At 41.5% G+C, this 57,671-nt stretch carries 48 protein-coding genes and 1 riboswitch (2 of these 49 running past the window's edge); of the genes, 42 read left to right on the forward strand and 6 right to left on the reverse strand.

What is annotated here, in order from left to right:
* A protein-coding gene (gene acnA, locus F9802_RS05830; protein WP_152150203.1) for an aconitate hydratase AcnA crosses the window boundary here: on the forward strand, positions 1 to 1,364 show its 3' portion. The gene continues 1,360 nt to the left of window position 1, outside the view; the window shows 1,364 of its 2,724 coding nt (coding positions 1,361-2,724); the start codon falls outside the window, past its left edge; the stop codon is at positions 1,362 to 1,364.
* Positions 1,365 to 1,566: 202 nt separating this feature from the next.
* Entirely contained in the window at positions 1,567 to 1,710 is a 144-nt protein-coding gene (locus F9802_RS05835; protein WP_152150204.1) for an FbpB family small basic protein, read from the forward strand.
* A gap of 118 nt (positions 1,711 to 1,828) precedes the next feature.
* Here the strand turns inward: F9802_RS05835 and ggt are convergent, their stop codons facing one another.
* Positions 1,829 to 3,517, reverse strand: a complete 1,689-nt coding sequence (ggt, locus tag F9802_RS05840) for a gamma-glutamyltransferase (protein WP_152150205.1) — start codon at positions 3,515 to 3,517, stop codon at positions 1,829 to 1,831.
* A gap of 24 nt (positions 3,518 to 3,541) precedes the next feature.
* Positions 3,542 to 4,678, reverse strand: a complete 1,137-nt coding sequence (locus tag F9802_RS05845) for a M20 family metallopeptidase (RefSeq protein WP_152150206.1) — start codon at positions 4,676 to 4,678, stop codon at positions 3,542 to 3,544.
* 149 nt (positions 4,679 to 4,827) lie between these two features.
* Between F9802_RS05845 and F9802_RS05850 the strand changes: the two genes are divergently transcribed.
* The gene (locus tag F9802_RS05850; protein WP_152150207.1) at positions 4,828 to 5,250 is read left to right on the forward strand and encodes an acyl-CoA thioesterase; all 423 of its coding nucleotides are present in this window, start codon (positions 4,828 to 4,830) and stop codon (positions 5,248 to 5,250) included.
* Positions 5,251 to 5,268: 18 nt separating this feature from the next.
* Entirely contained in the window at positions 5,269 to 5,571 is a 303-nt protein-coding gene (locus tag F9802_RS05855) for a hypothetical protein (RefSeq protein WP_152150208.1), read from the forward strand.
* A gap of 29 nt (positions 5,572 to 5,600) precedes the next feature.
* Here F9802_RS05855 and F9802_RS05860 read toward each other — a convergent pair whose 3' ends face one another.
* Together F9802_RS05860 and plsY are read right to left on the reverse strand one after the other, a co-directional pair.
* The gene (locus F9802_RS05860; RefSeq protein WP_152150209.1) at positions 5,601 to 5,900 is read right to left on the reverse strand and encodes a HesB/YadR/YfhF family protein; all 300 of its coding nucleotides are present in this window, start codon (positions 5,898 to 5,900) and stop codon (positions 5,601 to 5,603) included.
* Between the two features lie 94 nt (positions 5,901 to 5,994).
* Entirely contained in the window at positions 5,995 to 6,582 is a 588-nt protein-coding gene (gene plsY / locus F9802_RS05865; protein WP_152150210.1) for a glycerol-3-phosphate 1-O-acyltransferase PlsY, read from the reverse strand.
* A gap of 177 nt (positions 6,583 to 6,759) precedes the next feature.
* Between plsY and F9802_RS05870 the strand changes: the two genes are divergently transcribed.
* From F9802_RS05870 to F9802_RS05995, 26 genes are all read left to right on the forward strand, one after another.
* On the forward strand, positions 6,760 to 8,058 hold the full coding sequence (locus tag F9802_RS05870; RefSeq protein WP_152150211.1) for a purine/pyrimidine permease: 1,299 nt from the start codon (positions 6,760 to 6,762) through the stop codon (positions 8,056 to 8,058).
* 58 nt (positions 8,059 to 8,116) lie between these two features.
* The gene (locus tag F9802_RS05875) at positions 8,117 to 8,527 is read left to right on the forward strand and encodes a CoA-binding protein (protein ID WP_152150212.1); all 411 of its coding nucleotides are present in this window, start codon (positions 8,117 to 8,119) and stop codon (positions 8,525 to 8,527) included.
* Between the two features lie 248 nt (positions 8,528 to 8,775).
* Complete coding sequence (parE, locus tag F9802_RS05880) at positions 8,776 to 10,728, forward strand: DNA topoisomerase IV subunit B (protein ID WP_404799145.1); 1,953 nt, start codon at positions 8,776 to 8,778, stop codon at positions 10,726 to 10,728.
* Positions 10,729 to 10,732: 4 nt separating this feature from the next.
* On the forward strand, positions 10,733 to 13,159 hold the full coding sequence (gene parC, locus F9802_RS05885; RefSeq protein ID WP_152150214.1) for a DNA topoisomerase IV subunit A: 2,427 nt from the start codon (positions 10,733 to 10,735) through the stop codon (positions 13,157 to 13,159).
* A gap of 172 nt (positions 13,160 to 13,331) precedes the next feature.
* Entirely contained in the window at positions 13,332 to 14,750 is a 1,419-nt protein-coding gene (locus F9802_RS05890; RefSeq protein WP_152150302.1) for an alanine/glycine:cation symporter family protein, read from the forward strand.
* A 367-nt stretch (positions 14,751 to 15,117) separates the two neighbouring features.
* Positions 15,118 to 15,492, forward strand: coding sequence for a large conductance mechanosensitive channel protein MscL (gene mscL / locus F9802_RS05895; protein ID WP_152150303.1), 375 nt, complete (start codon positions 15,118 to 15,120; stop codon positions 15,490 to 15,492).
* A 51-nt stretch (positions 15,493 to 15,543) separates the two neighbouring features.
* Positions 15,544 to 15,645: riboswitch (TPP riboswitch) on the forward strand.
* Between the two features lie 66 nt (positions 15,646 to 15,711).
* Entirely contained in the window at positions 15,712 to 16,476 is a 765-nt protein-coding gene (locus F9802_RS05900; RefSeq protein WP_152150215.1) for a thiazole synthase, read from the forward strand.
* Positions 16,477 to 16,495: 19 nt separating this feature from the next.
* Positions 16,496 to 17,674 (forward strand): 2-iminoacetate synthase ThiH, encoded by a 1,179-nt coding sequence (gene thiH / locus F9802_RS05905; RefSeq protein ID WP_152150216.1) that lies wholly within the window; start codon positions 16,496 to 16,498, stop codon positions 17,672 to 17,674.
* A complete protein-coding gene (locus F9802_RS05910; protein ID WP_152150217.1) occupies positions 17,616 to 18,248 on the forward strand; it encodes a thiamine phosphate synthase in 633 nt (210 codons plus the stop codon). Before thiH ends, F9802_RS05910 begins: the two co-directional genes overlap by 59 nt.
* Positions 18,232 to 18,435, forward strand: coding sequence for a sulfur carrier protein ThiS (thiS, locus tag F9802_RS05915; protein WP_152150218.1), 204 nt, complete (start codon positions 18,232 to 18,234; stop codon positions 18,433 to 18,435). The genes F9802_RS05910 and thiS overlap by 17 nt, the downstream gene beginning before the upstream one ends.
* Before the next feature lie 15 nt (positions 18,436 to 18,450).
* Complete coding sequence (locus F9802_RS05920) at positions 18,451 to 19,464, forward strand: ThiF family adenylyltransferase (RefSeq protein WP_152150219.1); 1,014 nt, start codon at positions 18,451 to 18,453, stop codon at positions 19,462 to 19,464.
* Positions 19,465 to 19,680: 216 nt separating this feature from the next.
* Entirely contained in the window at positions 19,681 to 21,591 is a 1,911-nt protein-coding gene (locus tag F9802_RS05925) for a zinc ribbon domain-containing protein (protein WP_152150220.1), read from the forward strand.
* A 78-nt stretch (positions 21,592 to 21,669) separates the two neighbouring features.
* Positions 21,670 to 22,848 carry an ABC transporter permease gene (locus tag F9802_RS05930; RefSeq protein ID WP_191991769.1) on the forward strand — a complete coding sequence of 393 codons (1,179 nt, stop codon included), beginning with the start codon at positions 21,670 to 21,672 and terminating at the stop codon, positions 22,846 to 22,848.
* Positions 22,832 to 24,010 (forward strand): ABC transporter permease, encoded by a 1,179-nt coding sequence (locus tag F9802_RS05935; RefSeq protein WP_191991770.1) that lies wholly within the window; start codon positions 22,832 to 22,834, stop codon positions 24,008 to 24,010. Before F9802_RS05930 ends, F9802_RS05935 begins: the two co-directional genes overlap by 17 nt.
* Entirely contained in the window at positions 24,003 to 24,755 is a 753-nt protein-coding gene (locus F9802_RS05940; protein WP_152150223.1) for an ABC transporter ATP-binding protein, read from the forward strand. The genes F9802_RS05935 and F9802_RS05940 overlap by 8 nt, the downstream gene beginning before the upstream one ends.
* A 135-nt stretch (positions 24,756 to 24,890) precedes the next feature.
* Positions 24,891 to 26,774, forward strand: a complete 1,884-nt coding sequence (locus F9802_RS05945) for a sigma-54-dependent Fis family transcriptional regulator (protein WP_152150224.1) — start codon at positions 24,891 to 24,893, stop codon at positions 26,772 to 26,774.
* 340 nt (positions 26,775 to 27,114) lie between these two features.
* Positions 27,115 to 27,435 carry a quinohemoprotein amine dehydrogenase subunit gamma gene (gene qhpC / locus F9802_RS05950; RefSeq protein WP_152150225.1) on the forward strand — a complete coding sequence of 107 codons (321 nt, stop codon included), beginning with the start codon at positions 27,115 to 27,117 and terminating at the stop codon, positions 27,433 to 27,435.
* A 14-nt stretch (positions 27,436 to 27,449) separates the two neighbouring features.
* Positions 27,450 to 29,069, forward strand: a complete 1,620-nt coding sequence (gene peaA / locus F9802_RS05955) for a quinohemoprotein amine dehydrogenase subunit alpha (RefSeq protein ID WP_152150226.1) — start codon at positions 27,450 to 27,452, stop codon at positions 29,067 to 29,069.
* A 7-nt stretch (positions 29,070 to 29,076) separates the two neighbouring features.
* Complete coding sequence (locus F9802_RS05960) at positions 29,077 to 30,534, forward strand: radical SAM/SPASM domain-containing protein (protein ID WP_152150227.1); 1,458 nt, start codon at positions 29,077 to 29,079, stop codon at positions 30,532 to 30,534.
* Entirely contained in the window at positions 30,534 to 31,604 is a 1,071-nt protein-coding gene (locus F9802_RS05965) for a YncE family protein (RefSeq protein ID WP_152150228.1), read from the forward strand. The genes F9802_RS05960 and F9802_RS05965 overlap by 1 nt, the downstream gene beginning before the upstream one ends.
* A 33-nt stretch (positions 31,605 to 31,637) precedes the next feature.
* Positions 31,638 to 32,570 carry a hypothetical protein gene (locus tag F9802_RS05970; protein WP_152150229.1) on the forward strand — a complete coding sequence of 311 codons (933 nt, stop codon included), beginning with the start codon at positions 31,638 to 31,640 and terminating at the stop codon, positions 32,568 to 32,570.
* 18 nt (positions 32,571 to 32,588) lie between these two features.
* Positions 32,589 to 33,581: a peptidase U32 family protein gene (locus tag F9802_RS05975; RefSeq protein ID WP_152150230.1), complete on the forward strand. Its 993-nt coding sequence runs from the start codon at positions 32,589 to 32,591 to the stop codon at positions 33,579 to 33,581.
* A 10-nt stretch (positions 33,582 to 33,591) separates the two neighbouring features.
* Positions 33,592 to 35,271 carry an ABC transporter ATP-binding protein gene (locus F9802_RS05980; RefSeq protein WP_152150231.1) on the forward strand — a complete coding sequence of 560 codons (1,680 nt, stop codon included), beginning with the start codon at positions 33,592 to 33,594 and terminating at the stop codon, positions 35,269 to 35,271.
* Positions 35,243 to 35,977 (forward strand): S8 family serine peptidase, encoded by a 735-nt coding sequence (locus tag F9802_RS05985; RefSeq protein WP_152150232.1) that lies wholly within the window; start codon positions 35,243 to 35,245, stop codon positions 35,975 to 35,977. The genes F9802_RS05980 and F9802_RS05985 overlap by 29 nt, the downstream gene beginning before the upstream one ends.
* 305 nt (positions 35,978 to 36,282) lie before the next feature.
* On the forward strand, positions 36,283 to 37,335 hold the full coding sequence (locus F9802_RS05990) for a zinc-dependent alcohol dehydrogenase family protein (protein ID WP_152150233.1): 1,053 nt from the start codon (positions 36,283 to 36,285) through the stop codon (positions 37,333 to 37,335).
* Positions 37,336 to 37,357: 22 nt separating this feature from the next.
* Positions 37,358 to 38,842 (forward strand): aldehyde dehydrogenase family protein, encoded by a 1,485-nt coding sequence (locus F9802_RS05995; protein WP_152150234.1) that lies wholly within the window; start codon positions 37,358 to 37,360, stop codon positions 38,840 to 38,842.
* 78 nt (positions 38,843 to 38,920) lie between these two features.
* Here F9802_RS05995 and F9802_RS06000 read toward each other — a convergent pair whose 3' ends face one another.
* A complete protein-coding gene (locus F9802_RS06000; RefSeq protein WP_152150235.1) occupies positions 38,921 to 39,661 on the reverse strand; it encodes a YwaF family protein in 741 nt (246 codons plus the stop codon).
* A 177-nt stretch (positions 39,662 to 39,838) separates the two neighbouring features.
* On the opposite strand from F9802_RS06000, the gene F9802_RS06005 reads away from it, so the two are divergent.
* The 12 genes from F9802_RS06005 to map all read left to right on the forward strand — a co-directional run bounded on the left by F9802_RS06005 (position 39,839) and on the right by map (position 57,378).
* Positions 39,839 to 40,471 carry an HAD-IA family hydrolase gene (locus tag F9802_RS06005; RefSeq protein WP_152150236.1) on the forward strand — a complete coding sequence of 211 codons (633 nt, stop codon included), beginning with the start codon at positions 39,839 to 39,841 and terminating at the stop codon, positions 40,469 to 40,471.
* 259 nt (positions 40,472 to 40,730) lie between these two features.
* On the forward strand, positions 40,731 to 41,024 hold the full coding sequence (locus F9802_RS06010; protein WP_152150237.1) for a WXG100 family type VII secretion target: 294 nt from the start codon (positions 40,731 to 40,733) through the stop codon (positions 41,022 to 41,024).
* Positions 41,025 to 41,108: 84 nt separating this feature from the next.
* Positions 41,109 to 41,348 carry an EsaB/YukD family protein gene (locus tag F9802_RS06015; protein WP_152150238.1) on the forward strand — a complete coding sequence of 80 codons (240 nt, stop codon included), beginning with the start codon at positions 41,109 to 41,111 and terminating at the stop codon, positions 41,346 to 41,348.
* Between the two features lie 13 nt (positions 41,349 to 41,361).
* Positions 41,362 to 42,675, forward strand: a complete 1,314-nt coding sequence (gene essB / locus F9802_RS06020; RefSeq protein ID WP_152150239.1) for a type VII secretion protein EssB — start codon at positions 41,362 to 41,364, stop codon at positions 42,673 to 42,675.
* Entirely contained in the window at positions 42,672 to 47,120 is a 4,449-nt protein-coding gene (essC, locus tag F9802_RS06025) for a type VII secretion protein EssC (RefSeq protein ID WP_152150240.1), read from the forward strand. The genes essB and essC overlap by 4 nt, the downstream gene beginning before the upstream one ends.
* A 19-nt stretch (positions 47,121 to 47,139) precedes the next feature.
* Entirely contained in the window at positions 47,140 to 50,004 is a 2,865-nt protein-coding gene (gene esaA, locus F9802_RS06030) for a type VII secretion protein EsaA (RefSeq protein ID WP_152150241.1), read from the forward strand.
* Positions 49,994 to 50,488 (forward strand): type VII secretion protein EssA, encoded by a 495-nt coding sequence (essA, locus tag F9802_RS06035; protein ID WP_152150242.1) that lies wholly within the window; start codon positions 49,994 to 49,996, stop codon positions 50,486 to 50,488. Before esaA ends, essA begins: the two co-directional genes overlap by 11 nt.
* Before the next feature lie 259 nt (positions 50,489 to 50,747).
* Positions 50,748 to 51,965 carry a YeeE/YedE family protein gene (locus F9802_RS06040; RefSeq protein ID WP_152150243.1) on the forward strand — a complete coding sequence of 406 codons (1,218 nt, stop codon included), beginning with the start codon at positions 50,748 to 50,750 and terminating at the stop codon, positions 51,963 to 51,965.
* 249 nt (positions 51,966 to 52,214) lie between these two features.
* Positions 52,215 to 52,934: a YebC/PmpR family DNA-binding transcriptional regulator gene (locus F9802_RS06045; protein ID WP_152150244.1), complete on the forward strand. Its 720-nt coding sequence runs from the start codon at positions 52,215 to 52,217 to the stop codon at positions 52,932 to 52,934.
* Between the two features lie 627 nt (positions 52,935 to 53,561).
* Positions 53,562 to 54,716 (forward strand): S-layer homology domain-containing protein, encoded by a 1,155-nt coding sequence (locus F9802_RS06050; protein ID WP_152150245.1) that lies wholly within the window; start codon positions 53,562 to 53,564, stop codon positions 54,714 to 54,716.
* 666 nt (positions 54,717 to 55,382) lie between these two features.
* The gene (locus tag F9802_RS06055) at positions 55,383 to 56,564 is read left to right on the forward strand and encodes an amidohydrolase (RefSeq protein WP_152150246.1); all 1,182 of its coding nucleotides are present in this window, start codon (positions 55,383 to 55,385) and stop codon (positions 56,562 to 56,564) included.
* Between the two features lie 70 nt (positions 56,565 to 56,634).
* Positions 56,635 to 57,378, forward strand: coding sequence for a type I methionyl aminopeptidase (gene map, locus F9802_RS06060; protein WP_152150247.1), 744 nt, complete (start codon positions 56,635 to 56,637; stop codon positions 57,376 to 57,378).
* Between the two features lie 156 nt (positions 57,379 to 57,534).
* Here map and F9802_RS06065 read toward each other — a convergent pair whose 3' ends face one another.
* Positions 57,535 to 57,671: the 3' portion of a DUF2798 domain-containing protein gene (locus F9802_RS06065; RefSeq protein WP_225435208.1), read on the reverse strand. Its footprint extends 85 nt past the window's final position; only the last 137 of its 222 coding nucleotides appear in the window; the start codon falls outside the window, past its right edge; its stop codon occupies positions 57,535 to 57,537.

Here is a 57,671-nt window from a genome sequence, read left to right on the forward strand (position 1 = left end):
TGCTTGCTGCAGGCTTAGTAGCGAAAAAAGCAGTTGAACTTGGATTAGAAGTGCCGAAGTATGTGAAAACATCATTAGCACCTGGATCCAAAGTTGTTACTGGTTACCTTCGTGATGCCGGCTTAATGGGCTACATGGAGAAGCTGGGCTTCAATCTTGTAGGTTACGGTTGTACAACATGTATTGGTAACTCCGGTCCGTTAAAAGATGAAATTGAAAAAGCGATTGTTGACGCTGATCTTTTAGTTACGTCCGTTCTTTCAGGTAACCGTAACTTCGAAGGTCGTATCCATCCGCTCGTAAAAGCAAACTATCTCGCTTCACCGCCATTAGTAGTTGCTTACGCTTTGGCTGGAACTGTCAATATTGATTTTGCAAAAGATCCAATCGGTAAAGATAAAGATGGCAAAGATGTCTTCTTTAAAGATATTTGGCCGGAAACAGACGAAGTAAAAGAAGTAGTACAGCGCGCTGTTACGCCGGAATTGTTCCGCAAAGAGTACGAACGGGTATTTGACAGCAACTCTCGCTGGAACCAAATTCAAACGAGCAACGAAGCTCTTTACAGCTGGAATGATGATTCCACTTATATTCAAAACCCGCCATTCTTTGAAGGACTGTCAGCAGTACCTGAAAAAATTGAAGCTCTTAAAGGCTTGCGCATAATGGGTAAATTCGGTGACTCAGTGACAACTGACCATATTTCTCCGGCAGGGGCGATTGGAAAAGACACACCTGCAGGCAAATACTTGCGTTCAAAAGGTGTTGAACCGCGCGACTTTAACTCTTACGGATCACGCCGAGGCAACCATGAAGTCATGATGCGCGGCACATTCGCTAACATCCGTATTCGTAACCAGGTTGCTCCTGGAACAGAAGGTGGATTCACGACTTATTGGCCAACAGGCGAAATCATGCCGATTTATGATGCATGCATGAAGTACCAAGAAGATGGCACAGGCCTTGTTGTACTTGCTGGTAAAGATTACGGAATGGGTTCATCTCGTGACTGGGCAGCCAAAGGAACAAATCTTCTAGGAGTGAAAACAGTTATCGCAGAAAGCTATGAGCGTATTCACCGTTCAAACCTTGTGATGATGGGTGTGCTTCCACTTCAATTTAAACTTGGTGAAAATGCAACAACATTAGGTTTAACTGGTAAAGAAGTAATTGAAGTTGATTTAAACGATAACGTAAAACCGCGTGATGTTGTAACGGTTACAGCTACAGATGAAGAAGGCAACAAGAAAGAATTCCAAGCTCTTGTCCGCTTTGATTCAGATGTAGAAGTAGATTACTATCGCAACGGAGGCATCCTGCAAATGGTGCTTCGTGGTAAACTGCAGGATATTAAAGCAAAATAAGTTATTTTTCAAAAGAGACGGGCTCATGCTTGTCTCTTTTTTACTTTTGGAAAATAGGCCCACTTGTTGTTTTAAACAAACAATAGACGGAATTTTCGAATTAATCTAACTAATTGTTAAAATTATTTGAAAATTTCGTATAAAGTCTTGTGTTTTAGGGTAAATTGTTCATAATTGGCTATGAGAAGGGAGGGAATACACCATGAGAAAAATGCAAAGGAAATCATTCGCCGAACTTGTGAAAGAAAATAAGCGTGAATTGTTAGATAACCCAGATGCGATGAAAGCGATCGAAGAAAGATTGGAAGAACGTCTGGAAATGAAACGCTTTGGTCAGGCAAAGTAAATAATTCCGAAGACCAATGAATCATTGGTCATACATAAAAAGAGCTGTTCCAATCCTTTTGGTCTGTTTTAAACTAAAACAGACAATCAGACAGATGGAAACAGCTTTTTTATTTTAATTAATTTTCCACTTTGTTGACGCCCACCGGAATACCGGGTCTGGAGGAGTCACTTGCTCCATACAGCTGATTGGCTTGATAATCAAATAGTACGGCCTGAACGTTGCCCATAGGAAGAGCGATTTCATCAAATTGAAAGTTCATCTTTTCCAATACACGTTTTGCTTCATCAGGCAATCCTTCTTCCCACCAGATTAACGGTCCAGTTCCATTAAAAATGCGAGGTTCCTCTATTGCATCTTTTAAGTCCATTTCATAATCAATCACATGAATGATCGTTTGCAGCACAGACGCTACGATCGTCGGACCACCCGGTGAACCTAGAGTCAATAATGGCTGTCCGTCTTTAAAAATCATCGTCGGTGTTTTCATACTAACAGGATATTTGTTCGGCTCTACACTGTTAACGCCGCCAGGGGACGGATCAAAATCAGTCATATCATTATTTAATAAAAAGCCATAGCCTGGAACCATAATACCTGAACCAAAAGTATGTTCCAAAGAAGATGTGCAAGCTGCGATATTTCCGTCTTTATCAACGGCAATAAAGTGAGTTGTTTCTGAACCAATTTCAAATGACTGCGCTTTTAAGCCGCTTGGCTGCTTGCCTTCATCAAATTGCCATGGATTACCGGCAGTAATTTCATCATTGCGAAATTTGAAGTTGTACAATTTAACCCGCTCATCCAGATATTCGGGGCTAAGCAAACCTTCAATTGGAATATCGTAAAAATCAGGATCACTCATAAAAGCTAACTTGTCGGCTGTCATGATCCGCAGCGTTTCAGCGATTAAATAATATTTTTCCCAAGAATGAATATCGTACTGGCCGATATTCAACCGTTCAAGCAGCTTCAACATATAAAGAAGAGAGAAACCGCCGCCATTTGGCGGGGCGGGTACAACAATATCTAACCCCTTGTAAGTCGCTTGAAGCGGTGGCTTTACTTCTGCTTCATAGGCAGCGAGATCCTCCAAATCTAAACAGCCTTCAAATTTCTGTACCTCTTTAATAATCGCTTTACCGATAGCACCGCCGTAAAAAGAGTCTGCTCCGTTTTTTTGCAGCTCTTTTAAAGCGTTCGTTAAATCATCATTAACTACTATTTCGCCCTCAGTTAAAGGCACATCGTCGGGAAAGAAAAAAGCTTTGCCTTCCTCTCCAAGCCGATTCCCAAACCGTTCAAGCCCTGATTTCCATGTTTTATTTACTTTTACGCCTTTTTCAGACAAGCTGATAGCGGGTTCAATTGCATCTGCCCACGTCTTGCTTCCATAAGTCTTTATCGCCTTATCGAAAGCTTTTAAGGTTCCAGGTATTGCTACTGCAGTACCGGGGGTAGACCGTTCAAAAAACGGAATGATATCTTGATTTTCATCGACAAACACATTTTTCCGGGCGTTTTTTGGCGCTTTCGAGTGACCTTGAATCACTTTTGTTTCTTGTTTTTTTGCATCGTAATAAATAATAAATCCACTTGAGCCAAGGCCCGTATTAAAAGGTTCAGAGACAGCAAGGGCAAACTGCATGGCCGCCAATGCATCCATGGCATTGCCGCCCGATTTTAGGACGTCTGCGCCAATTGTTGAAGCTTCCTCCGTGGCGCTGGCTGCCATGCCGTAATCCCCCCAGGCGCGCTGCTGTCCGTCTTCTTTTTTCTGGTTTTTCAACATGTTTCTTATATCCATATCCTGCACCTCGAGTTATTAGAATTAATCAGATAATCGTTCAATTGTTTTTGCAAGCAAAACTGTACGGTCAACGAGAGAATTTAAATCTGTGTACTCATCTGTTTCACTATGTGAAAATTCCCCAATAGGACCTATTCCGTCAATTGTTGGTATGCCTTTAATGGCGGTATAAGCTGCATCTGAACCTCCGCCTGTACTGACTTCTTTAATATCGAAACCAAGTTCTTTTCCTGTTGCCTGGACAATTTTAAATAATTCTTCCGATTCAGCTGTCCTTTCCATTGGCGGCCGGCCCATGTTACCAGATAATTCTGTCTGTGTACCGGCAACTGTTTCATCAGCCGCTATTTCATTAATCGATTTAGTAATGTTCATCGCCTGATCTTTATTTTTTACGCGGACATCAATTTGCGCTTCTGCTTTGGGGGCAACTGTGTTAACGGAAGTACCTCCATTTATCAATCCGACATTCACAGTCAACCCTTGATCATAATCATTCAGTTGCTGCAGACGAATGACTTTATGAGCCAGCTCTTCAATCGCACTGATTCCAATCTCCGGCTCCACGCCTGAATGGGCGCTTTTCCCTTTGACATTCATTTTAAAACGGCCGACACCTTTTCTTTCGGTGACGACACCGTCATTAGGCCGGCCACATTCGACAACTAGACTGTAATCCTTATTGGCAGATGCTTCTTCAATTAATGCTTTTGATGAAACAGACCCGATCTCTTCATCGCTGTTAAAAATAATATGAACGTTGTTAATAGCGGGTGATCCGCTTTCTTTTAATGCTTTCATGGCGTAGAGTACTTGTACATGGCTCGCTTTTTCATCATTTACACCTGGTCCGTATGCTTTATCCCCGATAATGGAAAAAGGCCGCTTTTCTGCTTCTCCCTTTGGAAATACGGTATCCATATGGGCAATAATCAAAATTTTGGGGGCACAATCCCGGTCTGCTTTAATTTCAAGATGGTTGCCTTCTTTAGTTTGCCGATGCACTTTCACAAACATGCCAATTTCTTCGAATTTATCTTTTAATAAGGCGCCTACTTGATCGACGCCTTTTTTATCATAAGAATTGCTGTCTGTATTGACGAGTGTTTCCAAAAAATCAATCATTTCTTGCTTGTTATCTTGGATATATTCAATCAAAGAGAACCCTCCTGTATTAATATCTATTTATTAGTGTTACCCAATTGTTTGGAGTGGGTAAACACGCTTTATTTTGTTGGTGGCCTAGGCTATACTGAATAAATCAGGGTGGAGGGCTTCCCCAAAAAGAAATAAGGGAGATCGGATAGATGTTCATATCAGAAAAAGAAGTGCAAGTACGTTATGCAGAAACGGATGCGATGCAGGTTGTGTATCATGGAAATTATGTTGTTTGGCTCGAGCTTGGCCGCACGCAGTTAATTGAAGATCTTGGATTTAATTATGCTGCAATGGAGAACGAAGGATATGTAGCTCCTGTGTTAGACATTCAGCTTTCTTATAAAAAGCCGTTTCGCTACGGGGATATAGCATGGGTGTATACGTGGATTGAGGAATATAACGGGGTGCGCACTGTATATGGCTATAAAATTAAAAATAAAGAAGGGGAAGTTTGTTTGACAGGGACGACTTCTCATACGATTGTGAAAAAAGAAACGTTTCGGCCGGTTTCGATGAAACGGATTTTCCCCGAATGGCATAAAGTATATGAAGAAAATAAGAAACAAGCTTAATGCAGGCAGGAGAAAGCAATGGCATTTGGCATAAAGAAAGAAGAACTGGCAGAGTGGAAGCGGCAAATCGACGCTGGAAACATCGCCTTTTTAACTCATTACTGGCTTGATGAAAGATTTCCGCATTGTCATACAGTCACAAAAGTGGGCTGCCGGGATTTAAAAAAGCTCGCGGGATGGGGAGCGGAATATGGTCTTCGAAAAGAGTGGATCGACTGCAGAACAGGTGGTTACTCACACTTTGATTTACTTGGTGATCGCCAAAAAGAAATTTTAACAAAAGAAGGGCTGTACAGCCATATTGAGCGATTTCAATTATAAAAAGCGAAAAGGCGCAGCCTTTTCGCTTTTTATGAGGGATGTTTTACATACTCATATTCTGGCTCGTCCAATTTTTCGTTGTATTTCACGAGCAAATCATGGCCATCAAAGAACCAAAGGTCATTTTGTTCAACAAAATAAACAGCTCCGTCGCTTTCGTTTTTCGCTCCGATGTCAATAGGTTCCTCTTTATTCACTCCGAGAGAAAACCCTTGATGCAAAGGGCTGGAACCGCCGTAACGCACGTAAAACCGCACGAAATGGCCAGGACTCACATCCATTTCGTCTTTAAACCATGAGAGAGCTTTCGGTTCTAATTGAATGTTCATGCCTAATTCACCTCGACTTTTTCCCAGTGTATCATGTAAAGGGAAAATGACAAAAGCAGACGCTCGACGTGCAGTTCAACCGCTCAACAGCTGCTTACATCCACTTAATTTTAGGTTCTGTCTTGTTTTTAATTCGGGAAATATTAGCGCGATGCCGATAGATGACAAAAAAAGCTAAAATGCAAACGACGATAATAAGCGGTACGTCGCCAAGAATAATGGAATAGGTTACAGCCGTTACAGCAACAATAATGGATGATAAAGACACGTATTTGGAGAGATAGAGCGCTATAAAAAAAGTCAGCAAGAGAACAATGAACATAACCGGCTGAAAAGCGAGCAATACGCCGCCTGAAGTTGCCACCGCTTTTCCTCCTTTGAATCCAGCAAATATCGGAAACATGTGGCCGACAACGGCTGTCATCCCGGCAATAAGCAGGTGAAGCTCCAGCTCCGAACCGAGCCATATAGGCAGCAGTGTTGCAGCTGTTCCTTTCAAAATATCTGCGAGCGTAACGACGATTCCTGCTTTTACTCCGAGTGTGCGAAAAGAGTTAGTAGCACCAAGGTTTCCGCTGCCATGTTCACGAATATCAATCCCAAAAAATACTTTGCCAACAATTAAGCCGGAAGGGATCGACCCGATTAAATAAGCTAATAAAATAATAAATGCAATAATCATACCTTTGCCCCTTTAACTCATCTTTATTAATATGTATGACAGCATCCGAATGCTGATTCTTATTTTACCATGCACGCAGGGAGAAGAGGAGACTTTTCCGTTGCTTGAATGAAAAAATTGGCGTACGCTGTATAAATGGAAAAAAGGATTGACCTCTTAAAAGAAGGAGGGGAACTGATGAAATTGTTTTTTAGTTCCGTTCAATGGATGGCTTTTATATTGGCTAGTTCACTTGTCGCCCCAATTGCGATTGCCGGTCTGTTTGGTTTTTCGGCAGCTGATACGGCGCTGTTCGTGCAGCGGACGATGTTCGTGCTTGGACTCTCCGGTGTTATCCAGGCTTTAATTGGTCACCGATTGCCTATTAACGAAGGGCCGGCGGGAATCTGGTGGGGAGTGTTTGCTATTTATGCGGGCTTTGCCGGCACAATTTACTCATCAACCGAACAAGCACTGCAAAGTCTTGAAGGTGGAATGATCGTCTCAGGTATTTTCTTTATCTTATTAGTCGTATTTGGCTTTTTGAACCGTCTTGCCAAGCTTTTTACGCCGACTGTGACATTTATTTATTTGCTTCTGTTAATCTTGCAGCTGAGCGGATCATTTATGAATGGAATGCTCGGATTGACTGAAAAAAGCGAAGTGATCCAGCCGGTTGTTTTGGGTGGCAGTCTCGCTGTGCTGATAGCAGCTTTTTACTTTTCTGCGCATCGACAAGAATGGGTCCGGCAATATTCCGTGATCATTTCATTAGCGTTTGGTTGGCTCTTCTTTAAAATAATCGGCGAAGCGCCGGCTTTGCCGGTGTCAGGAGACAGCTTTTTTAGTTTCCCAGGCTTGTTTGAGTTTGGGCCTCCCATATTCGATATGGCAACGATTGTAACGGCCGGTTTTATCACCCTGTTGTTAACAGCTAATATGATCGCATCTATTCGAGTGATGGAAGAAGTGATCAGCCAAGTAACCGGGACAACAAAAGAAGGGCGTCACCAGGCAGCTGGAGTTGCTGCAGGTCTCAATCAAATGATTGGAGGGATCTTTGCGGCGATTGGTTCTGTACCGATTTCAGGGGCGGCGGGCCTTGTCGCGCAAACAGGTAATGCGTCCATCAAACCGTTTTTAGGAGGGTCGCTATTCATTATATTGCTAAGCATTTGCCCGCCCGCCATGAATCTTCTTGCTTCGTTGCCGGCTCCAGTAGGGTATGCAGTCATTTTTGTTATTTTTTCAAAAATGGCCGGATTCGCTTTTGCAGAACTGGATAAAGTAAAAGACAAAGATACTTCACGGCTCGTCGTAGGTGTAGCTTTGCTCACAGGGGTCGGTGCTATGTTTGTGCCTTCTGCTGCTTTTGCTCATTTCCCAGTGGCAGTTACTGCTGTTTTAAATAACGGCTTAATTTTCGGCACAGTAACAGCCATCGCCGTTGAACAATTTGTTTTACTGACTCAACGAAAGGAAAAGAAGATGATATAGAAGGATATACAGATGTAAAAGTCGAAGTAATATTACAAAGCACAGAGGAGGATGTTGCATGATTAACAACCCTACAAGAGAAGAGATGGGGCAGCTTTTAAAAAATTCCAAAACGATTGCCGTAATAGGACTTAGTGATAATCCGAACCGGACGAGCTATATGGTTTCGGAAGCGATGCAGCAGGCAGGTTATAAAATTATCCCGGTAAATCCTGTTGTTGATGAAGTGCTCGGAGAAAAAGCGGTCGCATCACTCAAAGACATTCAGGAGCCGGTCGATATTGTCAATGTTTTTCGCCGCTCCGAGTATTTGCCGGAAATCGCCAGGGAATTTGCTGAAATAAATTGTGATATTTTTTGGGCGCAGCTCGGTGTAGCCAATGAAGAAGCGTACCGCTTTTTAAAAGAAAAAGGCAAAACGGTCATTATGGACCGCTGCATCAAAGTGGAGCACGCTTTAACAAAATAACATAGATTGACAAAACAAGCGGCATCTTTCCCCGCTTGTTTTTTTGCCTTATTGTATTTGCATAAATTGTTTTCTGCCCATACAATAAGGCAGAGGAAAAACGGTTGCAATCAATAGCTTAAATAACGGCGATCTTCTAGCGAAATGGTGAAGACTTGTTATTTTTATGATATAATGAATTATGCGAACGTCTGTTTGTTTTTTGAGGAAGGCTGAAAGGGGAATTTTTAGTGGCAAAAAAAGAAGCAATTTTTGAATATAACGATGATGCCATTCAAGTCCTTGAAGGATTGGAAGCGGTCAGAAAACGGCCGGGAATGTATATTGGCTCCACTGACACGAGGGGGCTGCATCATTTAGTTTATGAAATAGTGGATAACTCAGTCGATGAAGCGCTTGCAGGCCATGGTGAGGAAATAAAAATTATCATCCATAAAGATCAGTCGGTCAGCGTACAGGATTTCGGCCGTGGGATGCCAACGGGCATGCATAAAATGGGCAAACCGACGACCGAAGTCATTTTAACTGTGCTTCACGCCGGCGGGAAGTTCGGCCAGGGCGGGTATAAAACGAGCGGCGGTCTGCATGGCGTCGGTGCTTCTGTCGTTAATGCTTTATCTGAATGGCTCACCGTTACCATTCACCGTGATGGTTTTATTTATGAACAGCGGTTTGAACAGGGTGGTATTCCAGTAACGACGCTTGAAAAAATTGGAACAACGAAGAAAACAGGCACAACTATTCACTTTAAGCCGGATGATTCGATTTTTAGTACGATTAATTATAATTTTGACACGCTCAGCGAACGGTTAAGAGAATCTGCCTTTTTATTGAAAGGCATGAAAATTAGTTTAAAAGACGAACGCCAAAAAATAGAAGAAGTGTTTTATTATGAAAAAGGCATTGAAGAATTTGTCAAATATTTAAACGGCGAGAAAGACACTTTGCATCAGGTCGCTTCCTTTGCGGGGGAACAAAACGGGATTGAAGTGGACTTCGCTTTTCAGTTTAATGACGGTTATTCTGAAACGATTTTGTCTTTCGTTAATAACGTCCGAACGAAGGACGGCGGCACGCACGAGGCCGGTGCCCGCACAGCGATGACGAGAGTGTTTAATGAATATGCCCGCAAAGTGAACTTGCTGAAAGAGAAAGATAAGAACCTGGAAGGGACCGACATTCGTGAAGGACTGGCGGCCATCGTCTCTGTGCGCATTCCGGAAGAACTGCTGCAGTTTGAAGGGCAGACAAAAGGGAAACTTGGCACGAGTGAAGCCCGTTCGGCAGTAGATAGTGTGGTTTCTGCTCAGCTCTCTTATTTCTTAGAGGAAAACCCCGATATTAGTTCGCTGTTAATTAAAAAAGCCGTTAAAGCCGCTCAGGCGAGAGAAGCAGCAAGAAAAGCCCGCGAAGATGCCCGCAACGGTAAAAAGCGCAAACGGAATGACGGTATTCTTTCCGGAAAGCTTACCCCTGCCCAGTCGCGCAACCCACAAAAAAATGAATTGTATTTAGTAGAAGGAGATTCAGCCGGCGGCTCGGCCAAACAAGGACGCGATCGGCGTTTTCAAGCGGTTCTGCCGCTTCGGGGGAAAGTTATTAATACCGAAAAAGCAAAATTAGCCGATATTTTTAAAAATGAAGAAATTAATACGATTATTCATGCCATTGGTGCAGGCGTTGGCCCTGATTTTAATGTCGATGATGCCAACTATGAAAAAATCATTATCATGACCGATGCGGATACGGACGGCGCCCATATTCAAGTACTGCTGCTTACCTTCTTTTATCGTTATATGAAGCCGTTGATTGAAGCAGGAAAAGTATATATTGCGCTGCCGCCGCTTTATAAAGTCAGCAAAGGCAGCGGGAAAAAAGAGAAAGTCGAATATGCCTGGACAGATGACGAACTGGCAGAAACGATGAAAAAAGTAGGAAAAGGCTGCATGCTTCAGCGTTATAAAGGGCTCGGTGAAATGAATGCGGACCAGCTGTGGGAAACGACGATGAACCCTGATTCCAGAACGCTGATCCGTGTGCTCATCGATGATGCTGCCCGGGCGGAGCGCCGCGTAACTACTTTGATGGGCGATAAAGTCGAGCCGCGCCGGAAATGGATTGAATCGAATGTGGCTTTCGGACTGGAAGATGACAGCAATATTTTAGAAAATGAAAATCTTTCAGTCGGCGAGGAGGAATAACTAGATGCAAAAAGAAGTTTTTCAGGATTTACCGCTTGAAGATGTGCTCGGCGACCGGTTCGGGCGCTACAGTAAATATATTATTCAAGAACGGGCGCTCCCTGATGCCCGCGATGGGTTAAAGCCGGTCCAGCGCCGGATTTTATATGCGATGTATGCGGAAGGTAACACGCACGAAAAAGGCTTTCGGAAATCAGCGAAAACGGTCGGGAATGTCATCGGGAACTTTCACCCGCATGGCGATTCATCGGTTTATGATGCGATGGTGCGGATGAGCCAGGAGTGGAAGCTTCGCCAGCTGCTCGTGGAAATGCACGGCAACAACGGCTCTGTTGACGGTGATCCGCCGGCTGCCATGCGTTACACAGAAGCAAGGCTGTCAGCTATTTCCGGAGAGTTATTAAAAGATATTGATAAACGAACGGTCGACTTTATCCCGAATTTTGATGATACGACTGAAGAGCCGACTGTTTTGCCGGCACGCTTTCCGAGCTTACTAGTCAATGGCTCAACGGGGATCTCGGCAGGGTATGCTACTGAAATTCCTCCGCATCAGCTCGGTGAAGTGATTGATGCCGTTATTATGAAAATGGATCGGCCTGAATGTACGGTGGAGGAATTGATGACAGTCATCAAAGGTCCGGATTTTCCGACAGGAGGGATTATTCAAGGCGTTGACGGCATTGAAAAAGCTTATAAGACGGGAAAAGGAAAAATCATTGTGCGCGGCAAAGCTGACATAGAAGAAATCAGGGGAGGAAAGAAGCAAATTGTCATTACAGAAATCCCCTATGATGTCAATAAAGCGAATCTCGTGAAAAAAATAGATGATTTCAGGCTTGATCGGAAAGTGGAAGGAATTGCGGAAGTAAGAGATGAAACCGATCGTACCGGCCTTCGTATCGTGATTGAATTAAAAAAAGACGGCGATGCGAAAGGAATTTTAAATTATTTATACAAAGCGAGCGATTTGCAAATCAGTTATAACTTCAACATGGTCGCGATCCACAACCAGCGGCCGGTACTCATGGGCTTGCAGGCGCTTCTTGATGCTTACATAAGCCATCAAAAAGAAGTCGTAACAAAACGGTCCGAATATGAACTATCGAAAGCGAAAGCCCGCCAGCATATCGTCGAAGGGCTGATGAAGGCGCTGTCGATACTTGATGAAGTCATCGCTGCGATTCGAGCGTCAAAAGATAAGCGTGATGCCAAAAACAACTTGATGGCTGCTTTCGATTTTACAGAAGCACAGGCAGAAGCGATTGTCAGTCTACAATTATACAGGCTGACGAACACCGACATTACTGCTCTGCAAAAAGAAGCGGAAGAGTTGGCGGCTGAAATTGAACAGTTGACCGCCATTTTGGCGAGTGAAAAAAAATTAACAGGAGTTATAAAAAAAGAATTAAAAGACGTTAAGAAAAAATATAATGATGCAAGACGGACAGTCATAGAAAAAGAAATTGAAGAAATAAAAGTGAACCTTGAAGTGTTGATTCCGAACGAAGAAGTGATCGTTACTGTCACAAAAGATGGGTACATTAAACGGACGAGCCTGCGCTCTTATTCCGCATCCGGCGGAAAGGACTTGGCCATGAAAGAGACCGACCGGCTTCTCTACAAGGAAGAGATCAACACAACGGATGTCTTGCTTGTATTCACAAATAAGGGGAATTATTTGTATTTACCAGTTCATGAGCTGCCCGATATCCGCTGGAAAGATCTTGGCCAGCACTTGGCGAGTCTTGTTACCCTTGAAAAAGACGAATCGGTGATCACCACCTTTGCCGTTAAAGATTTTCAAGAACCGCACTATCTCTTATTTGCGACGAAAAATGGGATGATTAAGCGCACCGAACTCGCTTCCTACAAAGTACAGCGCTATTCAAGAGCGCTTACTGCCATTAAATTAAAAGCAGACGATGAAGTGGCCGGCGTCCATATAACGAACGGCAAAAATCAACTATTCCTGGCGACTGCCTTTGGTTACGGATTATTATTTTCCGAAGAAGAAGTGAGTGTAGTCGGGCCGCGAGCGGCTGGTGTAAAAGGAATTAATTTAAAAGAAGGTGATTCCTTAGTGAGCCTTGAAGTGTGGGGACCTGAAGAAGAAAAAGATTTACTGCTCGTCACGCAGCGCGGAGCAGTGAAAAAAATGAAATCGACCGAATTTGAGCCGTTATCACGTGCGGCAAGAGGCGTTATTATGCTTCGGGAATTAAAAGCAAATCCTCATCGTGTCGCTGCTCTGAAATTAATTGATCCAGGAGAACAAGTAGTGCTGCAAACAGAAAAAGGAAAAATAGAATCGTTTGATTTCTCTAAATTAAAACGAAGTGATCGTTATTCCAACGGAGCATTTGTTATCGATGAAAAAGAAAGCGGGCGGATAACGGCTGTCTGGAAGCTGATAACACCGGAAGAGTAAAGGGAGAAGCTGGACTTTTTGGCCAGCTTCTCTTTTTGTCTTTACACAAAAAAAGCAGGGGGAATGTTTGAAAGGTTTATTCTTGTCAGTTGATTGCATGCAATTCTTTTGATAGAGTAAAACAGAATTATTTTTATTAATTAATTTTGAAGGAGCGTATTTTATGGAGTGGATGGAAACTATTGACCAGTACATATTAACAATAAATGACTATTTGTATACGTATCTCATGATTGCACTGTTAATCGGGCTTGGATTGTTTTTTTCTATAAAAACAAATTTTGTCCAGTTTCGTTTATTTAAAGAAATGTTTCGGGTCATCCTTGAAAAATCAACTATTTCTACCAGTGGCAAGCGTGGCATTTCTTCCTTTCAGGCTTTCACGATCAGTGCCGCTTCTCGTATCGGAACAGGAAACTTAGCCGGTGTGGCAACAGCAATTGCCGCTGGTGGTCCGGGAGCTGTCTTTTGGATGTGGGTGATTGCGTTTATTGGCGCCGCATCCAGTTTTGTTGAAAGTACTTTAGCCCAAATATATAAAGTGAAGGACAATGATAATTTTCGTGGAGGACCCGCTTACTATATGGAAAGAGGTTTGAATAAAAGGTGGATGGGGATTATCTTTGCCATTACGATCACTTTTTGTTTCGGCCTCGTATTTAACGCCGTTCAATCTAATACGATTTCCATTGCGATGAACGAAGGGTTCAATGTTTCAAAACCTTTAATGGGTCTCGTTCTCGCAGTTTTAACCGCCTTTATTATTTTTGGCGGTCTCAAAAGAATCGCCCAGGTCACGCAAGTGCTTGTTCCGGTAATGGCCATCATCTATTTAATCGTGGCCGGTATTGTATTATTAATGAACTTAACGGAAATCCCTGCTATGTTCATGCTGATCGTCAAAAGTGCTTTTGGCATGGAGGAGGCTCTCGGTGGAACGCTCGGTGCTGCTGTGCTAAACGGGGTAAAACGCGGTCTGTTTTCAAATGAAGCCGGTATGGGTTCGGCTCCGAACGCAGCTGCAACCGCTTCTGTCAGCCATCCTGTCAAACAAGGATTAATTCAGACGCTTGGTGTTTTCGTGGATACTATTTTAGTCTGCTCCGCGACTGCCTTTATTATCTTATTATCCGGTGAATATTTACGGGAGGATGCCTCCTCCATCAATTTGACTCAATCAGCTCTTTCTGTTCATATTGGTGACTGGGCGACGATTTTTCTCGCTGTGGCTATTTTCCTTTTTGCTTTCAGTTCAGTTATCGGTAACTATTACTATGGGGAAACAAACATTGAGTTTATTAAAGAATCATCAGTGGCACTCTTTATTTATCGTCTTGCAGTTATCGCAATGGTGTATTTTGGTTCTGTGGCGAAAATCAGCCTCGTCTGGGATCTTGCCGATTTATTTATGGCGATTATGGCCTTTATTAACTTAATTGCGATTGCCATGCTTTATAAAATAGCTATGGCAGCGCTCCGTGATTATCGTCAGCAGCGGAAGGCGGGCAAAGATCCTGTCTTTTATGCTGATTCGATTGAAGGAATCGGGGATACGGACTGCTGGGAACGCAAGCCGGAAACGGAAAAGTAATAAAAACCATGACGTAAATGTGAATTGCACCCCTTAAAGCAGATGGTAAAAACACTGCTTTAAGGGGTGATTCTTATAAAAAAATATAAAGGTTATTTTATAAAAAATGCACTATGTGCAAAATTCAAACAAAATATTTAATGTGTGTCTAAAGCAAGTAGGAAACAATCTATTTTTTTCTTATAAAATTTGATAAAATTTTAAACATGAAATCCGGAATCCATTGACTACGATAAAAGATTTCGTTCAATTGTAGAAGCAGCGGCAATAAATACAGTGATATCATTTATCCGAACTGCAGCGCATTGAATTTATGATGGATGAATTTTTAATAGTAGAAAAAGATCCGTTGAAAGGAACGATTAATTTGTTACAAGAATTCAAGAAATTTGCCATGCGCGGGAATGTAATTGACTTGGCTGTCGGGGTCATTATCGGGGCAGCTTTCGGCAAAATCGTTACTTCCCTTGTCGATGATATGATCATGCCATTGATTGGTTTGCTCGTTGGAGGTGTTGATCTTTCAAACTTAGCGTTTCAATTTGAAGGAGCAGTCGTTGAGTACGGGAAGTTTTTGCAGTCGATTGTTGATTTTTTAATTATTTCTTTTTCGATTTTTCTTTTTATAAGATTGTTCAATAAATTGTATCACCAGGAAAAAGTAGAAGAAGAAGCGCCGCCTTCTCTTTCAAAAGAAGAAGAGTTGTTAACAGAAATCAGAGATTTATTAAAATCTAAATAAAAGGCTTAACAATTTTGAAAATTCAGAGTATAATAGACTTAATTGAATAAGGAACATAGCTAGGGGTGCCGTTAAGGCTGAGAGGATGCAAGTCGTCCAACCCTCGAACCTGATTTGGTTAATACCAACGGAGGAAAGCCGATTTTTATGTTTTTTAGTATACATAAAAAAAGCCTGCCGTTGTGGCAGGCTTTTTTCGTCGAAAAAGGAGGAAATAGAATGGATGAATTAATGATTGGTGAAACGAAATTGACGAACAGGCTCTTTACGGGCACAGGAAAATTTGCGGACCATTCGATGATGAAGCAGGCATTTGCCCATTCGGGTTCAGAAGTAGTCACGGTGGCTGTCAGAAGGGTGGACTTAGAAGCGGGACATGAAAATATTTTAGAGGATATTCCACCTAATATGATTATTATGCCTAATACGTCCGGTGCAAGAAATGCGGAGGAAGCTGTCAGAATTGCGAGACTTGCCCGAGCAGCGGGAATGGGAAATTGGATTAAAATTGAAGTCATCTCTGATCAAAAGTACTTGCTGCCTGATAATGAAGAAACGATACGCGCCACTGATATACTCGCAAACGAAGGCTTTGTCGTCCTGCCCTATATGAACCCAGATTTGATGGCGGCGAAAAAAATGGTTGATGCCGGTGCTGCAGCAGTTATGCCTCTCGGTTCACCAATTGGTTCAAATAGAGGTATCCGGATGAAAGAAATGATCCGTATTTTAATAGAAGAAAAAACAGTACCTATCATTGTAGATGCCGGAATCGGCAAACCGTCTGAAGCAGCTGAAGCGATGGAGATGGGGGCAGATGCGGTTCTCGTCAACACAGCGATTGCGACAGCGGAAGATCCGGTCGGTATGGCTGAAGCGTTTGACTTGGCCGTTAAATCTGGAAGAAAGGCATACTTAGCAGGACTCGGGCCGGTGTCACAAAGAGCGCATGCTTCTTCACCGCTGACCGGATTTTTGAGTTAATTAATTAGGGGGGATCTTCTTGAGCTTTTACGATACGTATTTAAAAATAAAAAATGAACCGTATGAAGAGATATTTGCAAGTTTTACTGTAAAGGATGTCGATCGGGCGCTATTGAAAACGAGTCTGGATGAAAAAGATTTACTCGCCCTGCTGTCACCTGCTGCGGGGGAGCGGTTAGAAGAAATGGCACAAAAAGCTCATCGGCTTACCTTACAAAATTTCGGAAAAGTCATTGTTTTATTTGCTCCGCTTTATTTAACAGACTACTGCGTTAATAAATGCACTTATTGCAGTTTCAGCTTTGATAATGATTTTCCGCGCAGAAAGCTGAACCCGCTTGAAATTGACCAGGAAGCAAAAGCGCTGAAAGATATGGGGATTCAGCATGTTATTCTACTGACCGGAGAATCCAAGATTCATTCATCTGTTGAGTACTTGGCAGAAAGCGCTAACATATTAAAAAAACATGCGGCTTCTATTTCTATAGAAGTTCAGCCGCTCGAAACGGAAGAATACGCACAACTTGTAGCGGCTGGAGTAGATGGGTTGACGGTTTTTCATGAAGTATACAATGAAGAAATTTATAAGGAGCTTCATGTGAAGGGACCGAAACGAAATTATCGGTATCGGCTGGATGCTCCTGAGCGCGGCTGCAAGGCCGGCATGCGCTCTGTAAACATTGGAGCGCTGTTAGGGCTGGATGATTGGAGAAAAGAAGTGTTTTTTACTGCTTTGCATGCCGAGTATTTACAAAAAAAGTATATTGAAACAGACATAGCCGTTTCATTTCCACGCATTCGCCCGAATCTTGGCGGGTTCTCACCAAGGTTCGATGTGAATAACAAAGAACTTGTTCAAGCGATGCTTGCCTTCCGTCTTTTTATGCCGCGCGCAGGCATTACGCTGTCTACTCGTGAAGAAGCGGAATTCAGGGATCACCTGATTAAACTCGGTGTAACAAAAATGTCTGCAGCCTCTTCCACAGTTGTTGGCGGATACGCAAACAAAAAAGAAGATAATAGTCAATTTGAAATTTCTGATACCCGCACAGTAGATGAAGTGAAAAACAGATTAAAACAGCTCGGTTATCAGCCAATTTCAAAAGACTGGGACATTTTGGCGGACTTGGAGGGAGAAAATGTCTTTTCAAATGCACGCAATCACAACCGGGAAACAAGAGCTGGAGCAAGCGTCTGAGGCTGCTTCCGCCATTTACCCGTTTGTCGATTTTATTCATATTAGAGAGAAACATCGCAGCGCTAAAGAATTGTTCAAATGGGTAGAAACATGGATTAATGCCGGCGTGCCGCCTCAAAAAATCATCGTGAACGACCGGCTTGATGTAGCGCTTGCATCGGGTGCCGGCGGCGTGCAGCTGACAGAAAGCAGCTTATCACCGGAGATTATAAGGCCTTTTGCTGCCAACAAGAAAGTCGGCTGTTCCATTCACACAGCTAAAGCGGCAGTTGACATGGAAAAAGCGGGAGCAGATTGGGCCATATTAGGCCACGTGTTCGCAACCGCTTCCAAATTCGGCAGGAAACCGATTGGGATGTGTGAACTGAGTACAGCGGCACAATCTTCACAAGTGCCCGTCATTGCGATCGGCGGCATCCTCCCTCACCATATTAAAGAAGTGATGGCAGCTGGTGCAGCTGGAATCGCTGTGATGTCAGGGGTTTTTGGAAGTGAAGAGCCTGCAGATATGGCCGCCCGTTATCGAAACGCAATAAAAAAGGAGGAAAGTCATCAAAATGAATATAGTTATTAACGGTAAACACGAGCAAGTAGCTTTATCAGAACCAACGTTGATCAACTTGCTTGCAGAATATTCCCTTCAAGGAAAATCGGTGATTGTTGAAGCGAATGGACAGATTGTGCCAAAAGATGAGCTGGCCTCAACGAATGTGAAAGATGGCGACCGCATTGAAATTGTCCAATTTGTCGGCGGCGGATAAGAAAGGAGCAAGGTGATGCATAACCGTTATTCGAGGCAGGAACTGTTTTTAAAAGAAAAGCAGCCTTTTGCCAATAAACACGTGCTCCTTGTAGGAGCTGGTGCACTCGGTTCTGCTTTGGCGGAAATGCTTGTCCGGGCGGGAATCGGACGGCTGACGATCATCGACCGCGACTATGTGGACTGGACAAACTTGCAGCGTCAGCAGCTCTATAAAGAACAAGATGCACAAGAACGCCTTCCTAAAGCTGAAGCAGCGAAGAAGCGGCTTGAGGAAATTAATTCGGATGTTTTTATATCAGCAGTTACGGCAGATGGAGGACCGGAAGAACTTTCTGCTTTAATGAATGCTCATTTGCCGGATTTACTGCTTGACGGGACAGATAATTTTGAAACGAGATTTTTAATTAATGATTTGTCACAAAAATATAATGTTCCGTGGATTTATGGCGCTTGTGTCGGCAGCCAGGGAATTAGCTGTGTCATTGTCCCAGGGGAAACTCCATGTTTGGCATGTCTGCTTGATGTGCTCCCGGCCGAAGGAATGACGTGCGACACAGCAGGCATTATCGCACCAGCAGTGCAAATGACAACAGCGATTCAAGGAGCGGAAGCGCTGAAAATTCTTGCTGGCAGATGGGAAGAAGTGAGCAGAGAACTCGTTTCATTTGATTTATGGAAAAACACTTATTCCTCCATCAAAATAGCTTCTTTAAAGAAAGCAAGCTGTCCGTCATGTGGAAAAGAAGCAAGTCATCCTTACTTGTCCGAAGCCAATCGGACGAGGACAGCTGTTCTTTGTGGAAGAGACACGGTACAAGTGAGACCGTCGGAAGAAAGAGCATTTAACTTGTCACAGCTGGCTTTAACGATGGAACAGCACGGAACGAAAGTAAAGACAAACGGTTTTTTGCTTTCTGCTATTGTTTCCGGAAAGAGAATTGTACTTTTTCAAGATGGCCGGATGCTCATACATGGCACAAAGAACACGGCAGACGCAAAAAAGCTGTACCAGCAGCTGTTAGGTTAGATAGCTGATCGGAAAAGCCGCTTCAACACGCTGAAGCGGCTTTTCTTTGTTCTATTTTACTGACAACAGCTATATAAAAGAATAACAGACTTCAATTTGGCAAAAGGGATAAGTGTTTTTGTCTTTTTTTGTCGAATGTATGGTAAATGCCTTTTCGCTTGCTTATGCTAAGGAAGAAGCCATACGCTGTGCTGAAAAGAAAAGGGGAGAGATTGAATGAAGAATTGTTTTAATTGCGGTAAATCGCTCAGTCAAGAGACGAAATTTTGTCCTTCTTGCGGGGCACATACAGCAGCTGAGCAAGCATCGAGACAAGAATCTTCGGCTGCGCTAGAAGCTGATGGAGTGAACAGGCAGGAGCAACCGCTTAAAAAATCTAAGAGCAAACTGCCATGGATGATTGTTCTTTTTGTCTTGCTGCTTGGAGGAGGAGCAACCGCTGCTTTTTTAATGAACAAATCACCGAAAGAGCTTTATTTATTGTCGGAATATAAAACTTATCAGCAAACGAAAGCAGAATTTGACGAAAAATATGGAGAGTCATTTGAGTTTTCAAAAAAGGTGATGGAACAGCCATCTACTTCCAATGTAACGTTCAGTGCTGATCTGGAAATGGATAGTTTACAAAATGATCCAAATGCGGCAATGATGATGGAGATGCTTAAAAATGCAACCATTACAGCAAAGGCTGAACAAGACCCAAAGAAAAACGCCGGGAATTATAACATTGCCTTGAATCTTGAAGGTGAAAAAGCGCTCGATATGGAAGTTGTTCATACAGATAAACAAGTTGGCGCCAAGGTTCCTCTTCTTTATTCTAAGTTCTTTTATTTGAATGTGGATGAATACGGCGATTTTATGAGAAAGATGGATCCATTATATGCAGGTCCTGAAAAGCTGGAGCTTTCAACAGTGGAATGGAAAGACCTTGAGCTGAAGGAAGAAGAAAAACAATATTTGAAAGAGCGCTACGGTGCCTTTTTGCTGGAGCAGCTGAAAGATGAAAACTTTGAGCTGGAAAAGGGAGTAGACTATAAAATTAAAGGTGAAAGCATGAAGCTGAGAAAAGTAACGCTTACACTTTCGCCAAAAGAAACAAAAAGTTTAATGAATAATTATATGGATCGATTAATTAAAGATAAAAAGCTTCATAACATGCTAGCGGTCCGAGCGGAAAAACTAGCAAAAACCGGAGCTGTAACTGAAGTAAATGGAGAGATTCCTGCTCGTGATGAAATGAAAGCGGAAATCGTAAATAGCTTAAAAGAAGCAAAAGAAAATTTACAGCAAGTAGAATTTAAAGATGGCTTCCGTTCAGAATTGTTAATCGACAGCAAAGAACAAGTGATTGACAGAACGGTGAAAATGACTGTGGCTAACCCATCTTCGGACACGGTGAAACTTTTAATGAATACAAAGAATGTTCCTTACGGCGATGAAAAGCAAATAAAAGAGTTTACCTTCGAAGCCGCGCCTGAAGATAAGGCTAAAGAGAAAATCGCGTTCCATGTATCGAACGATATAAAAGGTGAAAAAGACAAACGAACGGAAGAAATGAAAATCTCCGTTCAAGGGTCGACGAATGGCGAAAAAGAAGAAGTAGTCAATTTTAACATGACATCGAAGTTTGATGGGGAATCAGGAAGCAAGCAAAACATTAACCGGACTTTTGCATTGAAAACAAACACAATTGCTTCTAATAGTACACCAGCCGAAATCAGCGGGAAAATTAAGCAAGTGCAGGACACAAATGTTGATAAAAATTACTCAAATGAAAAGCTGGATGTAGAAGTTACTGTTGATGATGAAGTGAATGGCGGTACATTCTCTTTTATTATGGATACGAAGTCTAAAATCGTAGACAAAATCAGCATTCCATCATTTAGCAAAGATAGTGCCGGCAGTTTGAATGTTAACGAAATAACTGACGAGCAAATGGCACAAATTCAGCAGGAGGTTGGCTTAAACGTAATGAGTCTCATGAGCAGGTTCGGCTTGCTCGGGAATGCTCCTATGGAGGACCCATACGCCGAGGATTCTCATTCGGAAGATTTATATAAGGAAGATCCTGCTGCTGAAGAAATGTTTAATCATGAACTGTCAGAAAATGAAGAAGCGGTTTTTTAACCGGTGACATGTATGAAAACAATCTTTGCTTTTACTTTTTTTAACGTAAAGCTACTCTGGAAAAATAGGATAACAGCCATGCTTTTATGGCTGTCTCCTATTTTCTTTTTATTCATTCTCGGTTTGATTGGGAGCGAGGCGTTAAAAAAAGAGCGGTTTGTCGACCCTTTTCAGCTCGCTATTGTTAATGAAGACCCCGCTTTTGAAACAAAGCTCGTCATCAGGCAACTGACAGAGGGAGAGCATTTAACTTCAGTGATTCGAACAATCGAAGCGGACGAAAAAGGGGCTAAACGGCTTTTAGAAGAAAATAAAATTGCTGCAGTTATCTTTATTCCGAACGGCTTCAGCAAAGATGTCGCTAGAGGAGTCAACACACCGGTGACAGTCATTGGAAACGAAAAGCGGCCCCTGCAAGCTGAACTCACCCGGCAAGTAATGGAAAGTGCCGCTGACTTTACATCAGCTGCTCAAAGCGGGATCAATACAGTCAGTTATTTTATGAAGGGAATGGATTTTTCTCAAAAAGAAAGAAAAAAAGAGTTTAAAAAAGACGTCGTTTCTTTTTCCTTTCACATATTAGGAAGAGGAAGCATCTTTGAAGAGAAGAAACAAGCAGCCCCTTATCAAGTCCATTTATGGCAATACTATGCTGTTTCTTTTTTGGCATTAATGATGATGATTTGGAGCTTTACGGCTCTTTTTCTTTTGAATAATAAAATAAATAAAGCTCTCTCTCTTAGGCTGCTGTCTGCAGGTTTTTCTCCTTATCATGCCGCTTGTTCAAAAGTCATATTTGTATTGCTTACCGTGCTCGTCAGCAGTATCGTTTTAGCAAGTATGTTGATTGTCAGTGGAATCGTTAGTCTTCATATCGAAGCAGGACACTTCGCAGTTGGGCTTACTGTAACGGTCTTTCTATTTACTAGTTTTTTTGTGATGGCAGATGCTTTGCTGGCGAATGAAAAAATTTATTTGTTCGCAGGTGTCACATTTCTTTTGCTGGGAGCTGCAACCGGAGGCCATATTGTCCCGGCCGTTTATTTTCCGGATTGGTTGGAACGATTGAGCAGCTTTACAATCAACTCCTGGGTGCTTGAGTATATGCTGCTCCTTTTCTATCCTGGCCAGGACCAGCCTTTCTTTCACCTTTCCTTGCTTTTATTATGCGCCGCTTGTTCATTTATTTTGATCACTGCTGCTGTTTTGCATAGACGGGTGCATGAAAGGAGGAAAACAAGTGGGCATCTATTATGAAAAATGGAAGCAGCTCATGCGTAAACCTGTAACGTGGCTCTTATTTCTTATGCCCATTGCGGCCTCTGTCGGGTTTGGTATGTTATTTACAAAACAGCAGACCGAATTAACCATCCCGATTGTCATTGTAGATGAAGACCAGTCAAGTACTTCTGATGCAGTCATTCAAGGATTAAAAAGTCAGACAGGGCTGACAGTAAAAGAAATGCCGGCTTCAGCGGCAAAAAAACAGCTGCTTCAAGGTGAAGTGGACAGTGTATTTATCATAAAAAAACATTTTCAAACCGAGCTTCGGAAAGGGAAAAGAGACGGATTAATAGAACTTTGGACTTCGCCGTCTTCCGTCGCAGCAGGCATCGTACGCGAAATAGCAGCCAGTGAAATCATTAAGCAGACGAGTGCAGCAAAAGCAGCGAATAAGGTCGTCTCTCTGTATAAGCAAAAGTATGAAGACCAAGGAGAAAGAAGTGAGATTTGGCAGCAGGCATATGATTATACGATGGATCAATGGCAGCCAGAGCCGTTAATGACGATTCAATATAAGATTGGATCAGACAAAAGGCAGGACACAAACAAAGAAAAAGCAACTTTATTATTTTCACCGTACCTCGGATTGTGGAGTTTTTTCACGATGCTGTCTTGCTTCATTTTCTCAGACTGGGCAGTGAAGGAGCGGTGGACCATATTTCCGCGAATTCGCGCGAGCAGCATTGGGCTGCCAGCTTATTTAAGTCAATGTGCAGCAGCCCACTTAATAATTCAATTGATTCAGGCGGGCTTTGCTTTCGTAGTTTTTCGTTATTTGAATGTCATTAATGGTGGGATCGTTGTATTCTCCGTAATGGCTGTTTTTGTTCTTTTTTCAACAGTCATTGGTTTGCTGCTTGCTGTATTTCATACACATGCAGGTCCTTTTTATTTAACCGCGCTGAGTACAGCGCTGCTGTTTGCACTTTTCGGAGGCAGCTTTTTCCCGGCAGGAGAGCTATTTTCCTTTATACAAAAACTGAGTGAAATGTTTCCGCAGACAGCATTGGCCGCCGCAGAGAACAAAGATAGGTTAACGGATCCGCTTGTTTGGGAAAGTGTATTTGCAATGGCCGCCGTCGTACTGATCAGTTGGCCATTGATTGTTTGGAAGGCAGGGAGAGAATATGATTAACATCAGCCGCTTAGAAAAATTTTATCGAAAAAAGAAACGGCTCGGCCCGGTGAATTTACATGTGGACAAAGGTGAGATTTTTGGATTGCTCGGGCCGAACGGAGCAGGGAAGTCTACTCTTCTTTCCATATTGGCGACCGTGTCTTCACCTTCAGCCGGCAAGGTCATAATGAAAGGAAAAGATATAACGGAAGAAACAAAAGCCGTTCGGCCATTGATTGGCTATGTGCCGCAAGATATTGCTCTTTGGGAAGAGATGACGGTTAAAGAAAACATGTTATTTTGGGGTAAAATGGTGAAGCGGAAGAAAAGCGAAGAACAGTTAGAGAACTTGTGCCAGGCTGTACAGCTTCACGGCAAATGGGATGAAAAAGTGTCCCGTTTGTCAGGCGGAATGAAAAGAAAGCTTAACTTGGCAGTTTCATTAATTCATGATCCGGAAATTTTGTTGTTAGATGAGCCGACAGTCGGTATTGACCTTCAATCTAAATTCGAAATTAACGAATTAATACAAAAGCTGGCCCGTGACGGCAAAACGATCATTTATATTACACATGATATAAATGAAATCACTCAATTATGTACGAGAATAGGAGTCTTAAAAAATGGCATCTTTCTTTTTACTGGAACACTTGCGGAAGCAGGTGCTCGATTACAGCAGCACGGGTACACGGCAAAAAACGAAACAGAGATCATCTTTCATTTGCTGAAACAAGATTATTCGGATCACGAACCTACTTTTTAATAAGAAAAGTAGGTTTTTGTTATATAAAGCTTCGTTCAAATTGACGGAATATTTAGAATGAGTTACTCTAACGTTATAAAGGCAAAATGACAATATCATTCAGCAATTACATGGACTGGAAGGGAGATAGCAATAATGATAAGAAGCCATTATCAATTAGTTGAGAAAGATGTGCCTGAAATAGTCATTGAATCGTGGGAAAGAAGCCGAAAAAGCAACGTTTCACGTGACCTCTCTGAAGCCCCTCTTGTTTTATCAGAAAAAGAACTGCAGCTGATAAAAAGTCGTGGAGAGCTGTACCAGTCATTTGCTGCTGTTTATTCAAGGATGGAAAATGAAATTGATGGGAAGTACGCTTTTGGCCTCGCAGATGAAAAAGGAAGAATGATCGGCGTCCGTATGGAAGGAAAACTCTATGATCAATTAGGAGGCGTGAACTTTTTTCCAGGCGGCCACTGGCATGAAAATATAACAGGTACGAATGCGATAGGTACAGCGATTGCTACTCAAAAAGCTGTAACTATACATACAGAAGAACATTATTGTGAGGCTTGGAATGCTTTTTCTTGTGCAGGCGTTCCTATTAGGCATCCATTAAAAAAACAATTATTAGGGGTACTGGACTTATCTTGTAAAGATGAGGATTTCCACAAACACAGCCTGCCTTTAACGAAAGCTATCGCTGAAAGTATTCAGGCAGATATTCTCGTTCGTACGCATGAAAAAAACAATATATTAAGAGAAAGGTTTTCACAACACAAAGAAAACGTCAGAAATGATTGGTTATTATTAATTGACGATCAAGGAAATATTATTGATCAAAATCATTACTCTAAACCATTTCAATATGTTTGGAAGTCTTCATTTAATTGGTATGAATATATAAATGGGCTTCAACATAAGGCGTTTAATAAAAAGGATCAGCACCCTCTTTCCTTTTTACATGGACACCCCCGTGGCAAGATTACGCCAGTCCCCAACAACAATACGATTATTGGATTAATTGTTCAGCTTCCCCAAAATTATTCATCTGAGAACCTTTCAACAACTTTTAAAGAAGAGTATATAAGACATGGGGTAGTCGGCCGTGGAGAACCTTTTCAATTTTTCTTAGAAAAAATTGAAAAGGTTGCTCCAAGCAATGTGTCAGTTATGTTAACAGGAGAGAGCGGTACGGGGAAGGAAGTTTTCAGCCGGATGATTCACCGTTTGAGCGATAGGTGTGAGCAATCGTTTATTACCTTTAACTGTTCCTCTTTGAATCATGATCTAGCAGCAAGCGAACTTTTTGGCTATGCCCCCGGTTCTTTTACGGGGGGATTGAAAGAAGGAAAAAAAGGGTTATTTGAAGCGGCGGATGGCGGGGTTTTATTTCTAGATGAAATTGGTGAAGTTCCATTATCTGTTCAACCGCTGCTATTAAGGGTTTTACAGGAACAGGAAGTCATGAGAATTGGCGAGTATACTCCAAGAAAAATAAATGTTCGAGTGATTGCAGCAACAAATCGAGACTTGAAAAAAATGATGCAGGAAGGGACCTTCCGTGAAGATCTTTATTACCGTTTAAGTGTCATCAGTTTGAATATACCACCGCTAAGAGAAAGAAAAGAAGATATACCGCTGCTATCAAATTACTTTTTAGAACAGAGCGGCCACAACCGAAATATAATTTTAACGCCGGAAACTGAACGTATTTTACGGCAATATGACTGGCCTGGAAATGTGAGAGAGCTTAAAAATGTCATTCAATATGCTCAGTTGTTTGCCGGAGATGGCTTTATAGAGCCACACCATTTGCCGGATGTATTTCACGAACTTCCATATGCAAAAGTGTCGGAGGAACGGTTAGAAAATAATAAGGAAAATAAGAAGGAAAATAAGAAGGACGAACGCGATTATATTCTTCACATGTTGAAGCGGACAAATTTTAATTTGACTAAAGCTGCCCAGCTCCTTGGCTTTTCGAGAGGCACTTTATATAACCGTTTAAAAAAATATAACATTTCATACAGATATTAAAATGAACAAACTGTTCAATCTATTTGAACAGTTTGTTTATTTTTGTGAACAATTAATACTAATTGTCTTAACTTTTAATGAAGAATCATGTGAAAGATTTGTTTTATTCATTGGCATGCGATTTGCATTTACTTTAATAATTCAGCCCAGCTACTAAGCTTCACTTCTATGAATGGGCTTAAAGCTTTCTTTTTTACTATTAAATAACTTGTATTACGAATCAGGAGGAGAGCGAATTGAAAAAATGTTTTAAGTGTTGCCGCCCGTAAAGGAAGTTTTAAAAGGAACTAAAAATCTTTTTATTAGAGGGCTTTAACAAAGAAGATGCAGGGGTGATGTTATGAAGCATTTGAAATCATTGAATTGGAAAGGAAAGATGATTGAACAAACGGTTGACTTAGAGAAGGAGCCCGAAGTACAAGGGCTGGCATTGCTTCCAATGGGATGCACAAGTCTTTTTGACCCGGGCTGGGAGACAGATTTCTCTGGCACGAGTCTTGAAGGAGTCTGCCAGCCGCATTACCGTGATATTTATGGCTGCTACGGTGATTGTTGGTGGGCGGCCCAAGTACCTGATGGGTTAACTAACTATGGAAGCTGGGCTGACGAATGTCCGGTTGCTGCTAACGATTGGCGAAAATTAAAATATGTGAAACCATAAAAAGGAGCAGTGCGATGGTAAAACAAAAATTAGGATCTTTAATAGTCATAGTCGGGTTCCTTTCCATTATGAGCGCCTGTGTGGAGCAATCGCCAACTGGACATAGTGAAAAGAAAACGGCAAATGTTCATGTTAGTAAACAAGTAGAAAAAAGCTGTATTAGCTGCCACGCGGTTGACCAGGAAGGGAAACTCGAAAGAATTGAGTCCGTAAGAAAAAGCCCTGAAGGCTGGGCGCAAACTATTGCCCGTATGGAGAGAATACATGGATTAAAAATTACTGATAAAGAGAGAGAGCAACTTGTCGTTGATTTAAGTAAAGAAAGAGGACTGGCCCCTGAAGAAGCAGAAAAAGTACAATATTGGCTGGCAAACAAGCCGTCCTATTTAGAAGCCAATCCTCCAAATGAAAGCGTTGTAAAAAGCTGTATTGGTTGCCACGCAGCCGGAAGATTTGAAGCGCAGAGGCGGACAGAAGAAGAGTGGAAAAACTTAAAAGATTTTCATCTCGTCATGTATCCGTCTATTTATTTAAATCATCGGCATACGGATTGGCCGGAAGAAGCAGATAAAGCCATTGAATACTTAGCGAAAAATTACGGGGTGGAATCCAAAGTTTGGGACCAATGGAAAGGCAATGAATACGATGTCAGCGGCAAATGGAAGGTGGTTGGTTTTCAAGGAACGAAAGGTTTTTATCTAGGAGAAAGTGAATTTACTAAGTCGAATGACGGATATACAGAAAAAAAATCAATTAAGTTTTTAAAAGGGCAAGGACCACAAGAGCTTAGCGGCAACATGAAAATATATACCGGTTACATGCTCCGTTCTCACTATATGCAGGGGAAAAAGAAAATTAACGGTTCCTATAATGTGACAAGTGAAAATTTAATTAAAGGAGACTGGTCATATAAAGAGGATTTAGGCATAACCGGAGAAGAAACTTATTATAAAGTACAAAATGAAAAACCGGAAATTTTCCATTCTGAACCCCGGGCTTGGAAAAAAGGAACGACTAATAAAGTCAATTTGTACGGGATGAATTTGAAAAAGCTGAAAACAGAGGATTTAGAGTTGCCAAAAGGAGTTGAGGTGACAAAATTGACTGCTACCTCCGACGAACAGATAGAAGCTGAAATCAAAGTCAGTAAAAACTCTGAAACTGACACTTTTTTAGTTAACGGAGATAAAGTGGCTGTCCATGGAAAGTTCACACTCTACGACAAAGCAGATTATTTAAAAATAGAGCCGTCATACGGTGTATCCCGAATGGGAGATGCTGGTCCAATGGACAAAGTAAGCATTCAATATGTAGCTTATGCATACAGCAACGGTAAAGATGGAAAATCAGAAACAAAAGATGACTTGAAGTTAGGTCCTGTAGAAGCTGAGTGGTCGTTGCTCACATACCCCGAAAAAAATGCCAAGAGGGATGACCGACCTTATATTGGAAAGCTCGATAAGAACGGACTATACACGCCTAAAGAAGAAGGTGTAAATAAAGACAGAACATTTGTTCAAGAAAACGTTGGCAGTGCAACCGTTACTGCAAAATCAATTATAGATGGAGAAACTTTAACTACAAAATCCCATCATATTACAACTGTACCCGATTATGTGAACAATATTCATTAAAAAGGAGATGGCTGCTATCGCAAACGTCGCACTAACAAATTATATTAAGTTCCAAGTGCAGGAAGAGGATTATTTATACCACGGATTGACAGGAAACATTATTCAGCTTGACGATTTATCTAAAGAAATGATCGATACTTTCCGCAGCAAAGGTGATCAAATTGCCGACACGACAGTTTTAGCGGAAAATATCTTATTGCAGGAGAAATCGGATTTTTCTCAAGTGTTGAATGAATTGGAGCAATTGGAGATAGTCAGAAAAGATCAGAATAAAAGCCAGCGTTTTTCTGTTACGCCGCCTGCGCCGAAAACGACAGAAAACATGCCTGTTAAAACATTAGTGTTTCATTTAGTCAATGAATGTAATTTGCGCTGCACATATTGTTATGCAGGGGACGGAGAATATGGGGCTCCTCAGAAGTATATGACAGTTGATACAGCTGATCGTGCTATCCAATTTTTGATGGAAAACAGTTTTGAAGAAAAGGATGTAAATATTGTTTTGTTTGGCGGGGAACCATTTCTTAATTGGAAAACATTAAAATATGTAGTTGAACGGGCAACCTCAGAAGGAGAAAAGCGGGGGAAAAAAGTTGGCTTTTCTTTAACAACAAACGGAACAAAGATGAATGCGGAGCAGATGGCTTTCTTAAATAAATACAAAGTAATGGTGTCAGTCAGCATGGACGGAACAAAAGAAGCCCATGATCGATACCGCCCAATGGCTGGAGGCCAGGGCTCATACGATCGGGTAAGCAAGAATGTCGAAAAATTAATGGATATCCATACTACCGCTCCAATTGGAACAAGGGTCACGGTAGTAAAGGATTTTGAAAAATTGGAAACCTCCTTGCGACATTTGCTGTCCAAAGGGTTTTACGAAGTCGGCTTTGCCCCTGTCACTGAAACAAATATGCAATTGGCTTTAGATGAAGAAGACTTAGGGGAACTGCTTAATCAGTTCGAAGAGCTATCTAACTTATTTGTTGAACACGCGCTGAAAAACGAATATATAGGATTCTCTAATCTTACTAATTTATTAAAGGAGTTGCATACAGGTACAAATAAGGCATACGGTTGTGGAGCAGGATTGGGCTTTTTTGCTGTCAGTCCTGATGGAGGTTTGTTTTTATGCCATCGATTTAACGAAAATGAAGAATTTCGCCTTGGAGATATTTACTTCGGCATTGATCAGAAAAAAAGAACGAACATGTTGAATGAACTACATGTTGATCGTAAATCAACTTGCCAATCATGTGCATTAAAACACATTTGTTCTGGTGGATGCTATTATGAAGCGATGGAAAGGCAGGGAGATTACCGGGCGCCTAATGCTCATTATTGCAACTGGATGCATGATTGGATCACCATTGGCCTTAAGGCATATGTGAAAATCCTGCAACATAATCCATCCTTCTTAGATAAAATCAGTGGAACAACAAAAGAGAGGTGCATTAGTAACTAATGACAAAGAAATTAGTTCAAATATTGTTTTTTGTTTTTCCTCTGCTAGTTCTTAGTAATTTTTCTATCGGGTCAGCTGAAAAAAATTATACAGAGAGAGTCTTTATTTCGGGATATGGACAAATTATTGTTGTTGATCCGTCTGTACCTAAAATTGCTGAGAGTATTGAAGTAAAAGGCCCCGTTCGTGACATGAGTTTTACGGAAGATGGAAAGACAGGGTTGTTTCTTGCGAATGACCGTAAATCTCTTTATGTAGTAGACACAGTACAAAACAAAATTATAGATGAAATCAATCTTCAGGCAAGAACGGATAAAGGACTGCTTGACCGCCGTGTTTGGGGAAGCACCATTTCACCGGATGGTAAAAAAGCATATGCGTTTGTCACACAAGGTGAAAAAAGACGAAACAGTTTTAAAGTACATCCAAGTAAAATACTAGAAATAGATCTCGGCAGCAAAGAAGAGTTGCGAAGTGTGGAAGCTCCATACGGAACCCACGTTCTTCAGTTTAAACAGGATGATGCGAGCAAAATTTTCGTTTGGGGCTATGATTTATTCGAACTCGACTTAAAAGATATGAAACTAAAGCTAAAGCAAGGAATAAAAAACCCGGAGAATAAAGAAAACGGCGCAGGAAATTATCTTATGCTGTTCCCTAGAGGAGAAAACGGCATTAATTCAATTCCGTTGATTAAAGAATATCCGGATGGGCGTGTGACTGAAGGTATTATGTGGATGAATAGACAATCAGGAAAAATAAAAACCTTGGAATATGACAGGGAACCGATAGGCATGTTCTCTGCAGTCATTGATAAAAATGAGCAGTATGCGTATACCACATTAAATAAATGGTACAAGGTCGATATTAAATCTCAAAAAATCGTAAAAGAATCAGCACCGCCTAATGGCAGTTTATATGGGGTCAATCTTAGTGCGGACGAAGAAAAACTTTATTATAGCGGAGCGGGAAACGAATTTATTATTGCTAATAAAGATTTAGAAGTAGAGAAACACCTAGTTTTACCCACTGATACATTAGATTTAAAAGTGATTAAAATTAAGCAATAACTAGTCGTAATATGAGAAAAGGAGGTTAGCTTATTGAAGTTTGCGGTTGCAGTACAGTCGATACGTGATTTGAAATTTGTAAAAGAACCTTGGGCTCCGATTGATTCACAAAATGATATAGAAGCAGAGTTGCAAACAACTTTTTTCCGTATATGGCAGGATACATTCGGTGAAGTGATTTCACCGGATCGTATCATTTTTGGATCAGAATTTTGCCAGTATCGTCTCCCAGCAGCGCGGGTAGTTAAAAAAGCTTTAGATTACTGTTGGGAAAATGGCATGGATTTTTCGTTTGCCACGTCTTACGTGCATGAAGAAAAGTTTAAGCAGCTTGCAGACATCCTGTCATTATTAGATGAGGCAATTCAAGAAAGTGAAAAAAGGATAGAAGTGATTGTAAATGATTGGGGCGTCTATTATTATACGAAACAAAATTTTCCTCGATTGGATATCATAATTGGCAGATTGTTAAATAAATCTATTCGCGATCCGAGAGTAGCGCACTATTACAATGAAAGCAACGCACCGGAAGAAGGAAAAGATTTTTTTAAGAAAACCGGGTTGTTTTCTGAACCTTTTCGCCAGTTCTTAAACGATGGAAAAGTATCAGGGTTTGAATTTGATCAATTAATTCAAGGGAATTCTTTAAGTGAAGAGGAGGCCAAACAAACGATCGGGCTCCATTTTCCTTTTGGCTGTGTGGCAAGTGGCAGCGCATGCATGGTCGGCTTTATCGATTCAGATAAAGCCGATAAGTTCCGGGGGGATCCTGAATGTAAGCAGCAATGTCAATTTTATGTGTTTGAATTAAAAAATAAACGTCATCTCGATATGAAAAATCGTGTTTTTCAAAAAGGCAATACTGCTTTTTACAGTCATGACAGCGGATTAGTAAAAACAGGATTAGAAAGTTTGCAAACAATTGAAAATGCACGGGCCGTTTACAGTTTGCGATTACCCGTTTAATTATGGAGGTGAATGAATATGAACATTCTTGCCCCGCTGGGAGCGAAAGAAGAAGTAGAAATGCTAGCGGAAAGTGGTGCTGAAGAATTTTACTGCGGAATTACGCCAATGGAATGGATGGAGAAATACTCGCCGGGAGTATGGATCAACCGCCGCAATCCATATGCGGGTTTTCCTTCCTTTAAAGATCTTAAGGAAGCGGTCCGACAAGCGGAAAACTATGAAATTCCTATATTTTTAACTTTAAATGCCCCTTACTACATGGAAAAACAATACCCTATGCTCATTGATTTAATTAAGCGATGTACAGAAGAAGTGGGAATTAAAGCGTTTATTGTTAGTGATCCCGGCTTAATGGTGGCCATGAAAAATAAAGTACCGGAAGCAGCTATTCATGTAAGCAGCTTGGCTGCTCCAATGAATACCGGCAGTATTGAATTATATAAACAAATGCAAGTCGAACGCATTGTGTTGCCAAGAAGCGTACAGTTAAATGAAATACCTGCTCTTAAAGAAGCTGCTGGTGATGTAGAATTAGAGGTTTTTATTTTAAATGACGGCTGTGTATACGAGGAGAGCTTTTGTATGACCACTCATTCGGCAGGAGCTTTTTGTTCCCAATCGCAATGGGATTACGAGCCTTTTCATTCAGATGGAAACAAAGTTTTATCAGAGAAAGATTTTAAAATATTAAATGACCAAGTGAATGATTACAGAGAATTTGTCTGGTTCGTCAATGATTGCAATTGTCAAATAGCTAATGATGGTTTGCCGCTCGGCCCTTGCGGTTTATGCTCTCTTGGCAAGTTAGAAAAAATGGGAGTGGATTCATTAAAAGTCGTCGGGAGAGAAGGGGCCCCATATAGAAAACTAGCTAGTGTGCAAATGGTTAAAGCGGTAATTGATCAAGTAAGGGCACAGGCAAGTGAGCGGGAAATTGAGAAGACAGCACGTAAAATCCGCAATCAGCCGCAATATTGTGAATCGGGTTTGATGTGCTATTACCGTTGAGGTGGGATAGATGAATGTAGGGGCCTATATTAAACCGTATCGTTTTACATTTGTGCTTGTTTTTTTGATGGGGGTTATATCAACAATAATTACGGCTGCTCAGCCGCTAATGGGAAAGTTTTTAATTGATGAAGTGTTGATTGAAAAGCGATACTCCTTTCCAGTTGTCCTCAGTATATGTGTGCTAATCATGATGATTGGGTTCGGAGTAGCATTATTAACAAAGTTTCTTTATTTAAGAATGAGTTTGCGCCTTATGGTTGATATGCGTTCAGCTTTTTACAATCATTTACTTCATCTCCCCTTTTCTTTTTTTACTAAGAATCGAACAGGTGATATTCTTTCAAGAATCAATGAGGATTTAACGGAAATTCAGCGGCTTTATACAGAAAATGTTTTGCAGCTTTTTACGATCAGTTTGACTTTTCTATTAAATATCCTGTTATTGTTTATGCTTGATTGGCGTTTAACCTTTCTGTCTTTTTTGTTTATGCCGTTATTGATTTTCGGCATTCACAAATTTCGCCATTTGATTTTTACAAATCAAATGGAATTGCGCAGGCAATCGGCAAAAAATCAAAGTTTTATGTATGAGACGTTTTCTTCTGTCGGTTTTATTCGCACGTCTCATTTAGAAAGTACGCTGCAAGAGACATTTAAAAAAGAACTAAAGGAAATAAACAGACAGAATATTAAAGTAATATTTATTCAAGCCTGGGCACAGGGAATTCCGCAAATGCTCATAATGATATCTGCCATCTTGATGCTTTGGTTTTTAGGTTCGAGAGTGATAAATGGCACGATGACGATAGGGACGATGCTGGCGTTTATAACTTATCAGGCAAGTTTATATGGCACAGTTCAGGGGCTGGCCCAGTTGTATATACGACTGCAAAAGGGAAAGGCGTCGATTTATCGGGTAAATGATTTCTTTAACATACCCCAAGAGGAAGACGGCGAAAGTCTAACTCCGCCTTCGTTTCAAGCTATACATTTTCGAGATGTTTCTTTCGCTTTTGAAAATAGCAGGCCAATTGTTGATGGTTTCAATATTAGCATTCGAAAAGGGGAAAAACTCGGACTTGTTGGTGAAAATGGCATAGGGAAAAGTACAATCGCGCAATTGCTGGCTCGTATTTACCAACCGGCTTCAGGGGCAATTTATATGGATGACAAAGATGTTCAAAGCTTTTCTAAAAAAAGCTGGTATGAAACCGTCTGCTTAGTAGCGCATAATCACCCTGTATGGTTTGGTACTGTTCGAGAGTTCTTACAGCTTGGAAAAAAAGGTTTATCTGAAATAGAAATGCTAAATGTTCTGGAGATTGTCGGGTTAAATAATTGGCTGCAAAGTCTTCCACAAAGACTACAAACTGTAATTGGTGAGAAAGGTATTACACTATCAGCCGGCCAAAAACAGCGCCTTTTATTGGCCCGTGCTTTATTAAATGATGCAGACATATTTATCCTTGATGAAGCGACTTGTCATTTGGACGTAGAATCGGAATACCATCTTTTTCGAACTTTGAAAGAATATTTTGCACAGAAAACAGTAATTGTGATAACCCACAGATATGATAATTTAGATTGGATGGACCGGGTAATCAATCTATCTGGCGGGGAGGAACAGTATAGCCAAAAGAAAGCCGGAGGAATGACTAATGACAACGTATCAATATTACATGGCTGAAGGAGAATGGGGCAAAGGAAAAAGAATAAAAATTGCCCACATTGACAGCGGACTTAATGAATGGCATCCACATGTTGGCAAAGCGGCCGGCGGAATAGCTTTTCAAGTAAGTAAAGAAGGGAAAATTACAATAGAAGAAAACTATCACGATGATCTCGGACACGGAACAGCAGTTGCGGGAGTGATTAAAGAGCAAGTGCCAGAAGCTGAAATGTTTGCCGTAAAAATATTCCATGACAAACTATTTGCGTATATTGAAGTCCTTTGTGCTGCTATTGAATGGTGTATTGAAAAGGAAATGGATTTGATTAATTTAAGCCTAGGTGTAAATAAAGATGTGGACGCCTTTCGTTTCATTTGTGATAAAGCAAATGAAGCGGGAGCCATCATTATTTCCGCATGTGATGAGACAAACGGTTTGTTTTGGCCGGGCTACTACAATTCAGCTTATGCTGTTCAGTCATTAGAGAATGGAAACAGTCAGCATTTTCAATTTTGTCCTGGAGATCCAATCCAGTTTAAAACACTAGGTTTTCCGAGAAGTCTCGAAGGGCCGATGCAAAAATTTAATTTTCAAGGTCATAGCTTCGCTGCAGCACATATGACCGGTTTTATCGCAAAAATAAAAGAGAAATACCCGGAAGTGAGAACCAAACAAGAAATGAATCAACTGCTAAAGGAAATAGGTGAGCACCAATTTAGTTGAACATCATTAAATAAATATTCTCTACTATCGCTTTTAATTAAATAAAGTCAATTCCAACTGTTCAAGGAAACAAACTGTTCAAGCTGATTGAACAGTTTGTTTATTTTATTTGAACAGTTGACGGAAAAAACATATTAAAAGTGCATAGAACTGCGTTATTAACAATCAATAATGTTTGGCATGGCAATTGCATAATATAACATGTCCTGCATCTATGATTCTTTTACTCTTTAAATGAGAAAGGATGGCCTTTGATTAATCAGAGGGCTGAAGTTCATTAGTCAAAAAAAAATGGGAGGCACTAGATGAAAGCTGCTGTAATGGAAGAATTCGAGAAGCCTTTAGTCGTACAAAATGTTGCAGATCCCGAATGCGGAGCGGACGAAGTCGTAGTACATGTCAAAGCGAACGGCGTGTGCCGCAGTGATTGGCATGCATGGGTTGGAGATTTTGAATGGCTCGGCTTGAAGCCGGAGCTGCCGCATATACTTGGCCATGAATTTGCCGGAGTCGTAGAAGAAGTCGGCAAAGACGTAACCCGTTTTAAAAAAGGAGACCGTGTTGTTATTCCTTTCACAATTGGCTGCGGCAGCTGTGGATGCTGTCAGACAGGCCATCAAAATGTTTGTGAAAACTTGCAAGTTTTTGGATTTGCCACGAGCGGGTCCTATGCACAGTACACGAGAGTGCCGAAAGCAGATTTAAATTTAGTTCATCTGCCTGAAGCCATTGATTTCACGACTGCCGCTTCACTCGGCTGCCGCTTTATGACAAGCTTTCATGCGGTAGCGGATATTTCCGGAGTGCAGGCAGGGGATTACTTTACCATTTACGGAGCGGGCGGCGTCGGCCTGGCAGCCGCACAAATTGCCACGACACTCGGTGCGAGAGTGATCGTTGTAGACATTGATGACAGCAAGCTCGAAATGGCAAGAAGTCTTGGGGCAGTGGCCGGTGTGAACTCCAAAAAAGAAAATCCAGTGGAAGCTGTAATGAACATAACAAACGGCGGAAGCGATATTACGTACGATGCGCTCGGCATTGCTGAAACGTGCCAAAGTTCGATTTTAAGCTTGAAAAACCGCGGGACTCACGTTCAAGTAGGATTAACGACGCAAGCCGATAAGGGAATGATCTCTTTGCCTACAGATTTGATTGTCGCAAAAGAATTACAAATAAAAGGATCGCTCGGCATGCAGCCTCACCGCTATAAATCACTGCTTGCGATGGTAGAAAGCGGACAGTTGCAGCCTGGAAAATTAGTTTCTAAAACTATTAGTCTTGAAGAGTCCAGCACGATTTTAGAATCCATGAATCAATATGGAACAGTAGGTTCTGTTATTATCGATCGTTTCTAAATAAAAAAGTGGAGGGATTACGATGGAAAAAACAATTTCAGTATTGCCGCGCGTTCAGAAGTTTTTAAAAGGGAAGAAACAGCTGTTCATTAATGGAGAATGGGTTAATTCTGCGTCAGGAAAGACGTTTGAAACGTTTAACCCGGCAACAGGAGATGTGCTCGCTGTTGTAAGTGAAGCGCAGGAAGAAGATATAAACAAAGCTGTTCAGGCAGCACGAAAAGCATTTGACGAGGGACCATGGTCCAAGATGAGTGCATCTGAGCGGAGCCGTCTCATTTATTTGCTCGCTGATAAAATGGAAGAGCATAAACAGGAGCTCGCTCAAATTGATACGCTCGACAGCGGAAAGCCGATCCGCGAATCGTCAGCAGCGGACGTGCCGCTTGCCATTGAACACTTTCGCTACTTTGCCGGCTGGTCAACGAAAATTCTTGGCCAAACGATTCCAGTCAGCGGCAATTATTTGAATTATACGCGCCATGAGCCGGTAGGTGTCGTCGGTCAGATTATTCCATGGAACTTCCCGTTATTAATGGCAACATGGAAGCTCGGCGCGGCACTTGCTACCGGTTGTACGGTCGTGTTGAAACCAGCAGAGCAGACACCGCTTTCTGCCCTTTATTTAGCCGGGCTTGCCCAGGAAGTCGGATTTCCGGAAGGAGTCATCAATATCGTGCCGGGATTTGGCGAAACAGCGGGTTCTCCGCTTGTTAACCATGAGCAGGTAGATAAAATCGCCTTTACTGGCTCCACGCCAGTTGGAAAGTCGATTATGAGACAAGCTTCGAATACGCTAAAGCGAGTGACGCTCGAGCTGGGCGGGAAATCCCCGAACATTATTTTGCCGGATGCCGATTTAAGCAAAGCGGTGCCGGGGGCTTTATTTGGCATCATGTTCAATCAGGGGCAGGTTTGCTGTGCCGGTTCCCGTTTGTATGTGCCTAAAAAGCAATATGATAACTTCCTGGCAGACATGGTCGGCCATGCGAAAAAAATCCAGCAGGGCCAGGGAATCGATCCTTCCACTGAAATGGGGCCGCTTGTTTCAGACAAGCAGCAGCAGCGGGTAATGAACTATATTCAAAAAGGGCAGGAAGAAGGCGCAGAAATTTTAACTGGCGGAACGGTACCTTTTGATCAAGGATATTTCGTCCAGCCAACCATTTTTGCCGATGTCGATGACTCTATGACGATCGCACGCGAAGAAATTTTCGGTCCGGTTGTATCGGCTTTGCCTTATGAAGACATAGATGATCTTGTGGAGCGGGCCAATAAGACAAATTACGGACTGGCTGCTGGCGTTTGGACGGAAAACTTGAAGAATGCCCACTATATTGCTAACCGTTTGAAAGCCGGTACTGTGTGGGTGAACTGTTATAACGTATTAGATGCTGCCAGCCCGTTTGGCGGATATAAACAATCAGGACTCGGCCGGGAAATGGGCTCTTATGCACTTGATGCTTACACGGAAGTGAAAAGCGTCTGGGTAGATATGAATCGATAATTAGCTGTTCGAATCTAAAATGATGAAAAGAAGCATCGGACTGCGATCAGTCCGATGCTTCTTTTCCTTTGTACAAATTTAAAAATATTGCTGAAATTCTTTTTCGATGAGAATGGCAGACGATCTATTTCTGAACAACAGCCAGATCATCACACTTAAAATAAAGGCGGTTGCTTCGAGAGAAAGAATATACCATGGATAAGGGCCAAGCAAATCAAGCATACTCGCTGTTTCTGGTTTGTGGCTTAAGTACAGGTAATTCCCATTTGTAAGATTATTTATGATTAAAGCAATAGGAAGGAGCACATTAAGAAAAATCATTGTTTTCAAAACAGAAAAGAATGTCGGCCTGTAGCCCTTCACCCACGTAAAATAAAGAGGTGTCCAAAAGATGATCATATGGGTAAAGAAAAAATGAAAAAAGCGAAAATGAGGAAAATCAAAATACAAATATGGAGTCAGTAGGGCCTGGGATGCGCCCAGCAAACCGATAAACAAGAGGATTTCATACGCCGCTTTTTTTCCAGTAATAAGTAGAAAGAATGTCAACAGCGAAGCTATATTACACAGTTCGAGCGGAAGTGAATGGCTTACTTTCCATGTTCCGATGTGAACCATCCATCCGTGATAGGCTGCCTCCAAGCCCAACAAAAAAAAGGCAGCGGCCAGGTCAGCTTTTCTCGTATTCTTGGTTCGCAGCTTCTCTCTGTACAAAAAGGTGCAAAGAACCGTCAAGCTTAAAATAGTTAATACAGCAATATGACTGGCCGAGAACATTTCAAAATGAAAACCTTCATAACTGCCGTTGAGCCACTCCATATTTTCGCCTCCTTAATTGAATATTTTAACATATATTCAAACATCTATGAATGATCTTTTGAAAAAGACCATTCATTCGTGTACCTCTCATAAGGAGAAAATACATAGCAAGAATGTGTGAGAGCGAGTCATTGTTGGTATAATTAATTATGAAGGCAATCAAAGGGGGAATTGACTGTGGCAAAATATATCATTTTTGATTTTGATGGTACGCTCGCCAACTCGCTGGAAATGTTTATTGCCGCCTATAATGATCTGGCTGCAAAGGAAGGCTACCGCCAAGTGGCGATGGAGGACATTGATCATTTAAGCAAAATGACCATTCCTGAAAGATGTCATTTTTTAAACTTTCCGATGAGGAATATTCCTTTTGCGGCTCCAAAACTTTACCGATACATAAGGAAATTGAAAAATGGGCTGCCTTTTTATCCGGGAATTAAAAAAATGCTCGATGAATTAAAACAGCAGGGTTTCAAGGTTGCAATTATTTCTTCCAACGCCACAGATATTATCAACCGGTCGCTTGAAGCCCATCAAGTTGATTATGTAGATGATATATTATGTTCGAAGTATATTTTCAGCAAAGATAAATTAATGAAGAAACTGATGAATAAATACAAAATGGAAGCGGCAGATGCTTTATATGTTGGTGATGAAGAAAGAGACATTACCGCCAGCAAAAAAGCAGGCATGAAAGTCGTTTGGGCAGCCTGGGGATATGATGATGCTGAAATAGCCTTAAAAGCAGCCCCGGATTTTATCGCTCATGAGCCGGCGGACATCCTAAAGATCGCGGGGGAAATGAAATAACTTGTTGGAAATAATTTTATCCGTCCTGCAAAAAGTGATTCTGTTATGGGAATCACTTTTTCTTTTTTTTATACACCCCATCGTATATCTGTGAGTATTAGTGGGGTCAGAAAAAGCTATATATGGAACGTTTAAAAGTCTTTCACTCTATGAAATTGGTGCGATATTCTCATTTTTTCCATATTTCCCAAGATTCATTGACGGTCTTAATTGAAAGCTAATACAATTAGAGTAATTATTGGGAATAGGAGGTAAGACCATGTCAGGAATTATTCGTTTAACACCGGAAGAACTGCGTACAACAGCCGGACAGTACAACCAGGAAAGTGCAAATGTAAATGATTTAGTCGGGCGTCTTGATTCGATGAGCAATCATCTTCGCGAAGTGTGGGAAGGGGCATCCAGTGAAGCATTTGCCCAGCAATATCAAGAGCTGCGGCCTTCCTTTATGAAAATGGCTGTGTTATTGAGCGAAGTATCTCAGCAGCTGAATAGTTCAGCTAATGCGCTTGAAGATACAGATCATCAAATCGCCAGCCAAATTCGCGGATAATCGCGCTTTCAAAAAAAGAAAAAAAGAAGGGCGCTGCAATCGTTACAGATTATGGCGCTCTTTTTCGTGTAAAGGTGATGTTTCATGTATATCCAAATTACTATAGACTTGCACAATTACAACGGAGATGTGTTTGATCTTAGGCTGTCAAATTATTTACCTGTTAAAAAAGCTGCTGAAATTGCGTGGCAACTGAAAGGAATAAAGGATGAACCCCGGGAAGGCTGCTGGGTTCGCATCGTGAATAAGGAAAAAGTATGCCCGGGCGACTGGACGTTGCAGGAAAGCGGCATTACAACAGGAGACCGGCTGGAAATTTTATGAAGGAGTCCGCCTGATGGAAGACAAAAAACAATCGTATTTACAGAAAAGAATTGAAGCTGAAAGAAAGCATGACGGCAATTATTCGATCATATTTCAAAAAGCAAGGCTGAAGCTGCAAGACCCTAAGGAAATTGCCATGCTTCTCGAAGAAGAAAAAGAGCTTGAAAAAGCAATTGATGCGAATGAAGATGAAGTCATTATAACGATCACTCCGCCGTCTGCTTTTCAACCGTTTTACTTTTTAAGAAACAAAAAAGAGATGTCGAGATGGATATTTGCTAACCAGCTTTTGAAAAAAGTGCGCAGTCACCAGCAATCAAGAATCTATTTGGTCGTTTGCCCGGAAAACATTTTATTTGACAGGGGATTCACTCCTTATTTCCTCCATTTTGGTGTACACGAAAGTCTGCCTCCTTACGAAAAAGATGAACAGATTTTGTTCGAAGAGGTAAAAGCTACCGCTGCGGCTGCAGTGGACAGCAAGTACAGCTTTGAAGAGTATCTTCAGTTTCATGACACATTAAAACTCTCTCCGGCAGCCGCGGATTTATTGGCCGCCGAGAATTATCGTGAGCTGGAAAAAGTGATTGAAGGATATATTGAAAAGCTGGAAGAACAACAAAAGATGTTTATCAGCATTCCGGTGAAAAAATGGAACGTACATAAGTATCTTCTTTACGGGGCTGCCGCTTTATTGATTCCTGCCATTATTTTTTCTCTTTATACTTTCTTTTTTATGCAGCCAAAGCAGGAAGCTTACGTGGAAAGCGGAGAACATTTTTTGAATAAGAAATACAGCCGGGTCATTGAAACGCTTGCAATATATGAGCCTGAAGAAATGCCATATGTCGTTCAGTATGAACTGGCGTCTTCTTATATCGTTAATGAAAATTTAGGGGACGAGCAAAAAAAAGCTGTACAAAAAATGATTACTTTGCAAACAGACCCTCAATACTTCCTTTATTGGATTTATACGGGCAGAGGAAAAAATGAGCAGGCTCTGGAAATAGCGAGATCGCTGGAATACAGGGACTTCATCATGTTCAGCCTAATCAAATATAGAGAAGAAATTAAAGCAGATGAAAGTCTGGCGAGTGAAGAAAAGCAAGAGAAAATAAAAGCGGTCGACCAGGAACTAAAAGATTTGGAAAGTGAAAAAAAGGAAGAAGAAAAGCTGCTGCAGGAGCAGGAAGAAGAGCGGAGCAAGCTTTTGCCGGAAGCTGGTGCAGATGTACAAAAAAGTTTGCCGCCTGTCACTGCTGATCCCGAGTCAAAAGATCCGACCGCAGAAAAGCAGCCGGCTTCTTCCGGGGAGAAAGCTTTATGAGAACATTATATATTTTTTATCGTAACAGCAGTAACATGTATCCGATGAATGGAAAAAATAAAATTACGATTGGGCAGACAGCAGACGATCACATTACGATTTCATCATTGGATAAAGAAATCGGTTCTATACATTTGGAAAAAGTACCTTCCAGCAATAAATGGATCGTTGTAAGGAATGGAGAGAAAGAAGGTGCTCTCCATCCGGATGACTTATACACACTGCAAACGGATGGTCATCCTCTGATTTTTTTACTGACGGACGAAATAAAAGAAAAGCAGTATTTTTACATAGGGGCCGAGCGAGAAGTTTTTTTAATAAAAGAAAAAAACAAATTATATACTCTTCGGGGACAAGGTGCATTTGACGAACCGAATCAAGTGCTTGCTTTAAAGAAGCAAACAGAAGGGTGGTCCGTGGAAGCGGACCAGAGGAAGCCAGTATTTGTGAATGGAAAAAAAGTGTTTTCAAAAACTATGCTGCAGCCAGGAGATTCAGTCAGTTTCCCTTTTTTCTTTGGAACTCTTCATACTGATGATATTTTGAGTGTAGACTATCCATCGGCCACACAAGCAGAACTGCCGAAAATCAAGCTTCCGTCGTCTGAAACGAAAGCGAAATATCCCGAGTTCAGACGAACACCGCGCTTGATTTATGATTTGCCGGATGAAAAAGTCACTTTTTCTTTTCCAAATCAAGAAAGTGACCAGCATACACGTGGATTGTGGATGATGATCCTCCCGCCATTTATGATGCTGCTTGTGATGGGGGTTATTGCCATCATTCAGCCTCGGGGTCTTTTTTTGCTTATTTCCGGTGTGATGTTTGCGACAACACTTGTCACTTCAACTGTTCAGTATTTTAAGGACAAAAGCTACCGAAAGAAACAAAAACACAAGCGGAAACGCATTTACAACCTTTATTTGGGGCAGAAAAGATCAGAATTGCAGCAATTAGCTGATAAACAGAAAAAAGTGCTTTATTATCACTTTCCTTCTTTTGAAAACATAAAAACAATGACGAATGAATTAAGCGGGCGCATTTGGGAAAAAACGCGGGAAAGCCACGATTTTCTCCATCTCCGTATTGGGCGGGCGGACGTACCGGCAAGTTACGAGATTATGTCGGGAAACAAAGATATGGCTAACAGGGAAATGGATGAACTGCTAGAACAATCGAGAGAACTAGAAAGCTATTATTCAAACATCAGAGACGTTCCGCTGACGGCTGATTTGTCTTCTGGAGCCATTGGGCTGATCGGTAAAAGCAAAGTAGTCAAAAGTGAAATCCGACAGTGGATCGGCCAGCTTGCTTTTTTTCATAGTTATCATGATGTCCGCTTTGTCGCTGTTTTTTCTGAAGAAGAATCAAAGCAATGGGAGTGGATCAAGTGGCTTCCTCATTTTCAAATGCCGGATTCTTTTGCGAAAGGCTTGATTTATAATGAGCAGACGCGGGATCAATTGCTGTCTACTCTTTATGAAAGACTGCGGGAACGGGAGCTGGATGAAGAAAAAGAGAAGAAATATTTCATGCCGCATTTTGTCTTTTTCATTACGAACCGCCAGCTTATTGCCGAACATCCCATCCTGGAATTTCTAGAAGGCGGCAAAAGCAACTTGGGACTAACAGCTATTTTTTCAGCTGATACAAAAGAAAGCTTATCTAATAACATTCATACGCTGATCCGGTACGTGAATGAACAAGAAGGAGATATCTTGATTGAAAACGAACGGGCAGTTCATACACCGTTTTCGCTCGATCAGCATGACGCGGAAGGATCAGAAAAGTTTTCTAGAACACTTAAGTCTTTAAAACACATTCAAGGAATGGATAATTCCATCCCGGCGAAAGTCACTTTTTTAGAGCTGCTGCAAGTGAAGCAAGCAGATGATTTGCCGATTGCTGCCAATTGGCAAACGAACCAATCGGCCCGCTCACTAGCTGTTCCAATTGGGTTGAAAAGCAAAAAAGATGCGGTTTTTCTCAATTTGCATGAAAAAGCGCACGGCCCGCATGGACTCCTTGCAGGAACGACTGGATCAGGAAAAAGTGAATTGCTGCAAACGTTTATTTTATCGCTTGCTGTTCATTTTCATCCCCATCAGGCCGCATTTTTACTTATCGACTATAAAGGGGGAGGAATGGCGCAGCCGTTTAAAAGCATTCCTCATTTACTTGGAACGATTACAAATATTGAAGGAAGTAAAAATTTCAGCGCCAGGGCCCTCGCTTCCATTAACAGCGAGTTGAAACGACGCCAGCGTCTGTTTGACCACTATTCCGTCAGTCATATTAACGATTACAACTTGTTATATGAAGCGGGTGAAGCAGCGGAACCGATGGCCCACTTATTCATTATTTCCGATGAATTTGCCGAGTTGAAAAATGAAGAACCTGATTTTATAAGAGAGCTTGTCAGTGCAGCCCGCATCGGCCGAAGCCTCGGGGTGCATTTGATTTTAGCCACGCAAAAGCCCGGCGGTATCATTGATGACCAGATTTGGAGCAATGCCCGTTTTCGGATTGCCCTAAAAGTACAGGATTCGAACGACAGCAAGGAGATTTTGAAAAATGGCGATGCGGCCAATTTAACTGTGACAGGCAGAGGATTTTTACAGGTTGGAAACAATGAAGTATACGAATTGTTTCAATCTGCCTGGAGCGGCGCACCTTATCAGGAAGATACGGTCGAATATGAAAGCGATATTTCGCTCGTAACCGATACAGGGCTAGTGCCATTATCGACGATCGCCGCTGAAACGACCGAGAAAATCCCGCAGCAGCAGACAGAAATCGAAGCAGTTGTGAAAGCGATCGAACTCACGCAGAAAGAAATGGAAATCAACGCACTGCCAAGTCCGTGGCTGCCGCCGCTGCCCGACAGGCTCGTCCAGCCAATCGGGCTCGGCAAAGGGCAATATGCATTCGCCATGACAGATGAACCGGATCAACAAAGGCAATCATCTTACAACTACGAATGGATGACTGATGGAAATATCGGTATTTTTGGTTCTTCGGGGTACGGGAAGTCCATGACAGCCATGACGCTGTTGTTGAATTTTGCCCGGGAAAATAAACCCGATCAGCTTCATTACTACTTGTTCGATTTTGGAAACAGCTCCTTGCTGCCGCTTAAGCAGCTCCCGCATACAGGAGATTATTTCCGCTACGATGACATGCGTAAAATTGAAAAGTTTTTAATGAGAATGAAACGCGAAATTGAGCAGCGTAAACAAACGTTTCTTGAGAAAGAAGTCAGCACCATTCAAATGTACAATATGGTAAGCAAAGAAAAACTGCCGGTTATTTTTATTGCGATAGATAACTTTGATGCTGTAAAAGAAGAAATGCCGGACATTGATTTACAGTTTACCCAATTTGCAAGAGATGGGCAGTCGCTTGGCATCTTTATGATTTTTACGGCGACGAGAATTCAATCTATCCGCCAGCCGCTGATGAACAACTTAAAAACGAAAATTGTTCATTACTTAATGGACCGGACAGAAATCTACAGTCTGCTCGGGAAGCCGCCTTTTGAAATTGATGCCGTTCCAGGCCGGGCGCTCATTAAAAAAGAAACGGCTTTCTTAGCACAAGTTTTTCAGCCGGTTGCAGGTGTTAATGACTTTGAGATTTATGAAAATATGAAAACGGAGATTAATCGCTTAAAAGAAAAATATGCCGGCAGCCCGCGGCCAGCGGCAGTGCCGATGCTTCCTGCCCGGCTATCGATGGGCGACTTCCGAAACACATATGTGTCAGCCAGCAGGGATGGATTTTTGCCAATCGGTCTTGAAGAAGAGACAGTTACTCCCGTCTACGTAGACCTTTCGGGCAGTTCGCACTGTCTCGTAATGGGACAGTCAAGAAAGGGAAAAACGAATGCAGTTAAAGTCATGATTGAAACACTTATTGAACAGCCTGCCGCTTTGATCGCTGTCTCCGATGGCATTGACCGCGGACTGATTCAATATGGCACATCAGAAAAAGCAGCTTACTTAGATTCCAAAGAAGATGTGGTCGGCTGGCTGGACAAAGTGGAAACACTCTTAAAAGAAAGAGAAAGCCGCTATTTGCAAATGCTGGGCCAAAAAGAGGCACAGGAGCCATTTCCGCCGGCCGTTCTTGTTATTGACAGCCTGTCACGCTTTCAGCAAATAACCGATACGCTCTTACAGGACCGTGTAGCGAAAATGATGAAACAATACAGCCATATAGGGTTTAGAATCATCGCAGCCGGCAATGCAAATGAGCTGATGAAAGGGTTTGACTCCCTTACGAATGAAATAAAACAAATTCGCCAGGCGCTGATATTAATGAAAAAGTCGGAACAAAGTTTGTTTACTTTGCCGTTTACAAGAAAAGAAGGCGAAGTGCAGCCGGGGTTTGGTTATTTCGTCATGAACGGCCGGGAGCATAAAGTGCAGATTCCTTTATGCTGACGGGAAAGGAAGGAACGTAATGGAGAAGAAAAACAACAAATGGAAGCTCACCGGGATGATGGCAGCCATTGTTCTGCTCCCTGTTTTATTTTTTACTTTTATTGGCGAAAACCCAATGAAAAAGATAAGCAGGCATTCGGGGCAAATTGCGATCGTCAACGAGGATATTGGAGCGGCGTACAACAAGAACAAAATAGAGTTTGGCCGGGAGTTAACAGCCGGTTTAAGTGAATCATCTGATTATAAATGGACGGTTGTCAACCGCAGCGCAGCTGAAAAAGGGTTGGAGAAAAAGCAGTATGATGCCATTTTGTACATACCAACCGATTTCTCCAATAACATATTGACCTTTAAAGATGAGACCCCGATTAAAGCAGATGTGAATTATACGATTCAGTCTTATTTAGATGGAAAAAATCGCCAAAAGGTTCAAAAGGAAATGGAGAGAGTAAAAAATAAAATAAATAAGCAAGTGTCTACTCTTTACTGGGGAGTGGTTTCGCAGGAGCTGACAGACGTCCGCGAAAAATTTGATGCCATTTTAGAAAAGGAAATCGCTTTTCAAAAATCAATGTACAAGTTTTATACACCGAGCTCAAAGGATTTATCCGAAGAAATTGAGCAACAGCAAAAAATGCTTCAGCAGCTGCGTGAGTCAGCGAAATCAGCAGAGGGTGCTTCGAAAGAAAGAACAGCGGAAGAAGAGAAGGCTGCTGATGAACTTGCACAATTCGTAGCAGATGTGAATACGTACAAAGAATATCAAATAAAGCAAAATGAGCTTCTGAAGCAAGCGGGCGAGGCAAACAGCCAGCTGTTGCAGGACGGGATAGCAAGCTACGAAGAAGTGATCAGTCAGGGAATTCAATCGGTTGTGATAAAAGATGAAGAAGAAGCGCCTCCGCTATTTTCAATGAACCCGAAAGGCTTTATTGACCATGTATCAGCGATCCGCTCAAAGATGGATGACGGGCGTACAGCGATTTCAGAAATTATTACTTTGCTTGACGAGTCGACTGTGGCAGAGCAATATAAACAAATTCAACAGTCGCAAATAGCATTAATGAAACACTATAAACAGCTTTCCGTAGCGGAATCACTTACTGCTATGGAAGAGGCGCTGACTGGCATGCGAAGAGAGCTAGAAAATGGCTCAGCCGGCAGCCCACCTTCTGGTGATGATTCAACTGGTGAAGACGTCCCTGAAGAAATCCCTCTCCCTGAAGAGCCTGAAAGTCCTGAAGTGGACATGGACGTGCTGTCTGCGCAAGCCGCTTTGTTAAAAGAAAAATTAACAGCAATGAAAACGGAAGAGAATGCTTCAGCGTGGGAAGAAGCAACGAAAGCATTAGCAGAGCTGGAAGAGGAGATGAACAAGGCAGGGCAGCGTCAGAAAGATCAAGCGGCTGTTTTTGAAGAATGGAGTAAAGCGGCTGCCGCCTTTACTGAAGAACAGAATAAAGAAACGGCTGATGATCCTGGTGATGGTTCCGCTGGCGGAACAGTCGAAGAGAAAGCTGTCAGTCTGATTAGAAAAGAAGAGGAAAGTGTACTCGCTTCCGAACTGCTGTCAGAAGAAAGGAAAAAGACGCTGTCAGCGGCGTTTGGGAAAACAATTAACAGCTACGATATTACAAATCTTTTTAACTATTACGGCTATTTAAAAGCTTATAGAGAAACGCTCGAGCAGTCAGCTGTCCATTATGAACCAGTCATCGAACGATTGCTGGCTAATGAAGGAGAGCTTGAAAATGTAGAAGAAGCGCTCATTGTTATTAGAAATGAATCTGGTGAATTAGAGAAAATCAACACGGAATTATCCGCTTCTTCTGATCAAATGAATGAACTGGAATCTGAATTTACAGCTTTTGCTGAAACGGTGCAAAAGGATTTGGAAACATATGAAGCGAACGTTGCTGCTGAACAAAAGCTCATTGCTGAAAAAATTCAAGCGATTGACGATGAAGCGGCGAAAGTAACAGCTGCCCTGCAGGAAAAACAAACGGCACCTCCGGAAGCAGAAGTGCTGCCGCCGGTAGACAGCAGTGATGGAAGCATTGTCTTATCTATTCAAGCAAATACACTTTCACAATTGCAGCAAATTTCCGCACTTGTCGGCTCGTTGTCTGAAAGGCATGGACAAGTGGCCGACTATACGGATGATCTCCAGAAAAAAGTGGATGCCGTTCAAGCGAAAGCAAATGAACTTAATACGAACTGGGATAAAAATGTGCAGGCAACCGGATTAGTAAGAAACGACGTGTACGATATTTTGGGCAATACGTTTGCAGATGGGCCAAATAACCGATATGTGTACGATTACCTGGCTAATCCAGTCAATATCAGTGGAAAAACGCCACCTGAATTAACGGAGGAAGTTCCGCCTGTTATTATGCTGGTTGTCATTGTGATCAGCGGGATGCTGCTTGGGTACTTCCTGCATCATTATCAGCACTTGCCAATTTCGGTTCATCTACCGCTGACCATTGTGTTAAATTTGGCTGTCGGTACCGTAATCAGCCTGTATGGATTGTCACTGTATCCGTTAACAAACGAACAAGCAATTATGTGGACAGTCTTTACAATACTATTATTATTTACTGTTTCCGCGATCATTAGATTTGCGTATTGGATCGGACCATTTCCTGGCATGATAACAGGCATCATTGCTTTTCTGTTTTTCATTACGCCGCTGATTGAATTGTCATTGCCAAACTTTCACTTGTACCACCCGGTGAGTGAAGGTTACATTTCTATTCAATACAGTGACGGATCTCATTTTTATCCGGTGGCCGCCGTACTTGCGCTCGTCGTTCTTGCCTTTATGAGCACACCTTATTTAACCGGCCGCCGCGAGTCAGGAGAGGTTGTTCATGAAAACTAAATTCCGCGCTGCTTTGCCTTTTATTTTGGTTCTGTTTTTCGTCAATGCAGACCCGGTGCTTTCGGCGGCTGGTCCTGCTGTTCAGCCGAATGAATATAAAAAAGGTGAAATAGAAGTGGAAACAGATGACTTTCATGAAGGCTCCTTATTTGAAAAGAAAAACAAAACACCGGAAGAACAAAAAAGCATAACATTTGATCCGCCGGCCGCTTCGTTGGATGATTCCATACACAGCCATTTATTTTTGGGTTCTCAAGAATCAAATACAATCCGTTCACGAGCCGTGAAAATGAATTTATTTAACGGCAAGCCAAAAGAGCTGACTGTCATAAAACAGACTGAAGAAAATGAAACAGGGGTGGCATTACAGCAGCCGAAGTGGCTTTTTATTTTCATTGGTTTCATTATGCTGTCCTTAATCGTGTATTTATTTTTCGTGCTCGTTCCAAAAATAACAAACGCTGAGACAGCTTCAAAAAAATAAGTTCATACAATGCGGGGCTGTCCAAAAAGTTAGTTATTCACCAACTTTTTGGACAGCCCTTTCTTTAAATAACTACAATGGAGCGTTGCCGCACCGCACTCTCAATCTTAACAACTTTGCACAAGAACGGCCGAAATAGGCATGCGGCCTCGGAATAAAATAAAAAGTTCTTTTAAAGAGCAGTGTTCCTGTTTTGTAATATAAACCTAGCAATCTAATATGTTTTGTTGTATATTATAACATGAAAGGAGTGTAAGAAATGGAAGCAATTCTAAAAAAATCATCAGAAAAGCCTATAAATGAAAGAAAATGGAAACGTTTTGATCAAGCCCTTTATTTACTTATTTTTATTGTATTGGTAGGAGGAAGCTTTTTTCTTTCTCATACTGTATCCGGAAAACAAGCGCTCTTATATGTACTCGGTGCTTTAGGCGGTTTCATGCTGTACCACGCAAGATTCGGTTTTACAACCGCCTGGAGAAACTTCATTTTGTATCGGCACGGCGAAGGAATTCGGGCGCAAGTGTGGATGCTTCTCGCTGCCAGTGCTTTATTTTTGCCTCTTTTGCTTGCGGATTCTGTATTGGGAACCGATATGAAAGGCAACATTCACCCTGTAGGGATCTCAGTTCTTGTCGGTGCCTTTATTTTCGGAATTGGCATGCAAATGGGGGATGGATGCGGTTCAGGAACGCTATACCATATCGGCGGCGGAGACTCGAACGGACTAGTTGCTTTAATTGGCTTTATTGCCGGTTCAGTCATCGCCACAACTCATTTTTCTTATTGGGAAAATACGCCGCATTTTGAACCGATCTCATTACTTCAATCATACGGGCCGTTAACCGGTTTTCTTCTGCAAATCGTACTTCTTGCTGCTGTGTATGCAGCCACCGTGCTGATTGAAAAGAAAAAGAACGGCAATCTCTATAAAAAAGAAGTAAAAGTGAAAGGTTGGACATCTATTTTTTACGGACCATGGCCGATCGTTATTGGCGGATTGGCGCTTGCTGTCTTAAACGCGGTGATTTTACTCGTTCAAGGGAAGCCGTGGGGTATTACTTCTGCTTTTGCTTTATGGGGAGCAAAAGTTGTCCAGGCGGCAGGCGGCCATCCGGAAAATTGGAGCTACTGGCAAGATCCCGGCAAGCTTGCCTCGCTGCAAGAGCCGCTTTACTTTAACACCACTTCTGTCATGAACATCAGCTTAATGACAGGAGCGCTGCTGGCAGCAGTATTGGCAGGCCGGCTCAAAAAAGAAATGAAATTAAAATTGCCAATGAAAATGATCATCGGTTCGCTTATCGGCGGGGTGTTGATGGGATATGGTGCCCGCTTGTCATTTGGCTGTAACATAGGCGCTTTCTTCAGCGGTATTGCATCATTCAGCATACACGGCTGGCTTTGGTTTGCAGCTGCCTTTGCGGGAAGCATTATCGGTGTAAAAATTCGTCCATATTGCCGCTATCGCGACTAAGAAAGGAGCTGTCCTAAAAGTCAGTTATTCGTTGACTTTCAGGGCAGCTTTTTGCCTTTTCATAACCTAAGACGGTACTTATCATTTGTTTTGTCATCAAAAAAAAGACATGATATAATAGTTTATCTTGAAATTTTAATGATATAAAAGTAAAACAACTTTATTGTCATTTTGAAAAAGTATTGAAGAAGCGTTTTATTTCATATTAATAATTTTGTATAGATTCAAAGTGGAAAGAGAGTGTTCATTATGGGCCGTAAATGGAACAATATTAAAGAAAAAAAAGCGTCAAAAGATGCAAACACGAGTCGTATATACGCAAAGTTTGGGCGCGAAATTTATGTAGCAGCTAAATCCGGTGAACCAGATCCAGAATCAAATCGAGCTTTAAAAATCGTACTCGAGCGTGCAAAAACGTACAGTGTACCGAAAGCGATTATTGACCGTGCAATTGAAAAAGCGAAAGGTGGTTCAGAAGAAAGCTATGACGAACTTCGTTATGAAGGCTTCGGACCAAACGGATCAATGGTAATCGTAGATGCATTGACAAATAACGTGAACCGTACGGCATCAGATGTGCGTGCTGCATTTGGTAAAAACGGTGGTAACATGGGAGTAAGCGGATCGGTAGCCTATATGTTTGATGCAACAGCTGTCATCGGTCTTGAAGGTAAAACAGCAGATGAAGTACTTGAAATATTAATGGAAGCAGATGTAGACGTACGTGACATTTTAGAAGAAGATGAGGCGGTTATCGTTTATGCCGAACCTGACCAGTTCCATGCAGTGCAAGAAGCATTCAAGAATGTCGGCATAACGGAATTTACAGTTGCAGAACTAACCATGCTTGCACAAAATGACGTAACACTTCCTGAAGACCCACAAGCACAATTCGAAAAAATGATTGACGCATTAGAAGATTTAGAAGATGTTCAGCAAGTGCACCATAATGTAGATTTAGGTGAATAAAACATGCTGAACGTTGATCTATCAAGGGGTTGCAGTGGTTTGATAATCTGATTTTTAACATGGATTTTATATTTATTGTGATATCCATAATCAGAAACCAGCCACTTCAATGAGACGTTCAAAAAAGATATCTCTTACAGGTATTGTGTAAAAACAATGCTTAGTAGGAGGTGTCTTTTTTGTTGTTAGAAGATGTTTTAATGGAATTTATTTATGAAATTGAAACGAAAAATTATTCTCACAGGACAATAAATATCATATGTATTATTGTAAACTAAATAATGCAGAATTCTTTTAAAAGTCTCTTATAAATTGCATGAGAACAATACATTAGAGGGTATCCAAATCAATTGTCTATAACTTGCATTATGTAAATTGTGTACATAATCTATCTTAGGAACATACTTTATTGACAGTTTTTAGACCAAATTATAGGGCTGTTTGATATACTCCATACCCCTAAGTGTGAAAAGGTTTCGCTAACATGCCAATTTACCTATCTATGAAAAATTATAAAAAATAGGGAAGAAAAATTACCTAGAAATATTCTCCTGTTTTGGAAGGTTTAATCTCCATCCATGTCGAAAGCAGTGGGTATAACGACAATAAGGGAGATGTGAAAGGGAAATGAAAAAAGGTATTAATGTTTTACTATCTTTAGTTTTATTTTTTAGTGTCTTCTTATTTGCCAATGAAACGGAAGCAAGTGGGAAGTTTACAGACACTAGGAATCATTGGGCTGAAAAGGAAATTAATTATCTAAGTGGTAAGGGCGTTATTAATGGTTTTACGAATGGTTCTTTTAAACCGGACGTATCAGTTACACGCGGACAAACGGCAATTATGCTTGTTCGGGCATTGAATTTAAGCCTTGCTAACCGTCCCAATCCAGGATTTAAAGACGTTTCAACTAAACACAGTGCTTATAAATATATAGCAGCACTTGTAGATGAAGGTATTTATCCTAAAGGTGTTAATTATTCACCTGATAAGGCATTAACACGTGAAGAAATGGCACGGATGCTTGTAAATTCTTATTCTTTAACAGGTAAGAAAAATGTTACCTTCAAAGATGTTTCAACATCATATTGGGCACAGCCGTATATTAGTATTCTTGCTGAAAATGGTATTACAGCAGGATATTCAAACGGAACATTCAAGCCAAGAGATGCAGTTACACGTGGACAATTTTCAGTATTTTTGAGTAGAGTTTTGAATGATAATTATAGAGTGAAGCCACCTGCTCCATCGAACCCGCCTGCAAAAACAACACCTGTGTTAATGCAAGATATTAAGTTCGGAATGACGTATCAACAAGTAAAGAGTAGAGAGACAAGACCTTTAGTAGAAGATTTAGGAGATTCTAGTGTTGCTATATTATCTTACCTTGTCAATAAATATGGATATAATGCTTACTTAGAGTACTATTTTGAAAACAATAGACTTGAATATGTAGCATATAATTTCTTAGAAGATGATAACAGTTACCATACAAGATCAGAGTTAGCTAGTATGCATAATGCCCTTCATAAGGAAGGTGTCAAGGAATTTGGTAATGATTATTTCTATTATGATGAAGACTATCCGTCTAACAGGTTTGTCACTTCATGGAAGAAAGCGAATTTCGATGTAATATTATCTGTTAATGATGATAACTTGTATTCACGGGTGAATTTAATTTATTTCAAGCCACTTACACGTTCTGCTGCAAATGAAAAGCCGAATAATTTACATCGTATTCAGGATGAGTTAGAAAGAATAAACATTGAACTGAGAAAATAATTTTTCTTTTAATTTCATACCCTTAATAAACGTTGATAAATCAATGGTTTTAGCACATTAATCAAAAGTGTGACAAGGCCTTATATATCAACGTTTTTTCTATCTATTTTGCTATACGTTCGATACAGTTGATTCTATTTACCGTTTATGAGTAATGATGGGCAAGACAATTTAAAGTGAACAGAAATGAAAGGTATGAATGTCTTTTGAAATTGTAAAGGATTTCCCTTTAGTATGTCGAAAGTGGTAGATGCAGAGGAATGTAAAATTCTTAAAAAGAGAACAATTTTTTCGATATGAATGTTTCTTTTAATTCTTACAGGATGTACAAATCAATCTAACGAGAAAACTGAACAGAAGAAGATAGAGGTCGAAGCGATAACAACCAATGCACAACAAACTAAAGAAGTAGAGTATCGCCTTGTGTAATCGAAAAAGAAGGATACATAGCAGAAAATTTAAAGGAATCTTCGAATATCAAACTTAAGAATTCTAGACCAGACATATATACAGAATTTGAAGATAAATGCATTGAAGCTTCCCTAAAAAATAAAGTAGGGAACTTTTTAAATCAGCCCTAGCATATTTGTCTAAACAAGAAAACGAAGGTAACATATAAAGAGGAATAAACAGAAATAAAGCTGAAAGAAACAGGGGGAGAATGTCATGCTTGAAGAGGTCTATGAATTGTTAGAAAAGGATTTTGAAAATACGGTTAAAATGAGAAGGCATTTACATGAACATCCTGAACTATCATTTGAAGAAGAAGAAACGCCCAAGCTGATTGCTCGCTTTCTTAAAGAGATTGGAGTTGAAGTGAGAGAAGGAGTAGGGGGACGCGGAGTAGTGGGGGTGATCCGCGGAGGCAAGCCGGGAAAAACTATTGCTCTGCGGGCTGACTTTGATGCCTTGCCTATTCAAGATTTAAAAGAAGTTCCGTATCGCTCAAAGGTTCCTGGAAAAATGCACGCTTGCGGTCATGATGCTCACACAGCCACCTTGCTTTCGGTCGCAAAAGCATTGCAGGAAAAAAAGGATGCACTGAATGGGAATGTTGTATTGATCCACCAATTTGCGGAAGAGCTCGTGCCAGGCGGAGCCCAGGCAATGATTAAAGATGGCTGTCTTGACGGAGTAGATGCTATTTTTGGCACACATTTGTGGTCAACGATCCCAGTCGGACAAGCTGCTTTTCAGCCGCAGGCCATTATGGCAGCAGCTGACCATTTTGACGTGAAAATAATTGGAAGAGGCGGCCATGGAGGCTTGCCGCATGAAACAATTGATCCGATTGTTATCGGCACAAATTGGGTACAAATGATCCAGCAAATCATTAGCCGCGGCGTCAGCCCGCTGGATTCAGCTGTTATTTCCGTTGGGGCGATTCATGGCGGTGATGCTTTTAATATTATTCCGGGAGAATTATCGATTAGAGGGACGGTAAGAACGCTGCGAACGGACGTACAGCAAATGATCGAGCGAAAGATGGAAGCATTGCTGCGCACGCTTTGTGAAGGAACAGGCGCAACGTATGTTTATCAGTATATAAAAGGGTACCCACCTGTAGTTAACCATGCCGATGAAACAAATTTTGTGCAGGCTTGCGCAGAAGAAGTCCTCGGCGTCAGCAGCTGTTTTGTAACGGAGCCGTTAATGGTTGGAGAAGACTTCTCTTATTATTTACAGCAAGTTCCGGGCACTTTCTTTTTAACCGGCGCCGGCAATTCCGAAAAGAATGTCGTGTATCCGCATCATCATCCTATGTTTGATATCGATGAACAGGCCATGCTGCACGCAGGTAAAATTTTAGCGTCCGCCGCTTGGAAGTTTTTAAATGAAAAAGCATAACATCTTTTCAAGTGCAGGCATTTTTTGTATAGTTGTACGGAAGAGAATTTTTAGATAAAGGAAGAGTTCGATGATAATAAAAACAGAAGAAGAACTACAGGCACTAAAAAAAATCGGCAAAATTGTAGCGGAAATCCGCGACGAAATGCGCCTCGCAGCGAAGCCGGGTGTAACGACAAAAGAATTGGATGAACTTGGCGGGAGACTGTTTGAAGAAAAAGGAGCCGTTTCCGGACCGAAAAGCGAGTATGACTTTCCGGGATTTACGTGCATAAGTGTTAATGACGAAGTTGCTCACGGTATTCCAGGCAGCCGGGTTATTAAAGAAGGCGATCTCGTAAATATCGATGTGTCCGGCTCTTATGACGGCTATTTTGCTGATACAGGAATTTCATTCGTTGTGGGAGAAGGCGACCCTCTGCTATCTAAGTTATGTGAAACGGCAGAAAAAGCATTTGAACGCGGTCTGCTGAAAGCAAAAGCTGGGGCGAAACAAAATCAAATTGGGAAAGCGGTCATGAATGAAGCGCAGCGTAACGGATTAACGGTAATCAAAAATTTAACTGGCCACGGCATCGGACGCACACTTCACGAAGCGCCAGATCACATTTTAAACTATTTTGATCCATGGGATAATGCCTTATTAAAAGAAGGAATGGTCATTGCTTTTGAACCGTTTGTTTCTGCTAAGGCTGACATGATTGTCGAAGGCGGCGACGGCTGGACATTTAAAACACCGGACGGCAGCCTCGTTGCGCAAATTGAACACACAATTGTCATTACGAAAGAAGAGCCGATTATTTTGACTAAATAATTGGCATAAACTGAAGAGGTTTAAACCGCTTAGCTCTAAAAAAGGGACTGATCACTGACATTTGAATCATGTTTTAATAAAAGGGCAAGACATTGAAACCTATTTTGAAAGTTCTACCTAAAACAAGCAAGCTACCAAAAAGTAGCTTGCTTGTTTTTACACGTTTAATTCTGTCTTTTGCGTCGATGGTTTAATGTATTTAGCTAATAGCCTACGTGAGATTGGTCCAACAATTAGTAACTGCAATGGAAGCGCCACGATAAAGTTTAGAGCAACTGTTTTAAGGTACGCTG

The organism is Bacillus aerolatus (genome assembly GCF_009183655.1).
Lineage (GTDB): Bacteria > Bacillota > Bacilli > Bacillales > Domibacillaceae > Pseudobacillus > Pseudobacillus aerolatus.

Bases quoted from the DNA above. Each gene is read 5' to 3' on its own strand.
- peaA (WP_152150226.1), top strand. From the start codon at position 27,450: ATGGTAAAACAAAAATTAGGATCTTTAATAGTCATAGTCGGGTTCCTT.
- F9802_RS05990 (WP_152150233.1), top strand. From the start codon at position 36,283: ATGAAAGCTGCTGTAATGGAAGAATTCGAGAAGCCTTTAGTCGTACAA.
- F9802_RS06050 (WP_152150245.1), top strand. From the start codon at position 53,562: ATGAAAAAAGGTATTAATGTTTTACTATCTTTAGTTTTATTTTTTAGT.
- F9802_RS05850 (WP_152150207.1), top strand. From the start codon at position 4,828: ATGTTCATATCAGAAAAAGAAGTGCAAGTACGTTATGCAGAAACGGAT.
- F9802_RS05995 (WP_152150234.1), top strand. From the start codon at position 37,358: ATGGAAAAAACAATTTCAGTATTGCCGCGCGTTCAGAAGTTTTTAAAA.
- F9802_RS06000 (WP_152150235.1), bottom strand. From the start codon at position 39,661: ATGGAGTGGCTCAACGGCAGTTATGAAGGTTTTCATTTTGAAATGTTC.
- F9802_RS06040 (WP_152150243.1), top strand. From the start codon at position 50,748: ATGGAAGCAATTCTAAAAAAATCATCAGAAAAGCCTATAAATGAAAGA.
- qhpC (WP_152150225.1), top strand. From the start codon at position 27,115: ATGAAGCATTTGAAATCATTGAATTGGAAAGGAAAGATGATTGAACAA.
- F9802_RS06010 (WP_152150237.1), top strand. From the start codon at position 40,731: ATGTCAGGAATTATTCGTTTAACACCGGAAGAACTGCGTACAACAGCC.
- F9802_RS06015 (WP_152150238.1), top strand. From the start codon at position 41,109: ATGTATATCCAAATTACTATAGACTTGCACAATTACAACGGAGATGTG.
- F9802_RS05875 (WP_152150212.1), top strand. From the start codon at position 8,117: ATGATTAACAACCCTACAAGAGAAGAGATGGGGCAGCTTTTAAAAAAT.
- F9802_RS06055 (WP_152150246.1), top strand. From the start codon at position 55,383: ATGCTTGAAGAGGTCTATGAATTGTTAGAAAAGGATTTTGAAAATACG.
- F9802_RS05940 (WP_152150223.1), top strand. From the start codon at position 24,003: ATGATTAACATCAGCCGCTTAGAAAAATTTTATCGAAAAAAGAAACGG.
- essC (WP_152150240.1), top strand. From the start codon at position 42,672: ATGAGAACATTATATATTTTTTATCGTAACAGCAGTAACATGTATCCG.
- F9802_RS05835 (WP_152150204.1), top strand. From the start codon at position 1,567: ATGAGAAAAATGCAAAGGAAATCATTCGCCGAACTTGTGAAAGAAAAT.
- map (WP_152150247.1), top strand. From the start codon at position 56,635: ATGATAATAAAAACAGAAGAAGAACTACAGGCACTAAAAAAAATCGGC.
- F9802_RS05980 (WP_152150231.1), top strand. From the start codon at position 33,592: ATGAATGTAGGGGCCTATATTAAACCGTATCGTTTTACATTTGTGCTT.
- thiS (WP_152150218.1), top strand. From the start codon at position 18,232: ATGAATATAGTTATTAACGGTAAACACGAGCAAGTAGCTTTATCAGAA.
- essA (WP_152150242.1), top strand. From the start codon at position 49,994: ATGAAAACTAAATTCCGCGCTGCTTTGCCTTTTATTTTGGTTCTGTTT.
- F9802_RS05860 (WP_152150209.1), bottom strand. From the start codon at position 5,900: ATGAACATTCAATTAGAACCGAAAGCTCTCTCATGGTTTAAAGACGAA.
- parC (WP_152150214.1), top strand. From the start codon at position 10,733: ATGCAAAAAGAAGTTTTTCAGGATTTACCGCTTGAAGATGTGCTCGGC.
- F9802_RS05910 (WP_152150217.1), top strand. From the start codon at position 17,616: ATGTCTTTTCAAATGCACGCAATCACAACCGGGAAACAAGAGCTGGAG.
- F9802_RS05870 (WP_152150211.1), top strand. From the start codon at position 6,760: ATGAAATTGTTTTTTAGTTCCGTTCAATGGATGGCTTTTATATTGGCT.
- F9802_RS05890 (WP_152150302.1), top strand. From the start codon at position 13,332: ATGGAAACTATTGACCAGTACATATTAACAATAAATGACTATTTGTAT.
- F9802_RS05925 (WP_152150220.1), top strand. From the start codon at position 19,681: ATGAAGAATTGTTTTAATTGCGGTAAATCGCTCAGTCAAGAGACGAAA.
- essB (WP_152150239.1), top strand. From the start codon at position 41,362: ATGGAAGACAAAAAACAATCGTATTTACAGAAAAGAATTGAAGCTGAA.
- plsY (WP_152150210.1), bottom strand. From the start codon at position 6,582: ATGATTATTGCATTTATTATTTTATTAGCTTATTTAATCGGGTCGATC.
- F9802_RS05985 (WP_152150232.1), top strand. From the start codon at position 35,243: ATGACAACGTATCAATATTACATGGCTGAAGGAGAATGGGGCAAAGGA.
- F9802_RS05855 (WP_152150208.1), top strand. From the start codon at position 5,269: ATGGCATTTGGCATAAAGAAAGAAGAACTGGCAGAGTGGAAGCGGCAA.
- F9802_RS05900 (WP_152150215.1), top strand. From the start codon at position 15,712: ATGGATGAATTAATGATTGGTGAAACGAAATTGACGAACAGGCTCTTT.
- F9802_RS06045 (WP_152150244.1), top strand. From the start codon at position 52,215: ATGGGCCGTAAATGGAACAATATTAAAGAAAAAAAAGCGTCAAAAGAT.
- F9802_RS05975 (WP_152150230.1), top strand. From the start codon at position 32,589: ATGAACATTCTTGCCCCGCTGGGAGCGAAAGAAGAAGTAGAAATGCTA.
- esaA (WP_152150241.1), top strand. From the start codon at position 47,140: ATGGAGAAGAAAAACAACAAATGGAAGCTCACCGGGATGATGGCAGCC.
- F9802_RS05965 (WP_152150228.1), top strand. From the start codon at position 30,534: ATGACAAAGAAATTAGTTCAAATATTGTTTTTTGTTTTTCCTCTGCTA.
- F9802_RS05960 (WP_152150227.1), top strand. From the start codon at position 29,077: ATGGCTGCTATCGCAAACGTCGCACTAACAAATTATATTAAGTTCCAA.
- ggt (WP_152150205.1), bottom strand. From the start codon at position 3,517: ATGGATATAAGAAACATGTTGAAAAACCAGAAAAAAGAAGACGGACAG.
- F9802_RS05920 (WP_152150219.1), top strand. From the start codon at position 18,451: ATGCATAACCGTTATTCGAGGCAGGAACTGTTTTTAAAAGAAAAGCAG.
- F9802_RS05945 (WP_152150224.1), top strand. From the start codon at position 24,891: ATGATAAGAAGCCATTATCAATTAGTTGAGAAAGATGTGCCTGAAATA.
- F9802_RS05930 (WP_191991769.1), top strand. From the start codon at position 21,670: ATGCTTTTATGGCTGTCTCCTATTTTCTTTTTATTCATTCTCGGTTTG.